The sequence below is a fragment of the Streptomyces sp. NPDC050610 genome, from assembly GCF_040654875.1.
In the GTDB taxonomy this organism is placed as follows: Bacteria; Actinomycetota; Actinomycetes; order Streptomycetales; family Streptomycetaceae; genus Streptomyces.
In genome coordinates, this window is record NZ_JBFAIV010000024.1 from 1 (window position 1) to 54445 (window position 54445).

The following is a 54445-nucleotide window of genomic DNA, read 5'->3' on the forward strand; positions in this document are numbered from 1 at the left end:
GCTCGGCCGAAGTACCCACCGGCGCAGGCAAGTTCCGCGCCGATGCCCTGGTGAAGAGGGTGCCGAAGCGGGCCTGGCAGAAGCTCTCGGCCGGACGCGGCGCGAAGGGGCAGCAGTTCTACGACTGGGCCGTCATCGACCTCGCCGAGCCGGCCCCGGGCCGCCACCAGCTGCTGATCCGCCGCAACCGCACCACCGGGGAACTCGCCTACTACCGCTGCCGCTCCACCACGCCGACATCCCTGGCCACTCTGATCAAGGTCGCAGGTTCCAGATGGCGGGTGGAGGAGCCCTTCCAAATGGAGAAGGGACTGACCGGGCTGGATGAACACCAGGTCCGCCGCTACCCCTCCTGGGCCCGCTGGGTCACCCTCGCGATGCTGACCCACGCCTTCCTCGCCGTCGTCCGCGCCGACGAACACGCACATCGACCCACGCCGGACGACCTGATCCCGCTGTCCTGCAACGAGATCTGCCGCCTGTTCATCACGCTCGTCGTCCGGCCCGTCCGCGACGCGGCCCACCGGCTCGCCTGGTCCGACTGGCGCCGCCGTCACCATGCCCCGGCCCGCTACACTCCAGCCGCCCAGCCAAACCCACAGGTCAGACAGCGAAATCCTGCTGGAGTACTAACGAGGTGCCAGCCGCACCGCAACGCAGTAAGACGGACAGGAGCCGTCGTCGTTTCGTGCTCGCAGCGGTCGGCGGCGCGTGCTCCGGGGCTGCCCGCGCGATTGCAACCTGGCTCCTGTCCCAGCTCTCCTCCCGAGAATGACCGGCTTGAGCGCGAGTCGTGTGGCGCTCCGGGGGTCAGATGACGAACCGGGCCGCCCGCTCGCGGAGCTCCTGAGCCTCCGGGACGCCGCCGTACCGGCGCAGGCGGACACGCATGTCCTGAAGGGCGGCCTGCACCTTCACCGAGCGGATGCCGTCGGCGCAGTTGAGGAAGTCGCGCCAGGTGGCCATGGCGCCGTCGACGTCGCCTTGGCGTAGGCGGACGCCGCCTAGGTCGGCGAGGACGATGGCGCGGGTGCGGCGGCGGTCGAGGCCGTGGATGTCGAGGGCGAGGTGGAGGTGTTCCTCGGCGGCGTCGAGGTCGCCGAGGCGGGAGAGGATTATGGCGGATTCGTGGGCCCAGCGGCCGGGGGAGTAGTGGGCGGCCCAGGAGTCGCCGCCCGCAGCGGCCGGCTTGCCGATGGCCGCCTCGGACATCGCCAGGTGCTTGGTGGCCATGCGGCGGTCGTCGTCCTGGGCGGCGGCGTTGGCGAGGGTGGCTTCGTAGTAGGCCACGGCGCGCGGGTTGTCGAGGTGGCGGCCGTAGTCCACGCAGGCTTCGCCGAGCTGGACGGCTTCGGCGCGATGGCCGAGGTCGACACACTGCACGGCGAGGCCGCGGAGAGCCGTCGCAGACAGCTCCGGATCACCGGCCTCCGCCGCCAGACGGAAGGAGTGGGCGTAGTAGCGCTGGGCGAGGCCGCGCAACTCTGGGGTGTCGCCCTCGTCCTGCGCCATCCAGCCGGCGAGGTGGACGAGCTGGGAGGCGGCGGCGAACAGGTCGCGGCCGGTGGCTTCGGTGAAGTGGCCCTCCAGCCAGGGGGCGACGTCTTGGGCGAGGTAGCGGACGGCCAGGTGGCGAGCGTGCCCGCCACCGAGTTCGGAGGCGGAGTCGCCGAGGGCTTTGACCATGTGCCGTACGGCGGCCACCTCGCCCTGGCCGACGCGGACCGCTCCGGGAAGGGCGGTCTTGGTTCGGCGGGTGATGCTGTCCATGTCGGGCAGGCCAAGTGCGGACAGCGCGTATCCGCTGGAGGCGAGGACGAACTCCCGGCGTTCCACGTCGCTCCTTCCCAGGTGCAGGACTGATGCAACGGTATCTGTGTGGGGTGCCGCAGGCGTGGGCTCCGGGAGGTTGATCGCCTCGGGATCCAGTGCCAGCACCTGGGCGATGTAGGGCCACCAGTGGCCGGGGGTTCGTTCGCCTTCTATCCACCGCCGGGCGTGCTGGCGCTGCAGGCGGCGCGGGTCACCGCATTCGGCGAGGCCGAGGGCACGCGCCAACTCCGAGGGGCCCCAGCCGCGTTCTTGGCAGGCCCGCTTGATGAGTTCCGCGACGACCGGGTTCCTCGGCACCCCGTCACCCTCCCCACCTGGATTACGCGGGATTACGCAGGACTACATCCTGGGCCCTGTCCCGGGAGCACGGCCCGTCGTTCACTGAACATCACTCCGCAGACCTCCAAATGGTTCGAACAGGCCCTGTTCAGAGTCTGTTGGCGCCTGCCCGGACACGTTGAGAGGAACCGACGGTGGCGATGCCCACTGACAACGCACGGACCCGCACGATCCCGCTGTCGCGCCAGCCCAATGCGGCACAAGGCCCCGCCGTCCGAGAGGCGGTCCGATGAGCCGTTCCTACGTACCCGACCCGCTGGAGACTGCCCTGAGCTGGGTGTGAGCCCTCGGCACGGCTGCCGGGCTCGCCGTGGTCGGACTTCTGGCCCACGCCGAGCGCCCCTCCGCACAGGCCCCGTTGGCGCAGGCGACGCTCAGCGCCGAGGACGTTCCGTTGGCCGACGGCCCCGCATAGGCACTCCGGCCCGTCCTTGCCTCTCAACCCGGGGGCGAGGCCGGAGCCCCATCGAGTTCTCGCCGCGGGGCGTTCACGGCGCCTTGCAGGCGTACCCGCTCCGCATCACCAATGAAGGGAAGCCGATGTCCAGTCCGTACAACAGCGACACGTATCCCCTCCCCGTGTCGGTCGCGTTCAGCGGCCCCGACAACACGGGGAAGACCAAGCAGATCGGAATCCTCGCCCGGCGCATGGGCCGGGCCGCGACCTCCGCGGGCTCGCTCGACCACTACGACCCCCGTTGGGCCGCCATCAAGGCCGGCGGCATGGCCCGCTGGTGGTTCGAGACCGGTCCGGTCGAGGAGGTCGCCGACATCCTCGCCACCTCCTACCTGGAACGCTCCCGGCACCCCTTCTCCGCGCCGGTGCGCCTGCTGGACCGGGGCATCCCGATGCTGGAGGCGTCCGTCGCCGCGACGGTCGCCGTACGGGAGGATCTGGGCGCCGAGCAGGCCGCGGACCGGGCCCGACTTCTGCTGACCACGTATGAGACCGACCTGCGTGCCGCTGAGGAGGGCGAGCACGCCCTCGTCCTTCTGCACTGCGACGACCCTGAGGAAGGCACCCGCCGGAGCCTGGCCCACGAGGCGACGGTCACTGGGATCTATGCGGCGTACCAGCGCCACCTCCACGAGCAGATCAACCGGCTCGTCGACGACGGTCGCTTCCCGATGTCCATCCGCATCGCCGACCGGCCGACCATCGCCGTCCAGGACGAGGTTCGCCGGCTCCTGGCGCCCCTGCACCCGAATGTTCCCGGGAAGGCTCTGGCAGGAGTGCATGTCATCGCGTTGGGCGGCATGTCGGAGAGCGGCAAGAGCACGGCCGGCGAGTACCTGCGCACCCAGCACGGCCACGCGCGCCTCAAGATCGGGTACCTCATCGAGGACGCGGCTGGCCGGGCGGGGATTCACGATCCATACCGGCTGGGATCGGTCGTGCAGGCTGAGTTGATCGTGGATGCGCTGGACCGCTTCTGCCAGGCCCACCACTTCCTCGACTCCGTCAGCATCGAGTCGCTGCACGACTTCGACTCGACCGCCGAACTCGCCCGGATGCTCGGCCCTCAGCTCACCGTCGCCTACCTGAACGCCTCTGAGGCCACGCGCACCCGGCGGGGCACCGCCGACGCCCAGGACGTCGCCGACCGCGACCTCATCAAAAGGGAACGAGGCGCGGACAAGATCGTCTCGATCGCCCATGAGGTCATCGGCAACGACGGGCCGCGCCTGGAGCTGGAGCGGCGGTTGGACCGCATCGCGCTCGATCGCCGCTGGCCGGAGCACCAGCCCTCCACCATGCCGGTCAACGCGCTTGGACTCCCCGTAAACCTGGAGTCCTACCTGGCCGAATTTCTCGACCGCACCACCGGCCTGCGCCCGTTGATCGATCTGCTGGCCGTCACCGGCAGCGGCGCCCGGGGCAAGTACCAGCACGGCTGGAGCGACCTCGATGTCCTTGTCGTGGCCGACACCTCCTCCCTCGACGAGATGCGCCAGATCCTCGCGGATCTGGAGACCGAACTCGGCGGGGTCAAGCTGGGCATGACCGTACTGACTCGCGCCGAGTGCCGGGCCGGCGCCATCACCTCTCGGCTCCTTCACGTTCTCGCTCTCATCGGCAGCGGGTCGCTGGTCCCTTTGTGGTCCGCCCCCGGTCTGGCTCTGCCCGCTCCGGACGCGGCCACCGACGTCGTTGTAAGCCTGCGCGACGGCATCCAGGCCGCCATCGAGATCCGCCGCCAGTTCCTCAAGGGAAGCCCCGACCTGCGCGCCCTCTACAAGGTCACCGCGCTGCTCGCGAAGATTCAGCTCCGCTTCAGTGGGATCGAGTGCCCCTCCGACAGCGACGCCCTCACCGTCCTCCTCGACGCCACACGGCAGGACACGAGCCTGGTCACCATCGCCCGCACCGAGCCGCTCGCTGCCGAAGCGCTCGCACTCCTCGTTCTCCAGGCTTGGCTGGACACCCTCCCCGGGGAGACGCGGTGAGCGCGAACGTTCGACGCTCCAGGGCAACAACGGGTGTCTTTCACAAGCCGGTGGCGACCCGGGAGCGGGCCGAAGCCGAGGCGAAGGGATGGGCACGGCTCGCCTCCCGCATCGCGGTTCCGGCCTTTCACGGGCAGATCGCGTTACCGGACAGACAGCTCCTCGCCTACGAGGACGTCTTCGCCACCACCCGGTGCGAGCTGCTGATGGGCGACGTGATCGCCCTCGCCGACCGCGATCCGGCCGTCCAGCCCCGCCTGGACCGTCTCGTGGGCGGCGTCTGCGCAGATCTGCGGGCAGCGGCCAAGGAGACCGGGAAGAGCGTGCCGCTGGCCGAGTGCGTCCCGGACCTCTATCTCGACCGCATCTGCCCCGGTAGCCGACTGGATCGCTGGTACCTACGTTGTGGCCTGCCGCTCGCCCTGCCCCACACCGATACGACCCTCACCCTCCGGGAGCTGGCAGACTTCACTCTCACCGCTAACGGCAGGCAACTGACGGTGAATGTCGCCGATACCATCGACAGCCTCCGTCACGCCCTGGCTCCCGACAGCCGCCGACTCGCCGGCCTGACTCAGGGCGATCCCACAGAACCCAACATCGCCGACCCGCTGTGCTGGCTCGACTTCGAGTTCGCCGGGCGCAACACCGTCGCGGGCGAGGCTGCCAACCTGCTCTGGTACCTGATGGCTCTAGGCGGCTGGCTCGTCCCCCACTACCAACCCGACGTGTACTCCCGTACCCTCCGCCTCGCCCTGCCGCCCCTGGCCCGCCCGCGCGTCGAGCACCTGGAGCTGCACCGGAGCAGTCGCCACATTGATGTCCGGTACTCCTGGAACACCGGCCCCGGCCGCACTGCGGCCATCTCCAGCGCCTTGGACGGCCTTCGCAGGGAGAACGGCATCGGCCTGGAGGAGATCCGCGCGTTCCTCGCCCTGCGCATCCTTGGCGTCATTCCGCCCTCTCGGCTGACCGGGCACGACCTCCTGCTCGTCCTGATCAAACTCGCCGAGAGCCAGGACCCGCACACGACGCTCGACACCTTCTTCACCACCACACCGGCCCTTCACCCCCCACCCCGGCGAACGGAGCAGCAATGTCCCTGCCCCTGCTTGAGATTCCTCTCCAGACCCGGCCGCTCCAGGGCCGTACCGCCCTCGTCACTGGCGGCGCCACCGGCATCGGCGCCGAGATCGGACGGGCGCTCGCCACCGCCGGAGCGACCGTCGCGGTCAACCACCTTGGCCAGGATCCCGACGCCCACGTCCTCCTCACCGCCTTCGAACGCGCGGGCAGCCCCGGGATCGCGGTGAACGCCGACCTGACAGACCCGGGCTCCGTCCAGACCATGGCCGACCTCGTCGGCGCTGAAATCGGCCCCGTCGACATCCTGGTGAACAACGCCGGCTCTTACCCCCGCGTCGCCTGGCAGGACACCGACGAGACCGCTTGGAACTACTCCCTAGACGTGAACCTCACCGCTCACTACCGCACCTGCCACGTGCTCACCCCCGGCATGATCGAACGCCGCTGGGGCCGGATCGTGAACATCGGCAGTGTCAACGCCCGCGCCGGCCGGACGAACCTCGTCGCGTACAGCACCGCGAAGGCAGGGGTGCTGGGACTGACCCGCTCCCTCGCCCGCGAACTGGGCCCGTACGGGATCTGCGTCAACACGGTCATGCCCGGGGCCATCCAGGTCGAGGCCGAGAACACCCTCCCCGCCCAGCACCGTGCGCGGCCGGAGGACCAGATCAAGCGCCAGTGCGTCCCGCGCCGTGGTCGGCCCGAGGACGTCGCGGGCCTGGTGGCGTTTCTCGTGGGCCCCTCCGCCTCGTTCATCACGGGGCAGTCCGTCCACGTCGACGGCGGCTGGCTGCTGCACTGAGACCACCAACAAGCAAGGAGACAAACCGAAATGATGGAACGAGTCCGCGCCGTCCTCGTCACCGCAGACGACACGATGCTGGTCATCCGCCGCACCCGGCCCAGACTCCCCGAATACTGGGTCCTGCCCGGCGGCGGCGTCGAAACCAGCGACGAGTCCCGGGAGGCGGCCCTCCACCGGGAGATCCACGAGGAGATCGCAGGGAAGGCCGACATCATCCGCCTCCTCCACACGATGGAGTCCGACGATGAGAGGCAGCTCTTCTACCTCGCCCGCATCGCGACTTGGTCCTTCGATGACCGCACTGGTCCCGAGTTCAGCGCCGCAGGCCGCGGCGAGTACGCGCTGGAGGAGATTCCGCTGACCCTGGAGGGGCTCGACGACATCGACCTCAAGCCCGAGGAGATCGCCCACGTCCTACGGGGGGCCATCAATGCGGGAAGTCTCGGAGTCGAGGCATCGCTCTGAGCCTTCGAGTACGTCAGCACGCCATCAGTGCCGACTCTGAGGTGAGCCGACCCTGATGGCGTCCGTACGCTCTACTGGCTCAACGTCGGCTTGATGCCGCAAAATCTGGGCGCAGTAACGGGAAACGAGCCGCGCCCGCGTCTCCTCGGGGCGAGCGGCGCTGCTATTGGACCAGCCGGAGCACCGGCTTCTGTTCCTGAACGTCCAGCAGGTTCTGCACTCTCTCGCTTGTCCATGCCAGCTCATGAGTCAGTCGGGAAACCGATAGGCCCGCTTCCCTGGCAGCCAGCTCGAAGGCTTGCCCAAGCAGCGAAGGACGTTCACCGGGGAAGTTCGAGACGGATTCCGCGGTGAAGCCCGGCTGACCGTCGAGAGCGCGTAGACGCTGATACGTCCGGCTGGCAGTCGCGTCGGAGATCAGCCCCAGCTCGCGGCATCGGTAGACGAGCGAGTGGAGGGAGACTCCCCAGACTCCCCTGAGCTCGGCCAGGCGTGCAAGATCCATTCGCCGCGGCAGGAACGGCAGGATGCTGTCCTGGGGGGTCAGGAACTCGGCGGCGAAGGCATCAGCCTGCTTCTCCTGACGGCTGTCACCGGTGGCATCGGCGTGGAGCACAAGGTGGCCCAGCTCATGGGCGGCCGTGAACCGGTGCCGGTAGATGTCGTCGGCCCGGGCGGCGGTCAGAACGACGAGTGGCCGTGCTGCCCGAGTGGAAAAGGCGTCCACGCTCGCGGCGGAGGGATCACCGGCAGGCGGCATGACCACCACGATCCCGTGGGACTCCATCCGCCTCACCAGATGCGTGACAGGGCCGTCGCCGAGACCCCAGCGCCTGCGAAGCTCGCGGGCAGCGGATACAGGGTCGGTGGACAGCTCTTCGCCGGGATGGACCTCCCCACCGGCGAAGCCGGGCAGATCGACGAGGGGCAACTGGACCCGCTGTTCCAGCGCGTACGTAAGCTCCCAGACCTGCTCGGCGAACGCGAGCGCACGTTCCCGCTGGGACTTCGGCGTGCTGCGCAGGCTTCGGAAATGCGCCATGGAAGCGTCGAGCCGATTAGCCGGCCTCCCCAGCAGGAAGAACGTCACCGGAACCCCGAGGACCTCTGCGAGCCGGGGGATCAAGTCAGGTCGTGGCTTCGACACTCCTGTCTCATACTGCCCCACGGCGGCAGGCGTCACCCCGAGCCCGGCCGCCACGTCTTTCTTCGTCATCTCCGCCAGACGACGAGCTTGCGTCACCCGGGTGGGATCGAAGGCGTCGTAGACGGCGCGCGGCGTTGCGCCTCGTTCTTCCGTACCGGGAATGAGGTCATGCTTAATGGGTCGCATCGTCTTCGCTGCTCTGGTCCTCAATGGGTTCTGCCTCGGTCTGCACGGGTACGTGCAGGGCCTGGTCCGAGGCGGCACGAGAGGACAGCGTAAGGGTGGGTTCGGTTCCTTCGGCGAAGCTGGTGTGTGCCGTGACCTGGTTCGGAATGCTGATCGGGCGCAGTGTGTACGTGGTGACTTCCTGAGGCAGGTGAAGCGGCTCGGGATCGGTGGCCCACTCCAGTTGCCGGTTCAGCCCGAGTGCTGCGATGCCCCAGTGCGCCTCAAGGAGTTCGGAGGCGTTGCAGGCGAAGGGAACCAGGACCAACTGGGTGCCCTGCGGGACCGTGGCCAGAGCGCCGCGCGGTTCGGCGATCGGGACGGCCGGCCCGAAGTCGAGGTCGAACGGGTCCTGGATGTGCTTCGGCGTCGGCGCGAACGTGAAGAGCTCCTGCATCAGCCGGGACTGGCTGGGGATGCGTGCGCTACGTACGTCTGACTTGGTCTTGGAGTACCGGAACGGGTAGAGCAACCCGTTGCCGATAAGCATCAGCTCGTACGAGAAGCCGAACGGCTTGACCGCACGGGCGCCAGGGACCTTTTTGAGTTCGTCCTGAAGCCGTTCGTACTGGTTCTCGTACCGGCTGATGCCGTAGACGCGAGTGGTGCGGGAGGCGGCTTGTTCCTGTGCGGCCTGTGCGTTGGCCTGCATGTTGCGAAGGCCCTGCCCGACGCGGCGGCGGGCATCTGTTGCATGCTCGCCGAACACGTCGGTCGTCCACGACGACGAAGGCATACTCATGCGGACGACTCCTCGGGTCGGACTACGCATTGAAGCATTCCAGTGCGGCTCTGACTTTAGTTGATGTCGGAGATTTTGCATAACTGCTTTGGTGGTCGGCGTGTCTTTTGCCCATCTGTCACCAGCGCGGCCTCTAGGAGGCCGTGGCGCGTGGGGGAGTTCCTGGGCTGTTGGTCATTGATCCTGGTCTGTGCGCCCTGCCCCGGGAGCCGCCTGTGTTGGTCGGGCGGTAGGCGGCCGACCGGGGTGCCGGGGCACTGCTGGTGGTGTAGGCGGTCAGGTCGGCCAGGCGGTGGAGGCGCCAGGTGGGGACTTCGCTGAGGCCGGTGGCGGTGGCGGTGGCGGTTTCCCGTCGGGCGGTGGGCTTGTGGCCGACGGCTTCGGTCCGCGCGAGGGTGGCGGCGAGAGCCGGCCAGCCGGGCTCCGCGAGAATCTGTTCGGCCAGATCGGGAAGGGCCCGGCGCAGGGTGTTCTCCTGCCGGCGGCGCAGAGTCTCAGCCAGCCGTGCCCCGCGCTGCCGAAGCGTGGTCAGGGGCTCGGTGGCCGCGGCCTGGTAGGCGGTGCGGAGGTGCGTGATGGTCTGGCGGGCGGCTTCGGCCTGCTGGCGGTGTTCCCGGGGGCGATGCTTGGGTTCGGACGGTCCTCGCAACACTCACGATTGTGGGAGTTGCGAGGACCGTGGGTCTTGAGCGGGCTGGTTTTGGCTGGGCTTCAGGTGTCTTCAAGCTGGGGCGGGCTATGGCGTCATGGATTACGTGGGTCGGTGACCCGGTAGCCGTTCCATAGGGGGCCGCCCGCGGTGTCGAGGATCTCGCCCGCTAAGCGGCGAGTCGTGTGGGTGCGTGGCGAGTCTGGGCCAGGCGCTCGGTCAAATCCGGGTCTTGGTCCCGTAGTTCGCGGAGCATCCACTTTCCGGCGCCTTGCCAGTGCCGCCCGGCCAGCAGCGCCAGTTGGGCGGTCCTGGTCAGGACCCGGCAGCTGATGAAGGCGATCTCGTCCGGGTCCTCGGCTCCGGCCAGGTCGTCGATCTGGTCCGTGAGTTCGTAACGGTGGGCTTCCAGTTCGGCCGGGCTCGCGGCGGCCGGGCCTTCAGTCAACTGGCGTCGCCTCTCGGTCTGGAGGCGTCGGCCGAGTGCGCCGCGCTCGCTCACCACCGTTCCCTCGGCGATCAGTCGTGGAATCCCCGGCCAGCGGCGGGCTGGATTGTCGTCGCAGTAGGCGGCCAGCGTCCGCTCGTCGTGGACCAGTACCTCCACCGGCTGCCCCGCCCAGTGCAACGACTGGCGATAAGGGCTCTCCCTCGGTCCAGTCACCACGACCATGTCGAGGTCGGACATCGGGGTCGTCGTGCGGTGAGAACGCTGTCGCCCGCGATCACGGCGAGCGCGTCGGGGAAGGCGTGTTGGGCGTATCCGCAGGCGGCGGCAACAGGATCCATGCGCGCCAAGTGCCCTTTCGGTTCAGGTCGTGCCGGTCCCGCGTGGCCGGGCCTGCCATAGCTTGAACGCCGGCGGCAGCGGCCGCAAGTGTCCAGGGCGCCCGGTCCGTTCGCCCCGGCCCGCAGCGGTCGAGGCTTCTTTGGTCCAGACCTATTGACTGGTTGTCATGCTCACTCTAGGTTCAGGCCGTCAGTCGTGGCCGGAAAGGAGCACGTCATGATCGGTCGAATGGCTCGGATGGTGCGTCTGCTGGGGGCCGGTCTCGCCTTGGCGCTGGTGTCGCAGGTGCCGGCCGCCGCGGCGGCGGGCGGAGGCGCGGGTCCGCGGGAGGACACGTGTGCGGTGAAGTCGAAGCCCGCGGGCAAGGTGCTCCAGGGGTACTGGGAGAACTGGGACGGGGCGGCCAACGGGGTGCACCCGCCGTTCGGTTGGACGCCGATCAATGATCCCCGCATCCAGCAGCACGGCTACAACGTCATCAACGCGGCCTTCCCGGTCATCCGCTCCGACGGCACCGTGCTGTGGGAGGACGGGATGGACGCGACGGTGAAGGTCTCGACCCCGGCCGAGATGTGTTCGGCCAAGGCGGCGGGACAGACGATCCTGATGTCCATCGGCGGGGCGGCGGCCGGCATCGACCTCAACTCCAGCTCGGTGGCGGACCGGTTCGTCGAGACGATCGTGCCGATCCTGAAGAAGTACAACTTCGACGGCATCGACATCGACCTGGAGACCGGGCTCACCGGCGGCGGCAGCATCAAGCAGCTCTCCGCCTCGCAGTCGAACCTCATCCGCATCATCGACGGCGTGCTCGCCAAGATGCCGGCCAACTTCGGGCTGACCATGGCCCCGGAGACGGCCTACGTCACCGGCGGCAGCGTCACCTACGGCTCGATCTGGGGCGCGTACCTGCCCATCGTGAAGAAGTACGCGGACAACGGCCGCCTCTGGTGGCTGAACATGCAGTACTACAACGGCAGCATGTACGGCTGCTCCGGAGACTCGTACCAGGCCGGAACCGTCCAGGGCTTCACCGCTCAGACGGACTGCCTGAACAAGGGCCTCGTCGTCCAGGGCACCACCATCAAGGTGCCGTACGACAAGCAGGCCCCGGGCCTGCCCGCGCAGCCCGGCGCCGGGGGCGGCTACATGTCGACCGGCCTCGTGTCGCAGGCGTGGAACAAGTACGGCGGCGCACTCAAGGGCCTCATGACCTGGTCCCTCAACTGGGACGGCTCGCGCAGCTGGAGCTTCGGCAACAACGTCAAGGCACTGCAAGGGCGTTGACGGATCGCGGACACCGCGCCCCTGAGCCCGTCGCCGAACGACTCAGGGGCGTTCGCGTGTCCTGTGCCTCAGACCGTGCCCGGCGCCTTGCGGGTCGTCACGCTGAACCGGTTCCAGACGTTGATGGTGGCGATCAGGGCGATGACCTGGGCCAGCTCCTCCTCGTCGAAGTGGGCCGCGGCCCGCTCGTACACCGCGTCCGGCACGAAGCCGTCGGTCAGGACGGTCACCGCCTCGGTGAGCGCGAGCGCGGCCTGCTCCTTCTCGGTGTAGTAGCCCGTGGCCTCCTCCCAGGCGTTCAGGAGGTAGACGCGCTCCTCCGTCTCGCCGGCCTTGCGGGCCTCCTTGATGTGCATGTCCAGGCAGAACGCGCAGTGGTTGAGCTGCGAGGCGCGGATCTTGACCAGTTCCGCGATGACCGGGTCGACGCCCTTGCGGGCGGCGGCGTCGAGGGCGATGACCGCCTTGTAGGTGGCGGCCGGCATGGCCTCGGTCAGGTTGAGGCGGGGTGCGTGGCTGTGGCTGTTCTCGTTCGTCGTCATGGGTACGACGCTACGGCCTGACTGGTCCGGCGGTATGGTCCATTTCCATGGCGGAATCGTGGGCCACTTTCGGCCGGGACCTGCACCTCGACCTGACCGGCCCGGGCGGCGTGCGCGCCGCCCTCACCCGCGCCCTGCGCGACGCCGTACGCACCGGCAGGCTGGCCCCCGGCACCCGGCTGCCGTCCTCCCGCTCCCTCGCCGCCGACCTCGCCCTGGCCCGCAACACCGTCGCCGACGCCTACGGCGACCTCGTCGCCGAGGGCTGGCTCACCGCCCGCCAGGGCTCCGGCACCCGCGTCGCGCACCGTACCGTGCCGCGCCCCGGCGCCGTCCGCGCCGCACCGCCGGACCGGGACCGCCGCCCCGCCTACGACCTGCGCGTCGGCACCGCCGACGTGTCCGCCTTCCCCCGCGCCGCCTGGCTCGCCGCCGGCCGCCGCGCGATCTCCGCCGCGCCGAACGACGCCTTCGGCTACGGGGACCCGTGCGGCCACCCCGCGCTGCGTGCCGCGCTCGCCGACTACCTGGCCCGGGCCCGGGGCGTACGGACCGACCCGGCGCGCATCGTGGTGTGCGCGGGCTTCATGCAGGGGCTGGCGGTGCTGGGCCGGGTGCTGCGGGCGCGCGGGGTGCGGGAGGCGGGCGTCGAGTCGTACGGGCTCTGGCTCCACCGCGACACACTGCGCCGGGCCGGGCTGCGGACCGTACCGCTGACGGTGGACGAACACGGGGCGCGCACGGAGGAGCTGGCCGCGCACAAGGGCGTACGGGCCGCCCTGCTCACCCCCGCACACCAGTACCCGACCGGCGTGTCGCTGCACCCCGACCGGCGCGCGGCCGTCGTCGATTGGGCGTCGCGCACGGGCGCGGTGATCATGGAGGACGACTACGACGGCGAGTTCCGCTACGACCGGCAGCCGGTGGGAGCCCTCCAAGGGCTCGACCCCGAACACGTCGTCTACTTCGGCACCGCCAGCAAGAGCCTGGCGCCCGCCCTGCGGCTGGCGTGGATGGCGCTGCCGGCCCACCTGGTGGACGAGGTCGCCGAGGTCAAGGGCGCGGGGGAGTGGGGGACGGGCGCCCTCGAACAGCTCACCCTCGCGGAGTTCATCGCCTCCGGCGCGTACGACCGCCACGTACGCGCGATGCGGCTGCGCTACCGCCGCCGCCGGGACCGGCTCGTCACCGCGCTGGCCGACCACGCGCCGCACATCAGGGCCACCGGCATCGCCGCCGGCCTGCACGCGGTGCTCGAACTCCCGCCCGGCACCGAGAAGTCCGCCATCCAGGCCGCGGCCTGGCAGGGCCTGGCCGTCGAAGGGCTGGATCGTTTCCGCTACCGCCCGCCGCACACCCCGCCGCACACTCCGCCGAGTGCTCCCGCCGACGGCCCGGACGCGCTGGTCGTCGCCTACGGAACCCCGTCCGAGCACGCCTTTCCGGGCGTGCTGGAAGCGCTGCTGCGGTCATTGCCGGGGCCGGTCTAGCAGAGAAGCCGCTCAGGCCGCCGGGCAGCTCGCCGCTGTGGGCGGGGGTTTGTGCCCATCCGGTTGGCGGCCGGGGAGCCGCCGCGGCGGCGAGCAGGGGCGAGCGCGCGCCCGTGCGGTCGCCCCGAGCGGGGGGGACGTCGACCAGTGGGTGTCGGTTCGGTCGGTGCGTCGCCGGAGAAGAACAGGGCGGGCGCGTCGAGGGCTGCGGGGCAGCAGGCCCGTGTGTGGGTGGTCGCCGGGCCGGAGGAAGCCTGTCGGCGTCGGGGCCGGTTCGGCCGGGCGGGGGTTCAGGCACTCGCCCCGGTGGTGTTAGGCGGGGCTTCGGCCGGTTCCGCCGGTTCCGCCGGGGCCTCGCCGAAGCGGGCCAGGGCCAGTGCGCCGAGGATCGCGAGGACGAAGCCCGCGATGGCGAGCGGGGTCAGGCCCGCGCGCGTACGGTCGCCGAGCCAGGCCACCCCGACCAGGGCCGGGCCGACCGTCTCGCCGATGATCATGCCCGCGGTCGCCGCCGTCACCGAGCCGCGCTGGAGGGCGGAGGTGAGGAGGAGGAAGGCCGCGCCGCCGCCGACGAGGAGGGCGTACGCGGCCGGGTTGGTCAGCAGGTCCGCGGGGGCGAGGCCGTCGATGAGGCGGACCGCGACCTCCACCACGCCGAAGCCGATGCCCGAGCCGAGACCCAGGACCGCCGCGCGGGCCCGCCCCGGCAGCCGGCCGGCCAGCGCGCCGATGCCCAGCACCGCCGCCGCGACGCACAGCACGCCGACGCGCAGCGCCGTGGAGCCCGTACGGTCGCCCTCCGTGCCCGAGGCGAGGCCCAGCATGGCGAGGCCGCCGCAGACCACGGCGACGGCCGCCCACTCGACGCCGCTGAGGCGGACGCGCAGCACCCGCGCGGCCACCACCGCCGTCACGGCGAGGCTGGCGGCGAGGGCCGCGCCGACGGCGTAGATGGGCAGGGAGCGCAGGGCGACGAGTTCGAGGAGGAAGCCGAGCCCGTCGAGGCCGAGGCCCGCCACGTACCGCCATTGGCGCAGCGCGCGCAGCAGCAGCCGGGCGTCGACGCCCGAGCCGGTGCCGGGCGCGGTCGCGCGGGCGGCGACGGCCTGGAGGACGGACGCGGTGCCGAAGCAGACCGCCGAGCCGAGCGCACAGATCATTCCCAGGAGCACGCCCCGACTCTAGGACCCGCGCCCGGACACCTCGCCGGGGCCCTCCAAGGGGCGGCTCCGCCGCGATGGCGCGCTAACGCTGCACCTCGCGCACCCAGGCCGTCAGCCCCGCCTCGAACCCCGCGCGCTCGGCCGGCGACAGTCCGTCCAGCGCGCGCAGCAGCGGCTCGCCGCGCCGGGCGATGAAGTCTTCGAGCTGCGGGCGGTACTCCTCGGCCACGGACACCAGGACGCGGCGGCGGTTGGCCGGGTCCTCGGCGCGTTCCACGACCCCGGCCCGGCTCAGGCCGCCGACCAGTTCGCTGGCGGTGGGCAGGGAGACGTGGAGCCTGCGGGCGATCTCGCTGACGGTCAGCGGCTGCCCGGCCAGCAGTTGGGGGAGCACGGCGCCGTGGCGTGCGGTGAGCCCGTGCGTGTCCATCACCTCGCGCAGCCGCGCCGGCATGAGGTCGCGTACGACTGTGCCGCGGTAGAAGGGCTCCAGGAGCGGTACGAGGCCGACGAGTTGGAGTTCTGCGGGCGTCGGCGACCGGGTCGCCCGGCCGGCCTCGGGGGTGTGCGGCATACTGCGAGTCTAGATGGTTCGGATTTTCCAACAGTTCGACTTTCCGAAGGGTGTTGCCCATGCCTGCGGTCAGCTACAGCGACGCGTTGAACGAAGCCCTGGAACGGATGAACGACCTCGGATACGAGCGCGGCCAAGGCGTCGACCTCGCCAACCACGGGCCCATGGGCGCCGAGGCACTGGCCCTGCTCGGACGGGGGGACGAGGTGGCCCGCTGGGTGGAGCGCTACCGACGCGCCATGGCCCACCACGAACCGCCCGCCGCCCGCTTCTCCATAGACCCTGCCGACGAGTCCTCCTGGCGGCCGGCGCTCGGCGAGTTCCACCGGGCCGGGGACTGGGAAGCGCTCTTCGCCCGCCAACTGGCCGACGAACCCTGGCGCGAGGTGCTCGCACGGTGGTGGCCCCGGCTGCTCCCCGGCCTGTTCGCCGGACTCACCCACGGCCTCATCCGCACCGCGCACGCCGTACGCGGCCTGTACGCCGCGGGCGACGCGCCGACCGCCCTCCAACTGAACGAACTCGCCCGCGGACTGGCCTACTGGGCGGCCCGCTACGCGGAACTGCCCGGCACACCGCGGCTGCGCGGCCCGTACAGCCTCTCCGCCGCCGTCGCCGCGTTGCCGCGCCCGGCGGCCGACGGCCCGATGGGGCCCGGCGCCGTCCGGCACCGCCTCGACACCCTGGACCAGCAGCCCGCCTACGGCGAGGCGCTGGAGTGGCTGGCCCCCGAGCAGGCGCCGCGGCTGCTGAGCGAGATGACGGCGCAGTTCGCCGACATCTACCTCGGCCACCCCGAGGTCGCCCCCGTCCCGCTGATCCACGGAGTCACCGCCCCCGCCGCCGCCCGCATCGTCCTCCCGCACCTGCCGCACGCGCTGTACGAGCCGACGCTGGCCGCGCTCTGGCAGGTGCACACGGCCTTCCTGACGGCCTTCACCACGGACCGGCGCGACGAGGGAACCGAGGCGTGGCGGTCCGAGGGGGCCGAGCCCCCGCCGCTGGACGAACTGGGCGCGCGGGCGGCCGAGCACGGCGACGAGCACGTCATCAAGTTCACCGAGGCGTGCCTGCGCGAGTACGCGCTGCGCCCGGACCCCCGCTACCCGGCCGCGGCGTTCGCGGCCCAGCGCCGCATCACTTCGCTGGACGAGGGGGGAGGCATCAAGGGCATACGGGGCTGAGGCGGGTTCGGGGACGTACGGGCCTGAGGCGGGTTCGCGAACGTACGGGTCCGGGGCGGCGTCGGGGGCGTACGGGGCCGGGGCCGGGCGAGCCGACGCCTCACCACGAGGCGCCGGCCCAGCTCGTGTACGCGCAGACGTCAGGCCAGCACCTCCCGCAGCTGCTCCAGCCCCCAGTCCAGGTCCTCCTTGCTGATCACCAGCGGCGGGGCGATCCGGATGGTCGAGCCGTGCGTGTCCTTGACCAGGACGCCGCGCGCCATCAGCTTCTCGGAGATCTCGCGGCCGGTGCCCAGCGCCGGGCTGATGTCGACGCCCGCCCACAGCCCGCGCCCGCGCACCGCGTCGACCTTGCCGCCGCCGACCAGCAGCCCGAGTTCGCGGTGGAGGTGGTCGCCGAGCTCGGTGGCGCGCTGCTGGTACTCGCCGGTCCGCAGCATCGCGATGACTTCGAGGGCGACGGCGCAGGCCAGCGGGTTGCCGCCGAACGTCGAGCCGTGCTCGCCGGGGCGGTAGACACCCAGGATCTCGTGCGAGGCGACCACCGCCGAGACGGGGACGACGCCGCCGCCCAGGGCCTTGCCCAGGACGTACATGTCGGGGACGACGTCCTCGTGCTCGCACGCGAAGGTCCTGCCGGTGCGGCCGAGGCCCGACTGGATCTCGTCGGCGATGAACAGCGCGTTCCGCGACCGGGTCAGCTCGCGGACGCCCGCCAGATAGCCCGGCGGCGGTACGAGCACGCCCGCCTCGCCCTGGATCGGCTCCAGCAGCACGGCCACGGTGTCGTCGTCGACGGCCGCCTCCAGGGCGGCGAGGTCGCCGTACGGCACGATCTCGAAGCCGGGCGTGTACGGGCCGAAGTCCGCGCGGGCCTCCTCGTCGGTGGAGAAGCTGACGATGGTGGTGGTGCGGCCGTGGAAGTTGTTGTCGGCGACGGCGATCTTCGCGCGGCCGGCCGGTACGCCCTTGACCCGGTAGCCCCACTTGCGCGCGGTCTTCACGGCCGTCTCGACGGCCTCCGCGCCCGTGTTCATCGGCAGCACCATCTCCTTGCCGCACAGCGCGGCGAGTTCGGTGCAGAAGTCGGCGAACCGGTCGTGGTGGAACGCGCGCGAGGTGAGGGTCACCCGCTCCAGCTGGGCATTGGCGGCGTCGAGCAACCGCCGGTTGCCGTGGCCGAAGTTGAGCGCCGAGTACCCGGCGAGCATGTCGAGATAGCGGCGGCCCTCGACATCGGTCATCCAGGCGCCGTCGGCGGTCGCCACGACGACCGGCAGCGGATGGTAATTGTGCGCGCTGTGCTGTTCGGCGGCGGTGATGCTGCGTTCCGTGGAGGTCTCGGAAGTCAATGTGTGCTCCGTTCGTATCGGGGCCGTCCTGTGCTCATTTGTATCGCCGCGCGCCCGGAAAGGGGAGTTCCTTCGCGAATGCGGGCGTCGCACCGGAGAAGTTGGTCCGGCCTTTATGCTCCGTTACTTTCCCCGGCTGCGATCGAAACTGTTTGCGAAACCGCGAGCGCGCTGAGCGCGGCCCAGTCCGCGCAGCACACCGGACGCAAGGGGCTCTGCCACAACACCGAGCTCGACGGAACGCTCAAGTGGGACGGGTTCTGCTGGGACCCGAACGCCAAGCGGCTGTGGGGCCTGAACGAGCGACCGGGCCAGACGGTCGTCTTCTCCATCAAGACCACGCGGTAGCACGCGCCGCCACGAGGCGCGAGCCCGGCCGCGCTCACCCGTCGCTGCCGCCGGACGCAGTCGGCGGCGTGAGCTCGTCGGGCCTGGCGAGGCCCGTGAAGAGCGGAGTGCTCCTGGGTTGCGATTCGGCCACGAACCCTTCTGAGGGGTCGGAAGGTTGGATTCCGGGCGATCGTCGAGCCATGCCAGAACGTGCCGACAAGCAGCCCTCCCCCGTAGAGCGCGCCCTCACCGCAGGCTGTCTCCTGTTTCTCGTACTGGTGGCGGTCGTGGCGGCCGGACTGTTGGTCTTCCTCCTGGCCGCCGTCCGGGGGTTGGGCCGGGACACCGGCGGCGGGAAGACGGAGACGACCAGCGAGCCGGCCCCGGACTGGGGGCCGGTGCTGGGCTCCGGCTCTCTGGCCCTGGCGGCCGGCGTAACGGCGGTCCTGCTGCTGCGGAGCGGCCGCCGAATCGGGTACGTGCTGCTGACGCTCTGCGTTCTCCTGACAGTCCGAACGCTGGGGTCCTGGCCCTGACGCAGGCGCCATCAAAGACGCCTTGGCATCGAAGGGCCGGGTGCGGGCACTGACCTCTTCGACCTCTTCGACCTCTTCACGCCGTACGTGCTCGTGCCCCGCCCCGTAGAATGGCGGGGCACATCGCGACTGGCGCGCGTGGAAGAGACCACGAGGGAACGGTGTGCGGCAACCGCCACGAGGTGCCGCCCGCCTGGGCACCCCGGGAGACCGACCGGAACACCGATCGCCCCGGAGGACGCCATGACCACGCCCGCGCACCCGTCCGTACCGCAGCCGTCCGCACCGCACCCCGCCCTGGCCGCCGCCGACCCCGAACTCGCGGCGCTCGTCGGCGCGGAGGAGCGGTTGCAGGCCGACACCCTGCGCATGATCGCCAGCGAGAACTACGTGTCGGCGGCCGTGCTCGAAGCCACCGGCACCGTCCTCCAGAACAAGTACAGCGAGGGCTACAGCGGCAAGCGGTACTACGAGGGCCAGCAGAACATCGACCTCGTCGAGACCCTCGCCGTCGACCGCGCCAAGCGGCTCTTCGGCGTCGAACACGCCAACGTCCAGCCGTACTCGGGCTCGCCCGCCAACCTCGCCGTCTACCTCGCCTTCGCCGAGCCCGGCGACACGGTGCTCGGCATGTCGCTGCCGATGGGCGGCCACCTCACGCACGGCTGGGGCGTCTCGGCCACCGGCAAGTGGTTCAAGGGCGTGAGCTACGGCGTACGCGCCGACACCGGGCTCACCGACCTCGACGAGGTCCGCGACCTGGCCCGCAAGGAGCGCCCGAAGATCATCTTCTGCGGCGGCACGGCCGTGCCCCGCACCATCGACTTCGCCGCCTTCGCGGAGATCGCCCGCGAGGTGGACGCCGTCCTCGTCGCCGACATCGCCCACATCGCCGGGCTCGTCGCGGGCGGCGCGCACCCCTCCCCGGCGCCGTACGCGGACGTCATCTCCACCACCACCCACAAGACCCTGCGCGGCCCGCGCGGCGCGATGCTGATGTCCCGCGCCACGCGAGCGAAGGCCCTGGACAAGGCCGTCTTCCCCGGTCTCCAGGGCGGCCCCCACAACCACACCACGGCCGCCATCGCCGTCGCCCTCCACGAGGCGGCCCAGCCCGCCTTCCGCGACTACGCCCACGCCGTCGTCGCCAACGCCAAGGCCCTCGCCGAGGCGCTCCTCGCCCGTGGGTTCGACCTGGTCTCCGGCGGTACGGACAACCACCTCATCCTGCTCGACCTCACCACCCGCGACGTGCCGGGCAAGGTCGCCGCCAAGGCCCTCGACCGGGCCGGGATCGTCGTGAACTACAACACCGTCCCGTACGACCCGCGCAAGCCCTTCGACCCCTCCGGCATGCGCATCGGCACCCCTTCCCTCACCTCCCGCGGCCTCACCGCCGACCACATGCCGGCGGTCGCGGAATGGATCGACCGCGGCGTGCGCGCGGCGCGCGCCGGGGACGAGGAGGCCCTCGCCGTGATCCGGTCCGAGGTCGCTGAACTGATGGCCGCCTACCCGGCCCCGGGCCTGCCGCTCGCCGACGAGGGCTGACGAGAGCTGACAAGGGCTGACGCCTTGGCGGTCCCCCGGGGATTCCGGGGGACCGCTCGGGACCGAGAGCGGTCCCGAGCGGCGCTCCCGGTGCCATGATTACGATCATGGATGAAGGCAGACAGAAGCGAATATTCTTCGGCACGCTCTTGGGGATGTTCCTCGCGGCGTACTTACCGACTGGCATCACTCTGGGGGAACGGCCGATCGTGTCGCTGTTCGTCGGCGGCATAGTCTTCTCGATCGTCAACAAGCTGATCTTGACCTACCCGAGCGAGATCAGGAGCGCGGCGCCCATCACGCTGCTCATCCTCGGCCTCGTAGGAATTGTCCAGGACAGCCTGATCTGGCTGCTCGCCTCTTGGCTGGTGGGCACCCAGTTGGAGGCCGGTCTTCACGTCGACGGCTTCGGAGGAGCTTTGTTGGGCGGTGTTGTGGTCCGGGTCGCAGCCATGGCCTGCCTCGCGATCCCGACGCGGAAGGCGAAGCAGACAAGTGATGCGTAGTCGGGTGTAACTCTTCTTCAGGAAAGCGCCGAGCCGGCAGAACGCTTGTCGGGGGCATAGGCCGGAGGGGCGTCGGAGTCCGGGCGGGGCTGGACGAGTACGACGGCGCGCTCTCGGGAGATCAGCGCAAGTACACACGCTGCCAATCGGCGGACCGCATGTCCTGTGCCGCGTCGGCGAGTTCGATCGCCGACGCGGTCTTGAGTTTCGCCCGCGTGGTGTCGACCCATTCCTGCGCGTTGCTGTAGCCCTGTTCGAGGTACTCGATCCCCTGGATCATGCACTCCAGCTTGTCCGCGTCATGAGCGACCATGACCTCCAGCGAGTCGCCGGTCTCGTACTCCTCGACGACGGCTCGGATACCTGCGGCGACCGCGGGGTGCGCGTTCGCGACCTGGTCGGCCGTGACGTCCTCGTTCTTCGCCGCTTTCAGGTAACGGCGGCCGACCCAGGGAATGTCGCCGACGCGTGTTTCCTGTGTGTCGTGGAACGTGCACAGCAGCGCCACCTTCGCGGGGTCCGCGCCTTCCAGCATGGCCAGAACCGACCCGATGACCGCGGTACGGAAACTGTGCTCCGCGATCGTTTCCGGGTCCTTGACACCGACGATCCACCAGCCCGACCGCTTCGCGCGCTTCAGCGCTCCCATTTCCATGAGATAGCTCATCGAGCCCTTGGCGTGCTGATCGTCACTCATGCGGCCGTCCTTCCGGAAGGATCATGGATAGCTCAATCTGAGACCGTAATGCACTGCGTCGAGCTCGCGTCGGGACTGTTGTGAAACCATGCCGCTGTCGAGCAGTCGCTCGACGCGTTGTCGAAGGTCCTGCGAGAGTCCTGGGACGGTGGTCAACAGGCAGGGGCGCGAGGCGATCAGAGCCCATACCGAGTGGATGTTCAGGTCCACACATGCGAGGTCGGGAGCGAGTCGATCCGCGAGGGCGCGCAGCAATACCCCTGCGTCCCACAGCCGCGGGGAGCGGTTGGCCATGAAGGAATCATCAGGCTGCGGCAGGCTGTCCAACCCGAGCCAGTATGCCCAGTAGTTCAGGTTCGCGATCTCTCCGGAGTCATTGCCCAGACCACGCTCGATGAAGGCGCGCAGCATGTCTTGATCGCCGTAGCGAGTCAAGGAAGTCGCAAGTGACCGCGCGTCCGACCATGCAGGCGTCCAGACCGAGTGAGTCAGCTTGGCAGGTTTACGGCCCTGCATATCAGCCAACCACGCGTGTGTGTCCGGCGCTTCATCGTGGCTGCACAGATAGAGAGCTTGACGTCGCAGCAGCGCGCCCTCGGGCCCGGCGCGACCGGCGACCTCGGCGCACTGCCGCAAGCGGTCGAAGAAGCGCTTTCGCTCTGAGGCCGGGAGTATGGGAGACGCGGGAGTCGGTCCGCGCCTGGGGGGTGTTGTCGCCGGTGCACGCGGGAGAGCCGTGGGCGCTACCCCGGTCAGCGCCCAGGCGATCATGTGCGTGGCCGTCCTCGTGAACACCCAGCCGTACAGAGGGTGCGTCTGAATCTCGTCGGCTGCTCCTTCTTCCCCCAGGGTGTGAGCGATCACCGAGTCGGCTTCCATAGCGGCATCGAGTAGAACCAGCAGGGCGGCGTCGGCCCCCTGCCTGAGCAGTTGGCGCCTGAGCTTCATGAATTGGGCGGAAGACAAGCCGGCGAGAGAGCGGCGCCCTGACTCCCACCCCTGAATGGTCGTGAGATCCACATTCAGAAGCTCGGCGAGCTTGCGTTGCGTGCAGGGCAGCCGCTCTCGAACGATCTTGAATAGGTGGCCGGTTACGACGCCATCACTGCCTCGTTTACGGGAACGCTGCACGCTGGTCAGCGTTCCATCGCCGATGGACGGACGTGTTGAGCCCATTGCCTGCTCCCATGTGGGCTGCCGCAAACAACTCGTACGGTGGGTCAGTTTTTTCGAGGCGCCTGCCCCCATAGGTTCGAAGAGCGCCGAGCGCCAGCAATTACCCACCGAGCATAGTCGCGCTGAGTGACGACGTGTGCACGCACGATTGTTGGCCGCTCCCGCTGGACCTGCCGTGAACCACTGCCCCCGCAGTCGGCACAAGGCACCCTTTGAACTCTTGGAGGCCGTATGGCCCAGCAACTACCCACGAGAGCAGCCACCGTGGCACACCGACCTGGCCGAAGCGAAGGGCACGGCCCCCCACCCCAACTCATGCTCGCCGGCACCCCGGAATCCGTGCACGCCGCCAGGGCGTACGCCCGTGAGTTCGTCGGCTTCCACGTGCCCGAGGTGGAGCGGGACCGCCTTGATGATGTGCTGCTCGTCGTCTCCGAGCTGGTTACGAACGCCGTCCGGTACGGCACGGAACCGGGCGACTCGCTCCTTGTCGTCCTCGACGCCGAGCCCGGACGGGTGCGTATCGAGGTGCACGACACCCGGCGACGGCCGCCGCGCCGTCGGCCAGAGTCGGTGGAACGCCAGCGCGGCCACGGGCTGCTCATCGTCGACGCGCTCGCGGAGTGGGGCGGCGGGGAGCGTCCGATGGGCAAGGTCGTGTGGGCGGTCGTGCGGTGGTGACCGTGGCGGATGCGGAAGCCGCGCCCGTACCCGGTCCAGGGTTCGTCGCCGGGCTCGTCGTCTCGTCATGGCTCGACGCCTCGCCGACGGGCGACAGCGACCCGACGACTGGCGACGTCGCCTGGCTGCTGATCGCCCATCCCCCACCGCGCCGCCACGTCGAGACCTTTCGGACCATTGAGGCCGGCCTGCGGGCTCTCGTCGCGGGGATGGGGCTGCTGCCCGCCGCCGAGCGGGTGCCGGGTATCGGGGACCGGCTGATGATCCGGGGCCCGGTCGTCGCGCTCGACTACGGGCACGACGAGTACCTGTTGCGGCTGCCCGCCCCCGGCAGGGAGTGGCGTGACCGTGTCGGGCGGGGCGGCCAGGTCTGTGTCGCCGTCGTACTCGACCCGTTGCGTCCCGCCACGGAGCGGGAAACGGAGCGGGAAGCCGTCAACGCACACCTGCGGCGCAGCGCGGCGGCCGGTCGGGCCTTCATGGGTGTGACGCGAGCGCGTCACAGGGGCGGCAGGGCAGGGGCGGGCCCCGCCCGCGCGGCGTGCGGGAGGGGCGCGTCCCGGCCGGGTGAGTGAGCCCTTGGCTCCCGGGAGCTTCGGGCCGGGGGGAGGCCGTCGGACCGAGAACGCTCCGGTACCTGAGACAATGGGGGCATGGCCCTCGATCGTCCCCGCGTTCTCTCCGGCATCCAGCCCACCGCAGGCTCCTTCCACCTCGGCAACTACCTCGGCGCGGTGCGCCAGTGGGTGGCGCTCCAGGAGACGCACGACGCCTTCTACATGGTCGTCGACCTGCACGCGATCACCGTGCCGCAGGACCCCGCGGAGCTGCGCGCCAACACCCGGCTCGCGGCGGCCCAGCTGCTGGCGGCGGGGCTGGACCCGGCGCGGTGCACGCTCTTCGTGCAGAGCCACGTGCCCGAGCACGCGCAGCTCGCCTGGGTGATGAACTGTGTGACGGGCTTCGGCGAGGCGTCGCGGATGACGCAGTTCAAGGACAAGTCGGCCAAGCAGGGCGCCGACCGCGCGACCGTCGGCCTCTTCACGTACCCGATCCTCCAGGTCGCGGACATCCTGCTGTACCAGGCCCACCAGGTCCCCGTCGGCGAGGACCAGCGGCAGCACATCGAGCTGACCCGCGACCTGGCCGACCGGTTCAACGCCCGCTTCGGCGAGACGTTCACGGTCCCGGCGCCGTACATCCTCAAGGAGACGGCGAAGATCTACGATCTCCAGGACCCGACGGCGAAGATGAGCAAGTCGGCGTCCAGCGCCAAGGGCCTGGTCAACCTGCTCGACGAGCCGAAGGCCTCCGCGAAGAAGATCAAGAGCGCCGTCACCGACACCGACACGGTGATCCGCTTCGACGCCGAGAAGAAGCCGGGCGTCAGCAACCTCCTCACCATTCACTCCACGCTCACCGGCACCGACATCGCGGAACTGGAGCGCCGGTACGAGGGCAAGGGCTACGGTGCGCTGAAGACGGAGCTCGCCGAGATCCTGGTCGACTGGGCGACCCCGTTCCGCGCGCGCACCCAGGAATATCTGGACGACCCCGAGACGCTGGACTCGGTCCTGGCCAAGGGCGCGGAGAAGGCGCGCGCGGTCGCCGCCGAGACCCTGGCGCAGGCGTACGAGCGGGTGGGCTTCCTGCCCGCCAAGCACTGACCGTCCGATACCGGACGTGACACAGCCGGCACAGCCGACCCGGCCCTCGCACGGGGGTCGTACGGCCCGTGCGCGCGGGACCGTGGAACCTGGCCGGGAGGGCGGCCCGGCCGCCACACTGGCAGTACAGACGAATCGGAGGGAGAACGCAGTGGGGACCGTAACGCTCGGCGTTTCGATCGCGGTCCCGGAGCCGTACGGCAGCTTCCTCCAGAGGCGGCGCGCGAGCTTCGGGGACCCGGCCGCGCACGCCATCCCCACGCATATCACCCTGCTGCCGCCCACCGAGGTGGACGCGGCGGCGCTGCCGGAGATCGAGGAGCACCTCGCGGAGGTCGCGGCCGCCGGCCGCCCCTTCCCGATGCGGCTCAGCGGCACCGGCACGTTCCGCCCGCTGTCGCCCGTCGTCTTCGTCAACGTGGTCGAGGGCAGCTCCGCCTGCGCCTGGCTCCAGAAGCGGGTGCGGGACGCCTCCGGGCCCGTGGCGCGCGAGCTCCAGTTCCCGTACCACCCGCACGTCACCGTCGCCCACGGCATCTCCGAGGAGGCCATGGACCGGGCGTACGCGGAGCTGGAGGACTTCGAGGCGGCCTGGACGATCAACGGCTTCGCGCTGTACGAGCAGGGCGCGGACGCGGTGTGGCGCCTCGACCGCGAGTACCCCTTCGGGGAAGGGCGCGCGTCGGCGCTGCCGCGCCAGGCGGGGCTCTCCCGGCCCCCCGCCGCTTCTCGCTAAGGGGTTCTCACACCGGCAGTCGCCGGAAAACCCCGCGCGGTACGTGCCGCAGCACCGCCATCACCGTCCGCAGCGAACCCGGCACCCAGACGATCTCGTCGTTCCGCCGCAGCCCCGTCTCGACCGCCTCCGCGACCGCCTCCGGGTCCGCCGCCAGCGGCGCCTCCTTCAGGTGCGCCGTCATCCTCGTCCGTACGAAGCCGGGGCGCACGACCAGCACATGGACGCCCGTACCGTGCAGCGCGTCGCCGAGGCCCTGCGCGAAGGCGTCCAGCCCCGCCTTGCTGGAGCCGTAGACGAAATTGGCGCGGCGGGCCCGCTCCCCGGCCACCGAGGAGAGCACGACCAGCGAGCCGTGCCCCTGGGCGCGCAGCGCCTTGGCGCAGACCAGCCCGGCGCAGACCGCGCCCGTGTAGTTGGTCTGCGCGACGCGCACGGCGGACAGGGGCTCCTCCTCGGCGCGCGCCTGGTCGCCGAGCACGCCGAAGGCGAGCAGCACCAGGTCGATGTCGCCCTCCGCGAAGACCTTGCCCAGCACCTCCTCGTGCCGCTCGGGGGCGAGGGCGTCGAAGGGGACCGTACGGACCTCCGCGCCCAGTTCCCGCAGGTGGTCCGCGGCGGCCTCCAGGGCGGGGGAGGGGCGGCCCGCCAGCCAGACCGTACGGGCGCGGCGGGCGATGAGGCGGCGGGCGGTGGCGAGGGCGATCTCGGACGTGCCGCCGAGGATCAGCAGGGACTGGGGGGAGCCGAAGGCGTCCTTCACGGGGTGCTCCATTCACGGGGTGCTCCATGCACGGATCGGGCTGTACGGGCGGGTGCCGGCCTCACGGTGACCGGCCTCGCGGCGACTGGCCTCACAACGACCGGCCTCACAGCGACAGGCGGCGCGCCAGGTCGGAGACGAATACGCCGCTCGGGTCGGCCGTGGCGCGCAGCGCCCGGAAGTCGGCCAGCCGCGGGTACATCGCGGCCAGCAGCTCCGGCCGCAGCCGCGAGTCCTTGGCCAGGTACACCCGGCCGCCGGCCGCCGCGACCTCCTCGTCGAGCCCGTCCAGGAAGGGCCCGAGCCCCGGCAGGCCCGCGGGGATGTCCAGCGCGAGGGTCCAGCCGGGCATCGGGAAGGAGAGCCAGCCGGGGTCGCCCGCGCCGAACCGTTTGAGCACGGCGAGGAAGGAGGGGCAGCCGCGCCGCGAGATGCGCTCCACGATGTGGCGCAGGGCGTCCTCCTGCCCGTGCCCGACGACGAACTGGTACTGGACGAAGCCGCGCGGCCCGTAGATCCGGTTCCAGTGCGGGAGGCCGTCCAGCGGGTGGAAGAACGCGGAGAGCTTCTGGAGCTCGCCCGTGCGGCGGCGGGGCGCCCTGCGGTACCAGAGCTCGTTGAAGAGGCCGACCGAGCCGCGTCCCAGCAGCCCCGGCGGCACGTACCGGGGGGCGGCCGGGAGGCTGCCGGGGCGGAACGCCAGGGGCGTACGGGCGGCGCGCGCCCCCAGCGCGGCGAGTGGCGCGTGGTCGCCGCGGGTCAGGACGGACCGGCCGGTGGCGGGGGCGCGGGCGACGAGGTCGATCCAGGCGACCGAGTAGCGGTAGCGGTGGTCGCCCTCGGTCATCCGGGCCATGAGGTCGTCGAGGTCGCGGGCGCGCTCGGTGTCCACGGACATCAGCGAGGTCTCGACGGGCAGCAGTTTCACGCTCGCGCGCAGCACGATCCCGGTGAGCCCCATGCCGCCCGCGGTGGCGTGGAAGAGGTCGTCGTCGGGGGTCAGGGTGCGGATCTGGCCGTCGGCGGTGAGCAGGTCGAGGGAGCGCACATGGCGGCAGAAGGACCCGGCGCCGTGGTGGTTCTTGCCGTGGATGTCCGCGCCGATCGCCCCGCCGACGGTGACGTAGCGGGTGCCGGGGGTGACGGGCACGAACCAGCCGAGCGGGAGCAGCACCCGCATCAGCCGGTGCAGGCTCACGCCCGCGTCGCAGACGACCACGCCCGCCTCGGCGTCGACGGCGCGGACGCGGTCGAGGCCGGTCATGTCGAGGACGGCGCCGCCCGCGTTCTGCGCGGCGTCGCCGTAGGCGCGGCCGAGGCCGCGGGCGATGGCGCCGCGCGCCCCGCACTCCCGCACCGCCCGCGCCGCCTCCTCGTCGCCGCGGGGGCGCAGGACGCGGGCGGCGGTGGGCGCGGTCCGCCCCCAGCCGGTGAGGGGGGCCGGGGCGGGATGGGCCGGGGCGGGATCGGCCGGTGAAGGGTTGGCCTGTGCGGGATAGGCCTGGGTGGGATCGGCCGGTACGGAGTCGACCGGTGCGGGATGGGCCTGGGAGGGGTTGGCCGGTTCGGGATCGGCCGGTGCGGGGGCGGTCTCGGCAGCCATGGGCGCGACGGTATCGGCAGGAAGGCCCCCTATGGGTTAAATGTCGCGCATCGCCCCGAAAAGAGTGATTAATGGGATGTCAGGCAACGCAGACCCGAGCGCCGCTCCGGGGGCCGGGGACGGTCGGGGGAGCCGGTCGGGGACCGAGAGACCGGACGCCGACGGAGAACGGAACGAGGTGGCCCCGCTGTCCCCCGAAGAGCTGGACTTCCGCCTGCTCACCGCGGTCCGCGACCGCGCCGCCGACCCCCGAGTGGCCGCCGTCGCCCGCACCCTGTCCCACGGAGGCGAACACGGCGCGCTGTGGCTCGCCGCCGGAGCCGCCGCCGCTGCCGCCGATTCCGGCCACCGCGCGGCGTGGCTGCGCGGCACCGCCCTGATAGCCGCGGCGCACCTGGTCAGCATGGGCGTCAAGCGCGTCGTACGCCGACCGAGACCGCCCCTCGCGGGCCACCGCGCCCCGCTCGTACCGACCGCCGGGCGCCACTCCTTCCCCAGCTCGCACGCAGCGTCATCGGTCGCGGCGGCCGTGGCCTTCGCCGCGCTCAGGCCCGTGACCAGGCGGTACGTGCCGGTGGCGGCGGCCGCGGTGTGCGCCTCCCGGCTGCTGGTGGGCGTCCACTACCCGACGGACGTGGCGGCGGGGGCGCTCCTGGGCGGGCTCACGGCGGGGGCGGGGCGGCGGTGGATCGCCGGAAGCGCCGGTGGTGCCGGCCCCCGTACCGGCCCGGGGAGTCGCCGGTATGGGTGAACCCGCCGCCGTCCTCGAAGACCCCCAGCCGCCGCCCCCCGCCACGACCGGCCGGGTACGGGCGGCGGGGCTGCCGATCGGGCTCGTGAGAACCGCGCGCCCCCGGCAGTGGATCAAGAACGTGCTCGTCGTCGCCGCCCCGGCCGCCGCCGGACGGCTCGCCTCCGTCCACGTCGCGGCCCAACTGGCCGTCGTCTTCGTGTTGTTCACCGCTGCCGCGTCCGCCGTCTACCTCATCAACGACGCGCGCGACGCCGAGGCCGACCGCGCGCACCCCGACAAGCGCACCCGCCCCGTCGCCGCCGGCCAGGTGCCCGTGGGCCTCGCGTACGCCGTCGGCGGGCTGCTGGCCGTACTCGCCCCGGCGGCGGCCGTGGCGCTGTGCAACCCCGCGACGGCCGGGCTCCTCGGCGCGTACGTCGTGATGCAGCTCGCCTACTGCATGTCGCTCAAGCACGTGCTCGTCGTCGACCTCGCGGTCGTCACCACCGGATTCCTGATGCGCGCGATGATCGGCGGAGTGGCGCTGGCCATCCCCCTCTCGCGCTGGTTCCTGATCACGGCCGGGTTCGGCGCGCTCTTCATGGTGTCCGCCAAGCGCTACTCCGAGGCGCTGCTGATGGCGGAGCGCGGCGGCGAGACGCGCGCCCTGCTGCGCGAGTACACCACCGGCTACCTGCGGTTCGTCTGGCAGCTCGCGGCCGGGGTCGCGGTCCTCGCCTACTGCCTGTGGGCTTTGGAGGGCGACCGCGCGGTGGACGGCGGCTCGCTGCCCTGGCGGCAGCTGTCGATGGTGCCGTTCATCCTCGCCGTGCTGCGGTACGCGGTCTTCGCCGACCGGGGCACCGCCGGCGCCCCCGAGGACGTGGTGCTGCGGGACCGAGGGCTGGCCGTCGCCGCGCTGGTGTGGATGACGCTGTACGGGCTGGCGGTCGCGGGGCTGTGAGCGGGCGGCGCGGACCGTGGCCGTACGGCCACGGCGGGGGACGCGGATGAGGGCGGGGCGCATCGGGCGGCGGGCGCGGGCGCTGCTGCCGGAACTGGCCGGGTTCGCGCTGGCGGGCCTGGCCGCGTACGCCGCCGACCTCGGGCTCTTCCTGTGGCTGCGCGGACCGGCCGGGCTCGGCCCGCTGACGGCGAAGACGCTGTCGTTCCTGGCGGGCTGCGCAGTGGCTTACCTCGGCAACGCCGTCGGCACCTACCGCCGCCGCGCCGCCGCCGGGGGCCGGGCCCGGCGCGTCCACCGGATGGCGGTCTTCTTCGCCGTGAACGTCGCGGGCGCGCTCGTACAGCTCCTGTGTCTGGCGCTCTCGCACTACGGCCTCGGCCTCACCTCGGCGCGCGCGGACGCCGTGTCCGGCGCCGGGATCGGCATGGCACTGGCCACATGTCTGCGGTTCTGGGGTACCCGGACGCTGGTTTTCCGGGCGGGGCGGGTTCCGGCGGGGGAGACCGGGCGGGTTCCGGCGGGGGAGTGACCGCCGGAGAGAAGAGGGACGCGGGGGATGGGCGCGGGGAGGGGGCGCGGGGAACGGAGGCGGGGACGGACGCAGGGATGAACGGACGCAGGGATGGGCGACTGGCATGAACGCCGACAAAAGGGATAGGTGTGGATCATGGATTGGTTGACCCGGCTGCCATGGATCGGCCCTGTGATCGCCCGGCTGATGCGCACACACGCATGGCGCTCGTACGAGACGCTGGAACGGGCGAAGTGGGCCCGGCTGGCGGCCGCGATCACCTTCACCAGCTTCCTCGCCCTCTTCCCGCTGATCACGGTGGGCGCGGCCATCGGGGCGGCGCTGCTCAGCAAGCAGCAGATGCGCGACCTCCAGCACAAGCTCGCGGAGCAGGTGCCGGGCATCTCCGGCCAGCTCGACCTCAGCTCCCTCGTCGACAACGCCGCCACGGTCGGCGTCGTCGCGGGCGCGCTGCTGCTCTTCACCGGCATCGGTTGGGTCAGCTCGCTGCGCGAATGCCTGCGCGCCGTCTGGGAGAAGGAGGAGGACCCAGGCAACCCCATCCTGCTCAAGCTCAAGGACGCCGCGGTCCTGCTGGGCCTGGGCGGTGTGGCCCTCGTCTCCTTCGGCGCGTCCGCCTTCGCGTCCTCGGCGGTGGGCTGGGTGGCGAAGCAGATCGGCTTGGCGGAGGGCGGCGTGGGCAGCGCGCTGCTGTCGGTGGCGGGCTTCTGCTTCGCGGTCCTCGCCGACTTCGTCCTGATGGTCTACGTCCTGACGCGGCTGCCCGGCGTCTCCCCGCCCCGCCGCCGCATGGTCGTCGCCGGCCTCATCGGCGCGATCGGCTTCGAGCTGCTGAAGCTGCTGCTCAGCGGCTATCTCCAGGGCGTCGCGGCGAAGAGCATGTACGGGGCGTTCGGCACCCCGATCGCGCTGCTGCTGTGGATCAGCTTCACGGCGAAGCTGACGCTGTTCTGCGCGGCGTGGACGGCCACGCCGTCCGCCTCCGCGGGGGAGCCCCCGCGGCAGCCGGAAGCGGGGTCCGCCGCGGCTGCGCCGACGACCGCCCCGCCGTCGGCTACCGGCGGCGGGGCCACGGCCAGTGGCGCCACGGCCGTCGGCGACTGAGCGAGACCCCCGCGCCGCCGGGTCCGGGAGCGCCTGTCAGCGGTACGGGCGGTACGGGCGGTACGGGCGTAGGCGCAGTGCGTACGCCCGTATGGCCGGATGCCCGTACGCGTGGTGCGTACGGGCATCCGAGCCAACCGGCCGGTCTTCGCGGCGCGCGCGAGCGGGCAGCCGCGGTACGCCCGTACCGCCGGGGCCGCGTCAGGAGCGGCGGCGGCGGAGCGGCCAGCGCCGGTTGACGAGGAAGGCGGCGGCGGCCAGTACCACCACGGCGCCGCCCGCGATGCCCAGGGCGGTGCCCATGCCGCCGCCCCCGGACCCGGCGACCGACGCCTGGGCCCCGCTCTGGTTCTTCACGCCGGACTTGCCGCCGGACTTGTCGCCCACGCCCTGCGGCGGCACCAGCATGCCCACCGGCTTGACGTGTTCGGCCGCCGCGAAGCCCCAGTCGAGCAGCCGGGCGCTCTCCTTGTAGACCTCGTCCGCCTCCGCCTTCTGCGGATTCATGACCGTGACCAGCAACTTCCGCTCACCGCGCTGCGCGACGCCGGTGAAGGTCGCCCCGGCGTTGGTCGTGTTGCCGTTCTTGACGCCCGCGATGCCCTTGTACGGCTGGACGCCGTTGTACTGGTCGCCGACGAGCAGCCGGTTGGTGTTCTGGATGCCGAAGCTCTCGCGCTTCTTGCCCTGCTTGCCCTTCTTGTCTTTCTTCTCCTCGCCCGGGAACTGGGCGCTCTGCGTCGAGCAGTACTCCCGGAAGTCCGCGTTCTGGAGCCCGGAACGGGCGAAGAGCGTGAGGTCGTACGCGCTGGAGACCTGGCCGGGCTCGTCGTAGCCGTCCGGCGAGACGACGTGCGTGTCGTCGGCCCGCAGCTTCTTCGCGTGGGCCTGCATGTCCGCGACGGTCTTGGGGATACCGCCGTTCATCGCGGCCAGCACGTGCACCGCGTCGTTGCCCGACTTCAGGAAGACGCCGCGCCACAGGTCGTGGACGGTGTACGTCAGGTTCTCCTTGATGCCCACCAGGCTGCTGCCCGCGCCCATGCCCTGCAGCTCCTCCGGCGCCACCTTGTGCGTCTGGGTCTTGGGGAACTTCGGCAGCACGGTGTCCGCGAACAGCATCTTCAGCGTGGAGGCGGGCGGCAGCCGCCAGTGCGCGTTCTCGGCGGCCAGGATCTCGCCGGACTCGGCGTCGGCCACCAGCCAGGACCGCCCGGAGAGGTCCTTCGGCAGCGCCGGAGCACCCGACTCCGGCTGCACCTGGCGGCCGGGGCGGCCGAGGGCGTCCCCGCCGACCGTGGACATCTGCCCCGGCGGCTTGGTCGGCGGTTTCCCCTTGTCGTCGGTGTGGTCGGCGGCCTGGGCGGGGGCGGCGGCGAGCAGGGCGGGCAGCAGCAGGGACGCGGTCGTCAGGGCCACGGCCCCGTAGCGCGTCGCGGCCCCCGGAACCTTCGGCCCCCTGGGATTACGGAAAATCGTCGGCACGCTGGTGAACGTACCCCCAAGCCCCCGCGTGTCGATCAGCGAGTCACCCGATCGCACCCCGCGCGCAGGACCAATGGGACCAGTGTCCGTATTCGCCCCGGCCCCGGAGCCTGATCTTGACCCGGCTGCCCTCGACCCCACGAAGCCCAGCCGCCCCGCCTCCTGCTTTCCGCCCGCCTTCGGAGTGTGGAGCTGATTCATCTGGATCACCCTTCGTGGGGTACTGACCAAGGGCGGGCGACCACCGACGCACAGCACAGGCCAGCGCCCGTGACGCCGTTCGTTGCCTCCCTTCTGTAGAGGCCGTGGGCCCGGCCGGGGTTGCTCTGCGCGCCCGGCCGGTAGCGAAGCTCACAGCCCCTGGACCGGTCGGGTCCTACAGGTTGTGCAGCACGTACAGGAGGACGCCGGTCAGCGCCGACTCCAGCGCCACGGTGAACGCGCGCCCCGCCCAGGCCGCCGCACCGCGGAGCAGCGCTCGCGGCACGCGGGAGCGGAGCACCGAGACCAGCCGCCCGCCGGAGCACCGCTCCACCCCCGAGCCGCTGTCCGCCGCCTGAGGAACACGCTCCATGAGAAGTCCCCTTCCATCCGTCCCATCCGGCCCGTCCGCCGGGTGGGCGCCGGTGTCTTCCAGTAGCCGGCACGGGCCGTGCCGGGCCCAAGGAACTCCGGAGACGTCCGCGATCGCTCGTACGAAAGTGCAGGTCAGTGCCGTCCTCCGAACTCCTCCGAGTCGGAGGGCGCCGACACCGGAACAGCCGTACGGCCCGGATTTCCCGAAAGCGGCCTCGTTTTCCCGAGAGCAACCAGGCTTTCCCGAAGGGCGGATGGCATCTGAACGCATCCGCCGACGCGTCCGTACTCGCTGGGGGAGGGGGCCGGCATCGGGCCGGCCACGGCACGAGGAGGTCCGGCCGTGGAGGCACGGCGATCACCGCACGGCACCGGCACGCTCGTCGGCGCACTCGTCATCCTGGAAAGGCGGGCCAAGGCGGTACGGGAGCGGTCGGGGCAGAGTACGACGAGGGCCGCTCTGGCGAAGAAGAGCGGGGTGCGGGAGCAGACGCTCAGCGACTGGTTCAACGGCCGCCACCATCCGCGCGACCTCGACCAGTTGATGAAGGTCGTACATGTACTCGCCGGGTGGGCCGACATGGGCACGGTCCCGAGCGGCCCCTGGGCCCGGCTACTGGAGGAGACGCCCCCGCCCCGGCCCGCCGCCGCCGAGGAGGAGGCCCCGGCTCCGGAGCCGGATATGGACCTGGAGCCGGATCTGGAGCCGGATCCGGATCTGGATCGTACGGCCGCGTGGCTGACCCGGCGGAACTTCCTGACGAACGCGGCCACGGCAACTGCCGCCGTGGGCCTCGGAGTCGCCGGCTGGCGGGTCTTCGACGTCCCGCACCGCACGCCGGGGCGGAAACGCTGGCGGTTCTCGGCGCGCGGGCCGGTGAGCTCGACCCCTGCGGTGGCGAAGGGCGTGGTGTATTTCGGGAGCGACGATCAGCACGTCTACGCGGTCCGCGCGGGCACCGGGGAACCGGCGTGGCGGCGGCCGTTCTCCACCGGAGGGAAGTCGCGGTCGTCGCCGGTGGTGGCGGAGGGACTGGTCTACGTCGGCAGTGACGACCGAAAGCTGTACGCCCTCGACGCGGACACCGGGGAACGGCGATGGGAATCCCGTACGGGGGCCGTGCTGGGATGGTCGTCGCCGGTGCTCGTAGGCGACTCCTTGTACGTCAACAGCGGTGGCGCGGAAGGCCAGAGCCTGTACAGAATCGCCGCGGCGAGCGGCGAACAGCGATGGCACTGCCCGATTTCCGCCTCCGCTGCCATTTGGGGGCCCGCGGTGGCGGAAGGGGTGGCATACGTCGGTTGCGCCGACGGTCACCTGTACGCGGTCGACGCCGCCGGCGGCCGAATCCTCTGGAAATTCCCCCGGAAATCCAGCGCCAAAGGCCATGCTTTCTGGCGCCCCGCAGTCGCCGGCGGAACGGTGTACGTCGGCAGCGACGACGGGAACTTGTACGCGATCAATCCCGAGGCCGGAGAAGCGCTTTGGGCCTGTCTCATCGGCGCCCCCGTGGCCTCGACCCCCCTCGTGGTCGGCTCGACGGTGTACGTCGGCAGCGACGACAGACGCGTGTACGCCCTCGACGTGGCCGACGGCCGGGAACGGTGGAAAGCCGACACCGGAGGCATGGTGCGTACGCGCCCGGCGGCGGCCGACGGCACGGTGTACGTCAGCAGCGTCGACGGCCGCTTGTACGCGTTCCGCGCGGCGGACGGCGAGGAGCGCTGGAAGAGCGTGCGACTCGGGAACGCCATCTGGTCGTCGCCGGCCGTGGCGGACGGGACCGTCTACGCGGGCAGTGACGGCGGCAGCGTGTACGCGGTGACCGCCTGAGGCCGGGGCCGGGCCGTGTCCCCAGGCTTCAGCCGCGTACCCCGGCCAGGCACGCGTCGTACAGATCGATGATGTCGCCCTCGCCGCCGTTGTCGACCCACGCCATCGTCGCGGTGTCCAGGCACGCGAAGACCGTCGCGAGCACGGCGCGCGCCCGCAGGCTCGTTTCGCCGGCGGCGTTGGCATTGGCGCGGGTGTTGGTGGTGCCGGTGCTTATACGGGCTTCGACGGCAGGCAGCAGGTCCGCCTGGAACCGCATCCACTTTTCGAGGTAACCGGCGCGCAGCGACGCGGTGTTGTGCAGAAGGCGGAACCGTTCCAACGCCCGCTCGCGGCCGTCGTGCAGGGCCAGCATGGCGGCGATCCCCGCGCGCAGGACCTCCCAGGCATCGGCGTCGGCCGGCTGTTCGCCGACCGTGTCCATCAGGACCTGCCCGAACCGGTGCTGGTCGCTGCCGAGCAGTTCCTCCTTCGTGCCGAAGTAGCGGAAGAGGGTGCGCTGGGAGACGCCGGCCTCGCGGGCGATCTGGGCCATGGACGTCTCGTCGTAGCCCTGCTCGGTGAACAGGCGCAGGGCCGTTTCGAGGATCTCCTGGGAGGCCAGTCGCCGTGTCCGGTCCCAGAGGGTGGCCGGTGCGCCCGTCGCGGTCTTGGCTTCCTGCGTCATGCCGCCAGGCTAGCCCAGTGCTGCCACGCTGACAGTCGCCCGTAAGGTTGGCAGCGACTGCCAGTAAGGCGTACGGTGTCAATCAAGGCGGCCTGCACAGCGACACCAGCCATGCCCCTCCCTTCTCTCCCCTCTCTCTCCCCCCTCCCGCAGGCACGCGAAGGAGCGCACCATGTCCGCACCGTCCGCACCGTCCAGCTCACCCGCACCAGCAGCTCTGATCACCGGCGGCACCAGCGGCATCGGCAAGGCGACCGCCGAACTGCTCCACTCCCGCGGCTATCGCGTCATGGTCACCGGCCTCCACGGCCTTGCCGACGCCGGACTGCCTGACGACGTCACGGCCGTACGGGCCGACGCGCGCTCCCTGCCGGACCTCGACCACGCGATCGACGAGGCGCGCCGCCGATTCGGCTCCCTCGACCTGCTCTTCCTCAACGCGGGCGTCTCCCGCCTCGGCCCGATCGAGTCGATCGACGAAGACGCCTTCGACGCGCTCTTCGACATCAACGTCAAGGGCGGCTTCTTCACCCTGCGCAAGGCGCTGCCGCTCCTCAACGAGGGTGCCTCGGTCGTCTTCACCGTGGGTGCCGGCGAAGGGCTCGGCTCCGCGATGGCGGCCGCCAAGGGGGCCCTGCTGCCCCTCGTACGGTCCCTCGCGCACGAATTGGCCCCCCGCCGCATCCGCGTCAACGCCGTCAGTCCAGGGCTGATCAATACCCCTGCCTACGGCAAGGCGGGCGTCTCCCAGGAAATGATCGAGTCATGGGGCGAGGGCGTTCCCCTCGGTCGCGTGGGCGTCCCCGCCGACATCGCCGAGGCGGTGGCCTTCCTCGCCTCGCCCGCGGCGAGCTACATCACCGGCGACAACCTCGTCGTCTCCGGCGGCATGGGCGTCCACGCCCGCCCCTGAGCCCCTGACGACCGGTTCCGCCGGGGGACCGCCACGGGGGCGTGCGCGGGTCCGTCCGTTCAGCCGCCGCTCCCGGGCTTGTTGGGCGCCGTGCAGTTGGCCGGCGACGGGTGGCCCTCCGGTCAGGCGAGGCGGTCGAAGACGGCTTTCTTGGTGACCGGGTCGAGGTGCACGATGGGCACGGCCTTGTTGTACGGGTTGCCGTACTGGTCGAGGCAGATCGGGCCGCTCGCGCCGTGCACCGTGTGGGTGCCGTGCAGCCGCAGTCAGCCGTCGGCCACCTGGGGGAGTGTGGGCATCCGGACCGTGCCGACGGTGCTGTTGCGGATGCCGGCGATCGCCGTGGTGACCGAGTCGTAGGCGACGATCGTCCGGGAGTCGACCAGGGAGACCGGGCCGATCGGGTGCTCCGAGCCGGGCCCGAACTCCGCGGCCAGGTCGCTGAACTCCTTGTATGCCTCCTGGGACGCGTCGTTGGTCCCGCCGCCCGGAGCCCACGCCGCCGGGTGCGCCAGGGCCGCGTAGCGCAAGGTGATGCCGGCGCCCTTGGTGAGGGAGTCCCATTCGGGGGCGAACTTGGGGTCCACGGTCAGCGTGGACGCGTGCGAACCTGTGATCACCGTGTAGCGCTTGTCGCAGGTGCGGTTCCCCAACTCGAACAGAAACTGACGCAGTTGTACGGGCCGCCCGGCGAAGTAGACGGTCTTCGCGGCGGAGGTGCAGATGTCCGCGACCATCTGGTGGAAGTCGTTGGAGAGGTTGCCCTCCTTGTTGAAGTCCTCCGGCGAGCGGAAGGTCTCGGGGGGCGTTCCTCGCCCCCTTGGCCAGCCGCTCGAACACCCGGCGCAGCGTGTACAGGTAGTTGTCGCCTTCCCGGAGGTCCTCCACCACCAGGGTCTCGTCGGGTTTCGTACCCGCGCCGTAGGACCCCAGGGCAGCCGCCTGATCGCTGTTGGTGGGGGCGGTGCCCTGCGCTTCGGGGCTTCGTCGCCGCCTTCGGCAGGCGGCTGCACCGCCAGTGAGCGGCGAGCTGGGTACGGCAAGGAGGCCGCCGGCGGTTTCCGGTCGGGTCCCATGTCTGTTGATGGTCTGTCCGGCTGGCGGGTGTGTTGCCGGTTCGGTGCCTACGGGCAGGAGCGACCCGCACGACGCCCACGCTGCTCGTCACCGTACGGGAGGAGAACCGTCTTGCGGGGCCGCAGAGTCCTCCGCGGCGCCGCACACGCGTCAGCCGACGCGGACGGACGGGTCCAGGACGCCCTCCCCTATGCCCGGGACGGCGCACGTGGGGACCTTGTTCTTCTTGACCAGCCGGTAGGAGACCGCCTTGACCGAGTCGCCCTTCTTGAACTCCGCGACGATGAGCAGGGTCGCGGCGTGCGGGATCATGTCGGGTCGGATGCGGGCCTTGCCGGGTTCGGAGGTCAGCGCCAGGTACTTGGTGGCCCAGTACTCCGCGGGCGGAGCCTCGGTGCAGCCCTTGTCCGCCTTCAGGGCGACCGCGGGTACGCCCAGCTTCTTCAGCTGCTCCTGGAGTCCGGGCAGGCCCTCGGGGCGGTTCAGGTCGAGGATCAGGGAGCCGTCGTCCTGCTTGTCCACGGCGTACGCGGGCGTGCTGCCGGAGCCGCTCACGGCCGGCACGACGATCGCCGCGGCCGCGGCCGCCACCGCGGCCAGGGCGAACGGGGCACGCCGACGGCGGGCGGGGACGGACGCGGCAGGGGCGGGGGAGGGGGCGGTGGCCATGGCCGACAGTTCCGCCGCGAGCTGCTTCTTGAATCCGGTCGGCGTGGTCATGAGACAACCTCCAGGGTGCGTTCTGCGCGGGCCGCGCTCGTCGTGGGCCCGGTCGGGTCGGTACGGTCGGTGACGGGTGGGTGTGCGGTGCGCAGTGCGCGCCTGGCACGGTGCAGACGCACCCGTACGGTCGTGGTGTTGAGGCCGAGGGCCTGTGCGGCCTCGCGTGGGCTGAGGCCGTCGGCGGCCACCAGGTCGAGGACCGCGCGCAGCGGTTCGATCAGCTCCGCATGCCGCTCGGTCAGTTCGCGGGCGGCGCGTTCGGCGTCGATGCGTTCGTCGAGGGCGGCGATGTCCTCCTCGTCCAGCAGCCGCCGCCCGTTGAGCCGGGCGACCGCGTGCTGTTCACGGACGCTGCCGCGGTAATGGGCGGAGAGGACGTTGCGGGCGATGCCGTACAGCCAGGCGGCGGGGGCCCCGCGCTTGGCGTCGTACTGGCCGGCGGCCTCCAGCGCGGCGACGAAGATGTCGGCGGTGAGGTCCGCGGCCACCTGCGGGCAGGCCGTGCGCCGGGTGACGAAGCCGAGGACGGCGTCGAAGTTCTCCTCGTAGAAGAGTGCGAAGCCGGCGGCGTCCGGCCGTGGCGGGGCGGCCCGGTTCGCCGGTCGGCGGGCCGCTGCGGCCCGTTCGGGTATCAAGGGCACCAGTGCCTCCAAGGTGGTTGGTGATCCCTTACACCCGGTACTTGGCCGGACGGAGGCGAACTGTTTCACCGTGTCACCGGTTTCTCGCCGGCGTGCTTGACGAGGGTCGGCGAGACGCACCGGAGCCAGGCGGCCACAGGGGTGACACGATGTGTCTGTCTCCGCTTGTCCGATCCCGCCCGCGCCGTTCGACGGCGCTCCGGGATCGAGCCGTGCCGCCACCGGCAGGTGGTCGCTGTGCGTTCCCGGGAGGGTCTGGGAGGACGCCGGTTCGAGGCCCTTCACCGCGATCTGGCCGAGCCGCGTGACGGGGAACGACGACGGCAGGGTGAAGCCGAAGCCGAAGCCGAAGCCGCTGCCCGCCGCGTCCTGGGCGGAGCGTATCCCCGGGCCGTCCGTGCGCCCCGGGGTCCTGTCGCCGGTCTCACCGCCGCCGCTCAGCAGTGATCAAGTTCGAGGAACGATTCGACCTGCGAGGATAAAGCTCAAGCTCAGGCGCGATCGAACGCGTCGGTCTTCAGGGCATCCATGAACGCGCCCCAGGCGCCGCCCGAGAGGAGGAGGGCGGGGCCGTCAGGGTTCTTGCTGTCGCGGACAGGGACGACGCCGGGGCATTCGTCGGCTACCTCGACGCAGCTTTGGTTGGCGTTGCTGTAGCTGCTCTTGCGCCATGTCTTGGGCTTGAAGTCGCTCTTTCGCAAGGCTGCTCCCTGCTGTTCAGAGGTCGTTGGACGCCTCGTCGCGCTACGTCCTGAACCGATGGTAGGCCGCCGACAGGTGCCCGCGAAGGCCGCGCAACTGGAAATGCAATGAGCCCCCGCCAGCCGGCGGGGGCTCGTGGTGTTGGTCGGATCAGATGTCTGTTGTCCTGACGAATGCGACGAAGTCGCTCCATGCTGCGGCGTTGAAGACCAGTGCCGGGCTGTCAGGGTTCTTACTGTCACGGACAGGGACTATTCCGGAAAAGTCATCGGCTACTTCGACGCAGCTTTGACTGCCGTTGCTGTAGGTGCTCTTGTGCCAGTTGGCGCGCTGAAGGTCAATCTTGTGCATAGTCTCCTGCCATTTCTGAGATCAGGTCTGTGGATGCTTGTTCGTCAAGCGCCTTGGTCCAGATGTCTTGGAACGCACCGTCGTAGCGTTCCACCTCGTGCGGTCGATCCAGGTAGAGGGCCCCTGTGTGGCCGTCCGAATAGACGGTGGGTGGTTCAGTTGGCCGACCGTCTCCACTGAGCGGGAATCGGAGAATGGTGAACTGCCCTGTCGCCATCCCGTGATGCAGACCAACGCTGAACGGGATCACCCTGATCGTAATGTTGGGCAGCTTGCTGACTTCCACCAGCCGAGCGAGCTGCGCTCCCATCACCTTCTTCCCGGCTACGGGATGGCGCAACACCGTCTCGCTGAGCGCGACGTGCAGTGTCGGCGGATCGGTGACCCTGCTGATCAGCACTTGCCGAGCGATGCGAAGGCTGACGCGCCTCTCGATCTCTTCGGAAGACTCATCCGGATGGTGGGCGCTGACGACGGCGTGGATGTAGTCCTCGGTCTGGAACAGTCCGGGGATCAACTCGCTCTCGTACCAATCCAGCTGCGAAGCCGCTTCTTCGAGCCCGATGTAGAGATCGAATCCTTCGGGGATCGCCTCCCCATAGGCATGCCACCAGCCCCGCGCCTTGGTCTCCTTCGCGAGCCCCATGAGCGCCTCGGTCATGTCGGCCGGTGCGCCGTAGACCTTGCACATGGCTTCAACGTCCAGGCTGCGCAGCGATGTTTGACCCGTCTCGATGCGCCACATCTTCGCCTCGGACCACTCCAGCTTGCTCGCTGCCGCTCGCACGGTGAGCCGGGCACGGTTGCGCAGATCGCGCAGGAACCGACCCAGTTGCCGACGAGGCACGGTGGATCCGGTAGGCCCATCTGCCATGCGCCGCCCCCTTCCTGTCACCCCAATGTGAAGGACTTTAGACACCCGAAATGGAAGCACCGGGAAACCCGCTTCGCAATGGGGGCACCTCTTCGTGGGACATCTGTTCTGAAATCTTGCACGCCGTAGGGCGCAGGCACATTCTGATGTCACATCACCCGAGCAACAACCGGGTGTGGTCCGGGATATGAGGACGGTGAACCCCATGAGCCCTGGCTCCTCCGAGCAGCGGGACGACAGCCACCCAGCCGACGCAGTCGACCCGGTGTCGAGCAGCGACGCCGACGCGCTGTACGAGCTGATCCAGGCCGGCGGCCTCTGGCGCATAGCGCCGGAGTGGGTTCCGCGTACGTACGCGGAACCCACGAAGGAGCTGGCGGACAGAGTGCGGCACGGACTGAGGCGGTTGGACGTATGAAGAGCACGGCACGGGCGACATTGGCGCGGATGATGGCGGAGAGCGGCGGCGACGGGGTGCTGGTGGTGCTCAAGTCGGGGAGCCGGCTTGGGGGAACGGCGATTGGTTCGGGCCTCCCGCTCGCCGGCATGGGGTTTCCGCCGTGCCGGTGCCCGGAGCACCTGGCGGGGAGGGGTAAGCCGGACACCGCCATCCGGCTCGGGGACAAGGGCGGCGGCCGGAATGAAGTTCTCGTGGCCCGGCCCGCGTACAGCGCCGTGTGTCTCGCCGACGGCGATGCCAAGTGCGACGCCAAGTGCGGCGCGGAGTCGGGGGAGCTGGGTACCTCGGACGCCGTAGGCGTATGGGTGCGGCAGCACGCCGACGCCACCGGCCACCGGCGCTACCGGCGCACCCGCTGCGACCACTTGACCCTGGAACCGCCGGAGGCGACGGCGGCCCCCGCTGCCCCGTAGGCGTGTTAGCCGGGCGTTAGTGGGGCGGTATTCCGGCGGTAGCGCGGGCGATCACAGTGGTGGACGTACCGAGGAAACAACGAGACCACGTCGCCGACTGCCCCCGGGGGAAACGCACATGCGCTCCAAGGCCACCGCCCTCACCACCCGCCGCCGCACCCTGCGCATGGCCGCCGTCGCCCTGACCGCCGCCGCCGGCCTCGGCCTGACCGCCTGTTCCGGCTCCGACGACAGCGGCGCGAAGACCATGGGCCACGCAGCCGCCGCCGAATCAAGCAACGGAAGCACCGGCGACAAGGCACAGAGCACCAGCAGCGGCGGCGGCAAGACCGACGCCACGACGGACGCGCAGACCGGCACCAAGCCCGGCACCAAGTCAGCCACCGGGAACGGGAACGGGCACGGGGACTCGTCGGGGACGCCGGTCAGCAACCTCCCCCTCCCCGACGGCAGCGAAGCCCGCGTCACCAAAACGGGCGACCAGAACTACCGCGCCGAAATCGTCGACAAGGGCGCCGTCCTGGCCACCATCGAAACCCACGACGGCGCCGCCGGACTCGACGCCAACGACATGTTCGTCGTCCTCACCACCGACGGCCGCATCCACGCCTGGATGGGCGACAGCCAGACCGGCCCCGGCACCTTCGCCCTCAAGGGCGGCTACGACGCCAAAATCACCAAAGTCGGCGAACTCCACTACCGCGCCGAACTCACCGACGGCGACGGCAACACCATCGACACCATCGAAACCGCCGACCAGCACGACATCGGCATGGACGCCAACGGCGTCTACATCGTCCTCAGCACCGGCGGCGTCATCAGCTCCCACGACTGATCCGCGCCCCCATCCCACCCCACCGCGGCGGTGGAGCCGCCTCCCACGGGGCGGCTCCACCGCCGCGGTGTTCGCGGCCCGTCCCTCAGCACGTCCGGCTTGATAGGCAAGTGGTGACTTGCCTATGGTGAAGTCGTGACGGAGGATGTCTTCAAGGCGCTGGCCGACCCCACCCGTCGGCGCATCCTTGACGAACTGGTGGAACGGGATGGCCAGACCCTGTTCGAGATATGCGCGCGGCTGCTGACCAACCACGGTCTTGGGTCGTCCCGCCAGGCGATAAGCCAGCACCTGGCCGTACTCGAATCAGCGGGACTGGTCCATTCGCGGCGAGAGGGCCGCTACAAGTTCCACGATCTGAACACCGAACCCCTTGAGTGCATCGTGACCCGATGGCTCAGGCCCGATGCGCGGGAGAGCAACCCATGAAGATCAATCTCACCAGCGTCTTCGTCGACGACCAGGACGTGGCCGAGCGCTTCTACACCGAGGTGCTGGGCTTCGTACTGAAGCAGAACGTTCCGATCGGCGAGGACCGGTGGCTGACCGTGGTCTCGCCGGAGGACCCCGACGGGACCCAGCTGGTGCTCGAACCCTCCGGCCACCCCGCCGTGCAGCCGTACAAGACGGCGCTGGTCCAGGACGGCATCCCGGCGACCGCTTTCGCCGTGGACGACGTGCGGGCGGAGTACGACCGGCTGCGCGGACTCGGCGTGCGGTTCACCCAGGAGCCGGCGGACATGGGCACGATCACCACCGCGGTCTTCGACGACACCTGCGGCAACCTGATCCAGATCATGCAGGGCGATATGTAGGGACGGCGCGCACGCCGTCCGCGGGCCTGGGCGCACGCCTTCCGCGGGACCGCGCGCACGACTTCCGCGGGTCCGGGCTCCGTTCACGGGGTCCGGCCCCCGCGAATTCCCCTACGGGCCGAGCCCCCACGGATTCGTATCCGGGCCGGGCGGGGGCCACTCACGGATTCGTCTTGACCTCCTTCATCGTCAGATGCGATTCGAGGCGCAGCACCGCCGGCAATCCGCTGAGTTTCCGCGTGAGGAACGCTTCGTACGCGGCGTGGTCCGCGACGGCGACGCGCAGGAAGTAGTCGGGGCGCCCGTACATCCGGCGGAACTCTATGACCTCCTCGTACGAAGCCATGGTGGACTCGAATTCCTCGAAGCTCTTGCGGTCCTGGGCGTAGATCTCGACGGCGACCAGGACCTCCAGGCCGCGCCCGATGGCCTCCGGGTTGATGACGGCCCGGTATCCGGTGATGACGCCCGTCTCCTCCAGCCGCTTGACGCGCCGCAGGCAGGGCGGCGGAGTCAGGCCGACCCGCTTGGCCAGCTCGACGTTGGTCAGACGGCCGTCGCGGCGGAGATGAAACAGAATTTCGCGATCCACGGCATCCAGGCTCACTTCATTGCTCACGGCGTCATTATAGGGCTGCGATAAGCAACCAAATAAGGTGGAATTCTTCCTAGAATTTCGCCATGCACATGAGCCCGCCCGTTACCGCGGACCGTCCGCGGACCACGCCGCCCGCCCCGCCGACAGCGCCCTCGACCGAGTCTCCGTCCCAGGCGTTCGCGGCATTCAAGGATTCCGCGGGTGCGGGCCTGGGATTCGTCACGGTCGGGCTCGCGTTCGGGGCGCTGGTGACGCAGTCGGGTCTGGACTGGTGGTGGGCGGGGCTGTCGGCGGCGCTCGCGTTCGGCGGCTCGTTCGAGTTCCTGCTCATCGGCCTGGTCACCGCCGCGGCCCCGCTGGCGGCGATAGCGGTGTCCGCGTTCATGGTGAACGTCCGGCACGTCTTCTACGCGCTGTCCTTCCCCCTGCACCGCATACCCGGCCGCGTCGGCAAGACGTACAGCACCTTCGCCCTGTGCGACGAGGCGTACGCGCTGGCCGCCGGGGAACAGGCCCGCGCCTGGACCGGCCGGCGCATCGTGTTCCTCCAGTTGTTCCTGCACATGTACTGGGTCGGCAGCGCGATCGCCGGCGCCCTGCTCGGCTCGCTCATCCCGAAGAGCGTCACGGGCCTGGACTTCGCCCTCACCGCCCTGTTCGCCGTCCTCGCCGTCGACGCCGTCCGCGATCTGCGCGGCGACCTGCCCACGCCCGTACTCGCCCTGCTCAGCGCCCTGGCCGCCCGGCTCCTCTTCCCCGGCGAGATGCTCCTGGCCGCTTTCGGCCTGTTCACGGTCGCGCTCCTGGCCCGCCACTTCGCTGCCGGCAGGAATTCGGCCGTCGTGAACCCGGACGGCGTGAATCCGGGCGGCGTGACGACGAACAGCATGAACCCGGACACCCCCGATCCGGACACCCTCGACCCGTACAGCGACGTCCAGGGCGGCAATAGCCCCCAGGGCGGCAGCAGCACCCAGGGCGTCAGCATCACCCCGAGCGGCAGCAGCACCCAGACCGGCGGGAGCCCGAGCCATGCCTGATACGCGCTACGCCATCGCCGCCATCCTCGTCACCGCCGCCGTGACCTGGGGCCTGCGCGCCCTGCCCTTCGTCGCCCTCACGCCGCTGCGGGCCAGCAAGACCGTCCAGTACCTCAGCGCCCGCGTGCCCGCGGGCGTCATGATCATCCTGCTCGTCTACTGCCTGCGCGACATCCCCCTCACCCACGCCGCCAGCCTGGCCCCGCTGATCGCCCTCGCCGTCACCATCGGCCTGCACATCTGGCGCCGCAACGCGCTGCTGAGCATCCTCTGCGGCACAGCCGTCCACGTGATCCTGGCCAGCACGGTCTTCGCTTCCTGAATCCCGTACCGGCTTACGGGGCTATCCCTGTCCCGTGAACATGTCGATCAGGCCTTGGGGCGACGTCTCGCCGTACATGAGCTCGTGGAGCTCGTTGCCCTCGGCGGTCGCCTCGGCGCTGCGCGGGAACATGTCCTGCTCGTACGCGGCGAGCGCGGCCTCGGCGTCGCCGGGGTGCGCGGCGAGGGCCCGGCCGAGTTCGGCGCCGTCCAGCATGGCCAGGTTGGCGCCCTCGCCGTTCGGGACCGCGAGGTGGGCGGCGTCGCCGATCAAGGTCACCCCCGGCGCCCGGTCCCAGCGGTGCCCGGTCGGCAGGGCGTGGAGGGGGCGCAGGACCGGGGCGGTGTCGCTGTCGGTGATCAGCGCGGTCAGTTCCGGGGCCCAGCCGTCGAACTCCGCCGCGATCCGCGCGGCGGCCGCACCGGAATCGGTGAAGTCGATGGCGTCGAACCATTGCCGCGGCCTCGACAGCGCCACGTAAGCGTGCAGGGTGTCGTCCCTCTCGCGGTGGGCCGCGATGCCCCTGCCCGGCGCCAGCGCCATCATCGACCCGCCGCCGACCGCTTTCGCGGCGGCGGAGTGCCGGGCGTCGACGTCGAAGAGATAGGTCTCGACGAACGAGCTGCCCGCGTACTGGGGTGTGGCGTCGGAGAGCAGCGGCCGGACCCGTGACCACGCGCCGTCCGCGCCGACCAGCAGGTCCGTGGTGACGGTGGAGCCGTCGGCGAAGGTCACCTCGTGGCGGCCCCCGCCGAGGGAACGGGCGCCCGTGACCTTGCGGCCCCACCGGACGGCGCCGGCCGGGAGCGAGTCGAGCAGGACGCGCCGCAGCTCGCCGCGCTGCACCTCGGGGCGGCCGCCCGTACCGTCGTCGTCCTTTTCGATCAGGGCGGTCCCGTCCGGGGCGAGCACCCGCATCGCCTGGCGGCCCTCCAGGATGAGGCCGCGGAACTCGTCCATCAGGTCGGCCGCCTTGAGGGCGAGCTGCCCGTTGTAGTCGTGGATGTCGAGCATCCCGCCCTGCGCGCGAGCGGCCGGGGACGGCTCTCCCTCGTACACCGTCGCCGGGATGCCGTGTACGTGCAGGACCCGGGCCAGGACGAGTCCGCCCAGGCCGGCTCCGATGATCGTGACGTCAGTGGTCATGGTGATTCCCCTTAGCCGCTCAGCTGCCGCATGCCTGCGGGACGGGCGTCCGGCCATCGCCGGGACGCCTTCTGGAACGTCGTTCCAATCCTTACGCCAGACTGGAGCGGTGTTCCAGAGTTGTCAAGATGGAACGACGTTCCAGGCGTGTGTCAGGATGAGCACATGGCAACCAGGAAGCGTCGTGCGGAGCGACGAGAGGAACCGCTCTCACGGGAGCGCATCGTCGAAGCCGCGATCGAACTCCTCGACGTGGCGGGCGAGAGCGGGCTCACCTTCCGCGCGCTGGCCGAGCGACTCGCCACCGGCCCCGGCGCGATCTACTGGCACGTCGCGGGCAAGGACGAACTGCTCAACGCCGCCGCCGACGCCGTCGTCGCGGGCGCCATGCCCGCCGACACCGCCGGGGCCGCCCCGCGGGAGGCGATCCGCGCCCTCGCGCTCGCCGTATTCGACGCGGTCGACGCCCACCCCTGGATCGGCAACGACCTCTCCCGCGCCCCGGCGCAGTCGCCGATGCTGCGGATCTTCGAGCACCTAGGACGTCAGCTCCAGGCGCTCGGGGTGCCCCGAGCCGCCCAGTTCACCGCCGTGTCCGCGCTGCACAGCTACATCCTGGGCTCGGGCGGGCAGAACGCGGCCAACGGCCGCCTGCGGCAGTTCCGCGATCAGGGCGCGAACCGGACCGAGTTCATCGACGCCGCCGCGGCGGCGTGGGCGGACCTCGACCCCGACGAGTACCCGTTCACCCGCGACGTCGCGGACCAACTGCGCGAGCACGACGACCGGTCGGAGTTCCTCGCGGGCATCGACATCATCCTCGCCGGGATCGCCGCCAGATGGACGCCGAGCGGCTCGGCGCCGTCCTAGCCGGCCCCGGACTCCCGTCGCGTCACACCGTCTCTTGCGACGCGGCCTCTTGTGAAGCGGCCTCTCGCGACGCCGTCTTCCGCTTGTCCGCCTCGCGGTGCGCGCGGACGCCGCGCAGCCCGATGAGACCGATCGCCGTCCCCAGCAGGAAGGAGACCACGGCGAGCGTCAGGTGCACCCAGAAGTAGGCCGTGGGCTTGCCGTCGTCGAAGGCGAGCCCGCTCCCGTCCTTCCACAAGTTCTTGGCGAAGGTCGTCCAGACCACCCAGGACCAGACACCGAAGGCGAGCAGGAACCAGGAGACGGGGCGGCTGAGCTTCATGGGGGAGTCCTCTGCTGCGGGGGAGTGCCCTGCCAGTATCCGACCGGCGGCCCCGCGCCGTGCGGCGGGGGTGGCGGACCCGGCCGCGTACCGCGTGTACGGACGTACGGGCGGACCTACGGGCGGATGCGCGGGCGGATGCGCGGGCGGGCGTACGGGCTCATGGCCGTACGCGCCGTAGCCGGGCCGCCCGCGTTTACACGTCGTGGCGAGGATTGGCCGAAAACTCTTTCACGCTGTGCACGCGAAGTACCACGCACAGCTCGCTTCGCCTTCAATCACATATTCACTATGTGAGCGCGACGAGCGGAGGGGGCACGTGTGGTGGGCTTACTGCGGCGGAGTGCGATCCGGCTGCCACGGCAGCCGGCCTCGGTGGGGCTGGCCCGGCTGCGGGTGTGTGAGCACCTGGCGGCCTGGGGGCGGAGCGGCGACGCCGTCGACGCGGCCATGCTGGTCGTCTCCGAACTCGCGACCAACGCGGTCCGGTACGGCGCCCTTGGGGAGCGGGAGTTCGAGGTGGCCGTCACCGTGCTCGACGACGGTTCGTGCTTCGTCGAGGTCACCGACGCGGAGCGAAGATCCCCGGTGCCGCGGGTCGCCGGCGACGAGGACGAGTCCGGGCGCGGGCTCCACCTGGTCGAGGCGGTCGCGGAGACGTGGGGGGTGTGGCACCGGGGGCGTCTCGGCAAGACCGTATGGGCGGTGCTGGCGCCGCCCGCTGCAGGCGGAACGGCATGATCCGTATAGAGAGCCGATCTTTTGCCCGATTCGCCTGCGCGCGTGCGATACCTGTGTTTAGGTGATGCGCATCACTGGGCGGAGGGGGCACGGGGATGCGTGGGGGCCGGTTATGGGCGAGTTTCATGTGCGCGGCCGTGGTGGCCGTGGGGGCGGGCGGCTGCCAGCTCATCTCGCCCGACAAGAAGGACAAGGGGCCGATCACCGTCGGCACGACCGACACGATCACCTCGCTCGACCCGGCCGGCGCGTACGACGCCGGGTCCTGGGAACTCTTCAGCAACCTCTACCAGTCGCTGCTGACCTTCTCGCCCGGCTCCGACAAGCCCGTGCCCGACGCGGCCCGGAGCTGCGCCTTCCAGAGCTCGGGGCTGCGGACGTACGTATGCGAGCTGCGCGACGGGCTCACCTTCGCCGACGGCCGTGACGTGACGGCGGAGGACGTCAAATACTCCTTCGACCGCATTCGGCGCATCAAGTCGCAGCAGGGCCCCGGCCCGCTCCTCGCCACCCTCACCTCGGTGCAGGCGGCCGGCCGCAGGGTGGTCTTCCACCTCGGCGTCCCCGACGCCACCTTCCCGTTCAAGATCGCCACCGGGGCCGGGTCGATCGTCGACCCCCGGCGCTACCCCGCCGACCGGCTCCGCCCGGACAGCGCCGTCAGCGGCTCCGGACCGTACGTGCTCAAGGGGTACGCGCCGGGCTCCGCCGCCGAACTGAAGCCCAACTCCCACTACTCGGGCGCGGTCAAGAACGTCGGCGGCGCTGCCACCGTGCGCTTCTTCTCCTCCCCGGCCAAGATGAGCCGGGCCTGGAAGGACCGCACCGTCGACGTCGTGGCCCGGCAGATGCCGCCCACCGACCTCGCGGCGCTCTCGCCCACCGACAACGACGTGCGGGTCATGGAGAACTCCGGGGCCGCCACCCGCTCCATGGTCTTCAACGTGCGCTCCGGCTCGCCGATGCGGAACCGCGCCGTGCGGCAGGCCATCGCCGCCGTCGTCGATCGCGAGGCCATCGCCCGCGACGTGCACCACCGCACCGTCGAACCGCTCTACTCCCTCATCCCGCGCGGCCTCACCGGCCACAGCACCCCCTTCTTCGACGCCTACCAGAAGCCCGATCCGGCGCGCGCCCGGAAACTGCTGCGGGACGCCGGGATCACCACCCCGGTCGGCTTCGATCTCGCCTACTCCCAGGGCGCCGCCACCGGCGACGAGGCGGCGACGCTGCGCAAGCAGCTGGAGGCCACCGGGCTGTTCAAGGTCAACGTCAAGTGGGTGGAGTGGAAGAGGTTCCAGGAGGGCTACGCCAAGGGGGAGTACGACGCCTACTGCGTCGGCTGGCTCGCCGACTTCCCGGACCCCGACACCTTCATCTCCCCGCTCGTCGGCGCGGACTCCTCCCTGCACTCCGGCTACCGCGATTCCGGCATCGAGCAGCTGATCCGCGACACCGAGCGCGAGGACCTGCGCGGCCGCACGGCCGGCGACTTCCGGACCATCCAGAAGACGGTCGCCCAGGATGTGCCGATGCTGCCGCTGTGGCAGAAGAAAGACTACGTACTCAGCGGCAAGTCGATCTCCGGCACGCAGTACCTGTCGGACGGCACCAGCATCTGGCGGCTGTGGAAGCTCAACCGGATCTGAGGGCTCGATACGGGCGATCCGGACGACCCGGGCCGGGCGGGAACCCGGGTGGTCGCGAACGCCTCTACGGGAGTGCACAGCGATCAGCGCACTACCGCAGAGCGAGGAGTGCAACTCATGTCTAGCTTGCGTAAGTTGAGCGCGGCCGGACTGTTCACCGCAGCACTGACCGACGTTTAGACGGTGTCCAGTGTTTCTCCCGTGAGCGGCCACAGCGTGAACGTGCATACGCACGAGTGCGGTTGGCCTGCTCGGTGTTAGTCACGGAGCCGTGGACCTGAATCGATCCCGCTCGGCGAATTCACTCGCGGAACCGGCCTACGTTCTCGCCTCGGCCCCGACCTCCCCAGCGGTTCCGGCCGCCTGCGCGGGTACGGTCGCCTCCGACGGTGCGGCCGGCTCCGCGGGCACGGCCTCCGCGCCCGCCACGAACAGCCCCACGTCGCGCATCGCCTCCGAGAAGGCGAGGGCCGGAACGTCCGCCGGGGCGACGGGAGTCCACGCGCCGCGCGGCCCCTGGCGGCGCTCGAAGCGCACCGGGCCCGTCGAGCAGAGGGCCGGACCGCCGCCGTCCCCGCCCTCGCCCCCGCCCAGCCCTTCGGCCCCGTACGGAACCTCCTCCGGCCGTACCAGCTCCACGAGCAGTCGCGCCCGCCAGAACTCGCCCTCGTTGCGGCGCAGTTCGCCCGGCCGGGGCAGTGTCCGTACCGCCTCCGCCCGCCGCTCCGCATCGGCGTAGCCGAGCCGCCCGCCCGTCCAGCCGGCCTTCGCCATCAGCGTCTTCGCCGCCCCGTACCGCAGCAGGCGGCCCGCGAAGCGCGCGGACTCCCCGGGCGCGTCCCGCTCCGCCCGGCCAGGGCGGCAGGCGTCGCGGAAGATCTGCGGGAACGGCTGTCTCAGCTCGCGGTCCGCCGACTCCTCCCGCCACACGCGCACTTCCTCGGCCCCGGCCCGTACCGGATGCCACAGCCGCAGCAGCGCGCCCGCCTCCACTCGGTCCGCCGTGCCGCCCGCCCCCGCCAGCGCCCAGCCGCCGCCCGTACGCTCCGGGAACCCGGCGGTCCACGCGCCGCCCGCGCCGTCGCTCGCCTCCCACAGCAGCGTACGGGCCACAGCGCCCGTCACCGGGTGGTCCAGGCAGTGCCGGGCCCACTCCTCGGCAGGCCAGACCGTGCCCCCGGCCAACTGCTCCGCGAGCCGGTCGCACTCGGCGGGCAGCAGGGTACGCAGCCGCTTCAAGGCCGCGCGCAGCTCGGCCAGTTCCGCGCCGTACTCCGCGCGCAGCGCCTTCGGCGGAGACTTCAGCACCCGGCCCTCGGGCCCCCGGAAGGAGAGGTCGGCCTCGGTGGGGGAGACGGACAGCACCGCCGTGTACGGGCCGAGCTGCTCCTCCCGCATGCCGCGCGCGTCCAGCCCCACGGTCGGCGCCGACCCCTCGCCCACCCGCCCCGGGGCGACGCCCCCGCGCGCGACGATCTCCTCCAGCGCCCTGTCCACACCCTTGAGCACGGTGCGGTTGCGCACCTCGCCCCGGACCCGTTCCAATTCCTGGGCGGCCGGCTCCCCCTGGGCGCCGCCGAACGAACCGAGCACGGCGACGGCTGCCGCGGCGATCCGCCCATGGCGGCACCGGCCGCCGGACCCGCCCATCCCGGCCCCGGCGCGGAGGGCGACGGCCCCCGCCAGGGCCACGAACCGGCCGGCGCGCGCAGCCTGCGTCGCGTCCTCCGGGGGTGCCGCGTCCGGTGTTCCGCCGCCCCGCGCGCTCTCGGCCGCCGCCCACAGCAGCCCCCGCACCAGCTCGCCGTTGCCCTCTCCGGCGATGCCTTGCGCCCCGGACCGCAGCGTGTGCTCCTCCTGCTCCGCGATGCCCCGCAGCAGCGCCTCCACCGCCTCACCGGCCCGCGGCGCCGCCGCCAGCAGCACCGCCGCCGTCCGCCGCCAGCGCCCGGTCACCCGCCCGCCGCCGCCCGCCACGCGGCGGCAGTGGCCCAGGAGCGCGGGCACGCCCGGGGAGCCGAGCAGCGCGGGGTGCGCGGCGCGCATCGCCGGGCCGTACGCGTCGCCGTCGTCGAGGATGTCCGGCGGCAGACCGCACGACACCACGCCCTCTTCGCCCACCGCCATGGTGCGCACCCCTCCCCGATCCCGCTCCCCGATCCCACCGGCCCCGTACAGAAGACGATAGGCGGCACCACTGACAGTGCCGGGGGCGAGGTCGGCTCGCGGCGGCCGGGATCAGCCCGGCTCGGCGGCCGGCAGGGACAGGACCATCGTCAGGCCGCCGCCGGGGGTGTCCTGCGGAGTGAGCGTCCCGCTCATCGCCTCCGCCAGGCCGCGGGAGAGCGCGAGGCCCAGCCCCAGCCCGGTCGAGTTGTCGGTGTCGCCGAGCCGTTGGAAGGGCAGGAACGCCCCCTGCCGGGCCGCGCCCGTCAGCCCCGGGCCCCGGTCGGTGACCCGCAGTTCCACGCGGCCCGCGTGCGCCTCGGCGGCCACCGAGACGGGGTGGCCGGCGGGGGAGTGGCGCAGGGCGTTGGCCAGCAGATGCGCCAGTACGCGGGCCAGTTGCGCGGGGTCGGCGCGTACGGCGGGCGCGGCGGCCACGCCTCGTACGGTCACGTCCGCGCCCGCGAAGCGGTTCAGCACGGCGGGCAGCACCTCGCTCCAGCCGGTCGGCCGCGGGCGCAGCCGCAGCATCCCCGTCTGCAGCCGGCTCATGTCCACCAGGTCGTCCACGAGCCGTCCCAGCCGGGCCAGCGACTCCTCGGTGGCGCTGAGGAGTTCGTCGCGCTCCTCGGCGCTGAAGTCGACGTCGCGGCTGCGCAGCGACCCGACCGCCGCCAGGGCGCCGGCGAGCGGCGTGCGCAGGTCGTGGCTGACGGCGGCCAGCATGGCGGTGCGCAGCTGGTCGGCGGCGTCCGGGGGCTGGTTGCGCGGTGGTCGGTTCTGCGGCGGCCGGGCCCTCGGCGGCCGGTCGCGTAACAACGGGTCGTGCGCCGGCCGCCCCGCGGGGCGTCCCGGCATCAGAACCGGTCCGGGAAGGCGCGCGCGAGGAGCAGGAGCCCGACCAGCACGGCCGCGATCACGAGACCGACGACGTTCTCTACAGTCACTGCGCACTCCATGCATGAGGGTCGGGGGCCGGGGCAGGAAGCCGGCTTCCGTAGCGCATCGCGCGCCACTGCCTATAGGGACCCCTGTTGACGGCCCTCTGGCGCATATCGCGCACACCTTGACGCCAATTTGACGGGCTTTCGCCTGATGGTGTGAGGCGGGTGGGGTGCGGCGGGTGCGGGAAGAACACTCAGTCCCAACAACACCTTCAGTCCCGCTGATTACTCGCTTACGCTCTGGTGGCGGAAGTGAGCGCCTGCTACGTTCGTTGGTCTGGACCTGGCCCGATGGCTCGACGCAAGGGCGGCACTCTCCCGAGCGGAACGTCGTGGTAGCTCCGACCGACCCCGCCCGCCCGAACACGCCGGAGAACCACGTGCCCAGCCCCTGGACCACCGTCGTCATATCCCCGCACTTCGACGACGCCGCCCTCTCCCTCGCCGGCCTGCTGCGCCGCCTCGACGGGCCCGCCGCCGTCGTCACCGTGCACGCCGCCGCGGCCCCGGCCGACAGTGAACTCTCCTACTGGGACTCGGTCTGCGGCTTCACCTCGACCGCCGAGACCCACCGCACC

At 71.1% G+C, this 54445-nt stretch carries 58 protein-coding genes, 1 pseudogene and 1 riboswitch (1 of these 60 cut by a window edge); of the genes and pseudogenes, 31 read left to right on the forward strand and 28 right to left on the reverse strand.

Annotation, left to right across the window (positions count from 1 at the left end; translation table 11 throughout):
• Positions 1–572 (forward strand): annotated as a pseudogene (locus AB0I22_RS26450) (IS701 family transposase); the annotation flags it as partial.
• A 238-nt stretch (positions 573–810) separates the two neighbouring features.
• Here the strand turns inward: AB0I22_RS26450 and AB0I22_RS26455 are convergent.
• The gene (locus AB0I22_RS26455; RefSeq protein ID WP_363133401.1) at positions 811–2130 is read right to left on the reverse strand and encodes a tetratricopeptide repeat protein; all 1320 of its coding nucleotides are present in this window, start codon (positions 2128–2130) and stop codon (positions 811–813) included.
• 582 nt (positions 2131–2712) lie between these two features.
• Between AB0I22_RS26455 and AB0I22_RS26460 the strand changes: the two genes are divergently transcribed.
• From AB0I22_RS26460 to AB0I22_RS26470, 3 genes are all read left to right on the forward strand, one after another.
• A complete protein-coding gene (locus tag AB0I22_RS26460) occupies positions 2713–4620 on the forward strand; it encodes a nucleotidyltransferase domain-containing protein (protein WP_363133402.1) in 1908 nt (635 codons plus the stop codon).
• A gap of 1096 nt (positions 4621–5716) precedes the next feature.
• On the forward strand, positions 5717–6508 hold the full coding sequence (locus AB0I22_RS26465; RefSeq protein ID WP_363133403.1) for an SDR family NAD(P)-dependent oxidoreductase: 792 nt from the start codon (positions 5717–5719) through the stop codon (positions 6506–6508).
• A 30-nt stretch (positions 6509–6538) separates the two neighbouring features.
• Positions 6539–6976: an NUDIX domain-containing protein gene (locus AB0I22_RS26470; protein ID WP_363133404.1), complete on the forward strand. Its 438-nt coding sequence runs from the start codon at positions 6539–6541 to the stop codon at positions 6974–6976.
• 163 nt (positions 6977–7139) lie between these two features.
• On the opposite strand, the gene AB0I22_RS26475 is transcribed toward AB0I22_RS26470, so the two are convergent.
• The 4 genes from AB0I22_RS26475 to AB0I22_RS26490 all read right to left on the reverse strand — a co-directional run bounded on the left by AB0I22_RS26475 (position 7140) and on the right by AB0I22_RS26490 (position 10427).
• Entirely contained in the window at positions 7140–8309 is a 1170-nt protein-coding gene (locus tag AB0I22_RS26475; protein WP_363133405.1) for an XRE family transcriptional regulator, read from the reverse strand.
• Positions 8296–9057 (reverse strand): hypothetical protein, encoded by a 762-nt coding sequence (locus tag AB0I22_RS26480; RefSeq protein WP_363133406.1) that lies wholly within the window; start codon positions 9055–9057, stop codon positions 8296–8298. The genes AB0I22_RS26475 and AB0I22_RS26480 overlap by 14 nt, the downstream gene beginning before the upstream one ends.
• Before the next feature lie 166 nt (positions 9058–9223).
• Positions 9224–9739 (reverse strand): relaxase, encoded by a 516-nt coding sequence (locus tag AB0I22_RS26485; RefSeq protein ID WP_363133407.1) that lies wholly within the window; start codon positions 9737–9739, stop codon positions 9224–9226.
• A gap of 169 nt (positions 9740–9908) precedes the next feature.
• A complete protein-coding gene (locus AB0I22_RS26490) occupies positions 9909–10427 on the reverse strand; it encodes a hypothetical protein (protein WP_363133408.1) in 519 nt (172 codons plus the stop codon).
• 330 nt (positions 10428–10757) lie between these two features.
• On the opposite strand from AB0I22_RS26490, the gene AB0I22_RS26495 reads away from it, so the two are divergent.
• Positions 10758–11816: a chitinase gene (locus AB0I22_RS26495; RefSeq protein WP_363133523.1), complete on the forward strand. Its 1059-nt coding sequence runs from the start codon at positions 10758–10760 to the stop codon at positions 11814–11816.
• A gap of 68 nt (positions 11817–11884) precedes the next feature.
• Here the strand turns inward: AB0I22_RS26495 and AB0I22_RS26500 are convergent, their stop codons facing one another.
• The gene (locus AB0I22_RS26500; RefSeq protein WP_363133409.1) at positions 11885–12358 is read right to left on the reverse strand and encodes a carboxymuconolactone decarboxylase family protein; all 474 of its coding nucleotides are present in this window, start codon (positions 12356–12358) and stop codon (positions 11885–11887) included.
• 47 nt (positions 12359–12405) lie between these two features.
• On the opposite strand from AB0I22_RS26500, the gene AB0I22_RS26505 reads away from it, so the two are divergent.
• On the forward strand, positions 12406–13848 hold the full coding sequence (locus AB0I22_RS26505; protein ID WP_363133410.1) for a PLP-dependent aminotransferase family protein: 1443 nt from the start codon (positions 12406–12408) through the stop codon (positions 13846–13848).
• A 290-nt stretch (positions 13849–14138) separates the two neighbouring features.
• On the opposite strand, the gene AB0I22_RS26510 is transcribed toward AB0I22_RS26505, so the two are convergent.
• Both AB0I22_RS26510 and AB0I22_RS26515 read right to left on the reverse strand, forming a co-directional pair.
• Positions 14139–15008, reverse strand: coding sequence for a hypothetical protein (locus tag AB0I22_RS26510; RefSeq protein WP_363133524.1), 870 nt, complete (start codon positions 15006–15008; stop codon positions 14139–14141).
• 85 nt (positions 15009–15093) lie between these two features.
• Entirely contained in the window at positions 15094–15585 is a 492-nt protein-coding gene (locus AB0I22_RS26515; protein WP_363133411.1) for a MarR family transcriptional regulator, read from the reverse strand.
• Positions 15586–15644: 59 nt separating this feature from the next.
• On the opposite strand from AB0I22_RS26515, the gene AB0I22_RS26520 reads away from it, so the two are divergent.
• Entirely contained in the window at positions 15645–16769 is a 1125-nt protein-coding gene (locus AB0I22_RS26520) for a questin oxidase family protein (RefSeq protein ID WP_363133412.1), read from the forward strand.
• Positions 16770–16909: 140 nt separating this feature from the next.
• On the opposite strand, the gene rocD is transcribed toward AB0I22_RS26520, so the two are convergent.
• Positions 16910–18121 (reverse strand): ornithine--oxo-acid transaminase, encoded by a 1212-nt coding sequence (gene rocD, locus AB0I22_RS26525; RefSeq protein ID WP_363133413.1) that lies wholly within the window; start codon positions 18119–18121, stop codon positions 16910–16912.
• 530 nt (positions 18122–18651) lie between these two features.
• Between rocD and AB0I22_RS26530 the strand changes: the two genes are divergently transcribed.
• The 3 genes from AB0I22_RS26530 to AB0I22_RS26540 all read left to right on the forward strand — a co-directional run bounded on the left by AB0I22_RS26530 (position 18652) and on the right by AB0I22_RS26540 (position 21044).
• Positions 18652–18987 carry an inner-membrane translocator gene (locus AB0I22_RS26530; RefSeq protein ID WP_363133414.1) on the forward strand — a complete coding sequence of 112 codons (336 nt, stop codon included), beginning with the start codon at positions 18652–18654 and terminating at the stop codon, positions 18985–18987.
• Positions 18988–19102: 115 nt separating this feature from the next.
• Positions 19103–19193: riboswitch (ZMP/ZTP riboswitch) on the forward strand.
• Between the two features lie 37 nt (positions 19194–19230).
• Positions 19231–20538, forward strand: coding sequence for a serine hydroxymethyltransferase (gene glyA / locus AB0I22_RS26535; RefSeq protein ID WP_363133415.1), 1308 nt, complete (start codon positions 19231–19233; stop codon positions 20536–20538).
• A 107-nt stretch (positions 20539–20645) separates the two neighbouring features.
• Positions 20646–21044, forward strand: coding sequence for a phage holin family protein (locus tag AB0I22_RS26540; RefSeq protein ID WP_363133416.1), 399 nt, complete (start codon positions 20646–20648; stop codon positions 21042–21044).
• A 121-nt stretch (positions 21045–21165) separates the two neighbouring features.
• On the opposite strand, the gene AB0I22_RS26545 is transcribed toward AB0I22_RS26540, so the two are convergent.
• Complete coding sequence (locus AB0I22_RS26545) at positions 21166–21741, reverse strand: HD domain-containing protein (RefSeq protein WP_363133417.1); 576 nt, start codon at positions 21739–21741, stop codon at positions 21166–21168.
• Positions 21742–21762: 21 nt separating this feature from the next.
• Complete coding sequence (locus AB0I22_RS26550) at positions 21763–22917, reverse strand: XRE family transcriptional regulator (protein ID WP_363133418.1); 1155 nt, start codon at positions 22915–22917, stop codon at positions 21763–21765.
• Positions 22918–23232: 315 nt separating this feature from the next.
• Between AB0I22_RS26550 and AB0I22_RS26555 the strand changes: the two genes are divergently transcribed.
• The 4 genes from AB0I22_RS26555 (at position 23233) to AB0I22_RS26570 (ending at position 26001) form a co-directional block, all read left to right on the forward strand.
• Complete coding sequence (locus tag AB0I22_RS26555) at positions 23233–23598, forward strand: ATP-binding protein (protein ID WP_363133419.1); 366 nt, start codon at positions 23233–23235, stop codon at positions 23596–23598.
• 2 nt (positions 23599–23600) lie between these two features.
• Positions 23601–24173 carry a hypothetical protein gene (locus AB0I22_RS26560; protein WP_363133420.1) on the forward strand — a complete coding sequence of 191 codons (573 nt, stop codon included), beginning with the start codon at positions 23601–23603 and terminating at the stop codon, positions 24171–24173.
• A 78-nt stretch (positions 24174–24251) separates the two neighbouring features.
• Positions 24252–25265 carry a tryptophan--tRNA ligase gene (trpS, locus tag AB0I22_RS26565; RefSeq protein WP_363133421.1) on the forward strand — a complete coding sequence of 338 codons (1014 nt, stop codon included), beginning with the start codon at positions 24252–24254 and terminating at the stop codon, positions 25263–25265.
• 151 nt (positions 25266–25416) lie between these two features.
• A complete protein-coding gene (locus AB0I22_RS26570; protein WP_363133422.1) occupies positions 25417–26001 on the forward strand; it encodes a 2'-5' RNA ligase family protein in 585 nt (194 codons plus the stop codon).
• A gap of 7 nt (positions 26002–26008) precedes the next feature.
• On the opposite strand, the gene AB0I22_RS26575 is transcribed toward AB0I22_RS26570, so the two are convergent.
• Positions 26009–26764 (reverse strand): decaprenylphospho-beta-D-erythro-pentofuranosid-2-ulose 2-reductase, encoded by a 756-nt coding sequence (locus tag AB0I22_RS26575; protein ID WP_363133525.1) that lies wholly within the window; start codon positions 26762–26764, stop codon positions 26009–26011.
• Between the two features lie 106 nt (positions 26765–26870).
• Entirely contained in the window at positions 26871–28367 is a 1497-nt protein-coding gene (locus AB0I22_RS26580; protein WP_363133423.1) for an FAD-binding oxidoreductase, read from the reverse strand.
• A 76-nt stretch (positions 28368–28443) separates the two neighbouring features.
• Here AB0I22_RS26580 and AB0I22_RS26585 point away from each other — a divergent pair, with 76 nt between their 5' ends.
• The 4 genes from AB0I22_RS26585 (at position 28444) to AB0I22_RS26600 (ending at position 31703) form a co-directional block, all read left to right on the forward strand.
• A complete protein-coding gene (locus AB0I22_RS26585) occupies positions 28444–29118 on the forward strand; it encodes a phosphatase PAP2 family protein (protein WP_363133424.1) in 675 nt (224 codons plus the stop codon).
• Positions 29111–30064: a decaprenyl-phosphate phosphoribosyltransferase gene (locus AB0I22_RS26590; protein ID WP_363133425.1), complete on the forward strand. Its 954-nt coding sequence runs from the start codon at positions 29111–29113 to the stop codon at positions 30062–30064. Before AB0I22_RS26585 ends, AB0I22_RS26590 begins: the two co-directional genes overlap by 8 nt.
• Positions 30065–30110: 46 nt before the next feature.
• Positions 30111–30596, forward strand: a complete 486-nt coding sequence (locus tag AB0I22_RS26595) for a GtrA family protein (RefSeq protein ID WP_363133426.1) — start codon at positions 30111–30113, stop codon at positions 30594–30596.
• A gap of 138 nt (positions 30597–30734) precedes the next feature.
• Positions 30735–31703, forward strand: coding sequence for a YihY/virulence factor BrkB family protein (locus tag AB0I22_RS26600; protein ID WP_363133427.1), 969 nt, complete (start codon positions 30735–30737; stop codon positions 31701–31703).
• A gap of 201 nt (positions 31704–31904) precedes the next feature.
• Here the strand turns inward: AB0I22_RS26600 and AB0I22_RS26605 are convergent, their stop codons facing one another.
• Both AB0I22_RS26605 and AB0I22_RS26610 read right to left on the reverse strand, forming a co-directional pair.
• Positions 31905–33389 (reverse strand): D-alanyl-D-alanine carboxypeptidase, encoded by a 1485-nt coding sequence (locus AB0I22_RS26605; protein ID WP_363133428.1) that lies wholly within the window; start codon positions 33387–33389, stop codon positions 31905–31907.
• Positions 33390–33564: 175 nt separating this feature from the next.
• Positions 33565–33762, reverse strand: coding sequence for a hypothetical protein (locus AB0I22_RS26610; RefSeq protein ID WP_363133429.1), 198 nt, complete (start codon positions 33760–33762; stop codon positions 33565–33567).
• 345 nt (positions 33763–34107) lie between these two features.
• On the opposite strand from AB0I22_RS26610, the gene AB0I22_RS26615 reads away from it, so the two are divergent.
• On the forward strand, positions 34108–35598 hold the full coding sequence (locus AB0I22_RS26615; protein ID WP_363133430.1) for a PQQ-binding-like beta-propeller repeat protein: 1491 nt from the start codon (positions 34108–34110) through the stop codon (positions 35596–35598).
• 28 nt (positions 35599–35626) lie between these two features.
• Here AB0I22_RS26615 and AB0I22_RS26620 read toward each other — a convergent pair whose 3' ends face one another.
• Positions 35627–36265 carry a helix-turn-helix domain-containing protein gene (locus AB0I22_RS26620; RefSeq protein WP_363133431.1) on the reverse strand — a complete coding sequence of 213 codons (639 nt, stop codon included), beginning with the start codon at positions 36263–36265 and terminating at the stop codon, positions 35627–35629.
• A 172-nt stretch (positions 36266–36437) separates the two neighbouring features.
• Here AB0I22_RS26620 and AB0I22_RS26625 point away from each other — a divergent pair, with 172 nt between their 5' ends.
• A complete protein-coding gene (locus AB0I22_RS26625; protein WP_363133432.1) occupies positions 36438–37178 on the forward strand; it encodes an SDR family oxidoreductase in 741 nt (246 codons plus the stop codon).
• Positions 37179–37444: 266 nt separating this feature from the next.
• On the opposite strand, the gene AB0I22_RS26630 is transcribed toward AB0I22_RS26625, so the two are convergent.
• From AB0I22_RS26630 to AB0I22_RS26655, 6 genes are all read right to left on the reverse strand, one after another.
• Positions 37445–37915, reverse strand: coding sequence for a hypothetical protein (locus tag AB0I22_RS26630; protein WP_363133433.1), 471 nt, complete (start codon positions 37913–37915; stop codon positions 37445–37447).
• Positions 37916–38405: 490 nt separating this feature from the next.
• Positions 38406–38975, reverse strand: coding sequence for a hypothetical protein (locus tag AB0I22_RS26635; RefSeq protein WP_363133434.1), 570 nt, complete (start codon positions 38973–38975; stop codon positions 38406–38408).
• Positions 38972–39619, reverse strand: a complete 648-nt coding sequence (locus tag AB0I22_RS26640; protein ID WP_363133435.1) for an RNA polymerase sigma factor — start codon at positions 39617–39619, stop codon at positions 38972–38974. Before AB0I22_RS26640 ends, AB0I22_RS26635 begins: the two co-directional genes overlap by 4 nt.
• A gap of 491 nt (positions 39620–40110) precedes the next feature.
• The gene (locus tag AB0I22_RS26645; protein ID WP_363133436.1) at positions 40111–40320 is read right to left on the reverse strand and encodes a DUF397 domain-containing protein; all 210 of its coding nucleotides are present in this window, start codon (positions 40318–40320) and stop codon (positions 40111–40113) included.
• Positions 40321–40471: 151 nt separating this feature from the next.
• Positions 40472–40672 (reverse strand): DUF397 domain-containing protein, encoded by a 201-nt coding sequence (locus AB0I22_RS26650; RefSeq protein WP_363133437.1) that lies wholly within the window; start codon positions 40670–40672, stop codon positions 40472–40474.
• Positions 40659–41546, reverse strand: a complete 888-nt coding sequence (locus AB0I22_RS26655) for a helix-turn-helix transcriptional regulator (protein ID WP_363133438.1) — start codon at positions 41544–41546, stop codon at positions 40659–40661. The genes AB0I22_RS26650 and AB0I22_RS26655 overlap by 14 nt, the downstream gene beginning before the upstream one ends.
• Before the next feature lie 205 nt (positions 41547–41751).
• Between AB0I22_RS26655 and AB0I22_RS26660 the strand changes: the two genes are divergently transcribed.
• The 5 genes from AB0I22_RS26660 (at position 41752) to AB0I22_RS26680 (ending at position 44069) form a co-directional block, all read left to right on the forward strand.
• Complete coding sequence (locus AB0I22_RS26660) at positions 41752–41964, forward strand: hypothetical protein (RefSeq protein WP_363133439.1); 213 nt, start codon at positions 41752–41754, stop codon at positions 41962–41964.
• Positions 41961–42419, forward strand: a complete 459-nt coding sequence (locus AB0I22_RS26665) for a hypothetical protein (protein ID WP_363133440.1) — start codon at positions 41961–41963, stop codon at positions 42417–42419. Before AB0I22_RS26660 ends, AB0I22_RS26665 begins: the two co-directional genes overlap by 4 nt.
• Before the next feature lie 118 nt (positions 42420–42537).
• Complete coding sequence (locus AB0I22_RS26670) at positions 42538–43254, forward strand: hypothetical protein (protein ID WP_363133441.1); 717 nt, start codon at positions 42538–42540, stop codon at positions 43252–43254.
• A gap of 135 nt (positions 43255–43389) precedes the next feature.
• On the forward strand, positions 43390–43683 hold the full coding sequence (locus AB0I22_RS26675; protein ID WP_363133442.1) for a metalloregulator ArsR/SmtB family transcription factor: 294 nt from the start codon (positions 43390–43392) through the stop codon (positions 43681–43683).
• A complete protein-coding gene (locus AB0I22_RS26680) occupies positions 43680–44069 on the forward strand; it encodes a VOC family protein (protein WP_363133443.1) in 390 nt (129 codons plus the stop codon). Before AB0I22_RS26675 ends, AB0I22_RS26680 begins: the two co-directional genes overlap by 4 nt.
• Positions 44070–44229: 160 nt before the next feature.
• On the opposite strand, the gene AB0I22_RS26685 is transcribed toward AB0I22_RS26680, so the two are convergent.
• Positions 44230–44688, reverse strand: a complete 459-nt coding sequence (locus AB0I22_RS26685; protein WP_363133444.1) for an Lrp/AsnC family transcriptional regulator — start codon at positions 44686–44688, stop codon at positions 44230–44232.
• Positions 44689–44750: 62 nt separating this feature from the next.
• Here AB0I22_RS26685 and AB0I22_RS26690 point away from each other — a divergent pair, with 62 nt between their 5' ends.
• On the forward strand, positions 44751–45707 hold the full coding sequence (locus tag AB0I22_RS26690) for an AzlC family ABC transporter permease (protein WP_363133445.1): 957 nt from the start codon (positions 44751–44753) through the stop codon (positions 45705–45707).
• The gene (locus AB0I22_RS26695) at positions 45700–46029 is read left to right on the forward strand and encodes an AzlD domain-containing protein (protein WP_363133446.1); all 330 of its coding nucleotides are present in this window, start codon (positions 45700–45702) and stop codon (positions 46027–46029) included. Before AB0I22_RS26690 ends, AB0I22_RS26695 begins: the two co-directional genes overlap by 8 nt.
• A gap of 21 nt (positions 46030–46050) precedes the next feature.
• Here AB0I22_RS26695 and AB0I22_RS26700 read toward each other — a convergent pair whose 3' ends face one another.
• Complete coding sequence (locus AB0I22_RS26700; RefSeq protein WP_363133447.1) at positions 46051–47175, reverse strand: NAD(P)/FAD-dependent oxidoreductase; 1125 nt, start codon at positions 47173–47175, stop codon at positions 46051–46053.
• A gap of 165 nt (positions 47176–47340) precedes the next feature.
• Here AB0I22_RS26700 and AB0I22_RS26705 point away from each other — a divergent pair, with 165 nt between their 5' ends.
• A complete protein-coding gene (locus tag AB0I22_RS26705) occupies positions 47341–48045 on the forward strand; it encodes a TetR family transcriptional regulator (RefSeq protein ID WP_363133448.1) in 705 nt (234 codons plus the stop codon).
• Positions 48046–48067: 22 nt separating this feature from the next.
• On the opposite strand, the gene AB0I22_RS26710 is transcribed toward AB0I22_RS26705, so the two are convergent.
• A complete protein-coding gene (locus AB0I22_RS26710) occupies positions 48068–48367 on the reverse strand; it encodes a hypothetical protein (RefSeq protein WP_363133449.1) in 300 nt (99 codons plus the stop codon).
• 321 nt (positions 48368–48688) lie between these two features.
• Here AB0I22_RS26710 and AB0I22_RS26715 point away from each other — a divergent pair, with 321 nt between their 5' ends.
• On the forward strand, positions 48689–49108 hold the full coding sequence (locus AB0I22_RS26715; protein WP_363133450.1) for an ATP-binding protein: 420 nt from the start codon (positions 48689–48691) through the stop codon (positions 49106–49108).
• Between the two features lie 125 nt (positions 49109–49233).
• A complete protein-coding gene (locus tag AB0I22_RS26720; protein ID WP_363133451.1) occupies positions 49234–50757 on the forward strand; it encodes an ABC transporter substrate-binding protein in 1524 nt (507 codons plus the stop codon).
• Positions 50758–51075: 318 nt separating this feature from the next.
• Here AB0I22_RS26720 and AB0I22_RS26725 read toward each other — a convergent pair whose 3' ends face one another.
• The 3 genes from AB0I22_RS26725 to AB0I22_RS26735 all read right to left on the reverse strand — a co-directional run bounded on the left by AB0I22_RS26725 (position 51076) and on the right by AB0I22_RS26735 (position 53870).
• Complete coding sequence (locus AB0I22_RS26725) at positions 51076–52884, reverse strand: DUF4132 domain-containing protein (protein WP_363133452.1); 1809 nt, start codon at positions 52882–52884, stop codon at positions 51076–51078.
• Between the two features lie 111 nt (positions 52885–52995).
• A complete protein-coding gene (locus tag AB0I22_RS26730) occupies positions 52996–53781 on the reverse strand; it encodes an ATP-binding protein (protein ID WP_363133453.1) in 786 nt (261 codons plus the stop codon).
• Positions 53781–53870: a hypothetical protein gene (locus AB0I22_RS26735; protein ID WP_037967594.1), complete on the reverse strand. Its 90-nt coding sequence runs from the start codon at positions 53868–53870 to the stop codon at positions 53781–53783. The genes AB0I22_RS26730 and AB0I22_RS26735 overlap by 1 nt, the downstream gene beginning before the upstream one ends.
• Positions 53871–54247: 377 nt before the next feature.
• Between AB0I22_RS26735 and AB0I22_RS26740 the strand changes: the two genes are divergently transcribed.
• Positions 54248–54445 carry the 5' end (the start) of a PIG-L family deacetylase gene (locus AB0I22_RS26740; protein WP_363133454.1) on the forward strand. The gene runs 534 nt beyond the window's last position, so the window shows 198 of its 732 coding nt (coding positions 1–198); it begins with the start codon at positions 54248–54250; the stop codon falls past the right edge of the window.

What these genes read in the sequence shown, in the direction of transcription:
- AB0I22_RS26460 (WP_363133402.1), top strand. Translation starts at nt 2,713, where the DNA reads ATGTCCAGTCCGTACAACAGCGACACGTATCCCCTCCCCGTGTCGGTC.
- AB0I22_RS26465 (WP_363133403.1), top strand. Translation starts at nt 5,717, where the DNA reads ATGTCCCTGCCCCTGCTTGAGATTCCTCTCCAGACCCGGCCGCTCCAG.
- AB0I22_RS26470 (WP_363133404.1), top strand. Translation starts at nt 6,539, where the DNA reads ATGATGGAACGAGTCCGCGCCGTCCTCGTCACCGCAGACGACACGATG.
- AB0I22_RS26475 (WP_363133405.1), bottom strand. Translation starts at nt 8,309, where the DNA reads ATGCGACCCATTAAGCATGACCTCATTCCCGGTACGGAAGAACGAGGC.
- AB0I22_RS26490 (WP_363133408.1), bottom strand. Translation starts at nt 10,427, where the DNA reads ATGTCCGACCTCGACATGGTCGTGGTGACTGGACCGAGGGAGAGCCCT.
- AB0I22_RS26495 (WP_363133523.1), top strand. Translation starts at nt 10,758, where the DNA reads ATGGCTCGGATGGTGCGTCTGCTGGGGGCCGGTCTCGCCTTGGCGCTG.
- AB0I22_RS26500 (WP_363133409.1), bottom strand. Translation starts at nt 12,358, where the DNA reads ATGACGACGAACGAGAACAGCCACAGCCACGCACCCCGCCTCAACCTG.
- AB0I22_RS26505 (WP_363133410.1), top strand. Translation starts at nt 12,406, where the DNA reads ATGGCGGAATCGTGGGCCACTTTCGGCCGGGACCTGCACCTCGACCTG.
- AB0I22_RS26510 (WP_363133524.1), bottom strand. Translation starts at nt 15,008, where the DNA reads ATGATCTGTGCGCTCGGCTCGGCGGTCTGCTTCGGCACCGCGTCCGTC.
- AB0I22_RS26515 (WP_363133411.1), bottom strand. Translation starts at nt 15,585, where the DNA reads ATGCCGCACACCCCCGAGGCCGGCCGGGCGACCCGGTCGCCGACGCCC.
- AB0I22_RS26520 (WP_363133412.1), top strand. Translation starts at nt 15,645, where the DNA reads ATGCCTGCGGTCAGCTACAGCGACGCGTTGAACGAAGCCCTGGAACGG.
- AB0I22_RS26530 (WP_363133414.1), top strand. Translation starts at nt 18,652, where the DNA reads ATGCCAGAACGTGCCGACAAGCAGCCCTCCCCCGTAGAGCGCGCCCTC.
- glyA (WP_363133415.1), top strand. Translation starts at nt 19,231, where the DNA reads ATGACCACGCCCGCGCACCCGTCCGTACCGCAGCCGTCCGCACCGCAC.
- AB0I22_RS26540 (WP_363133416.1), top strand. Translation starts at nt 20,646, where the DNA reads ATGGATGAAGGCAGACAGAAGCGAATATTCTTCGGCACGCTCTTGGGG.
- AB0I22_RS26545 (WP_363133417.1), bottom strand. Translation starts at nt 21,741, where the DNA reads ATGAGTGACGATCAGCACGCCAAGGGCTCGATGAGCTATCTCATGGAA.
- AB0I22_RS26550 (WP_363133418.1), bottom strand. Translation starts at nt 22,917, where the DNA reads ATGGGCTCAACACGTCCGTCCATCGGCGATGGAACGCTGACCAGCGTG.
- AB0I22_RS26555 (WP_363133419.1), top strand. Translation starts at nt 23,233, where the DNA reads ATGCTCGCCGGCACCCCGGAATCCGTGCACGCCGCCAGGGCGTACGCC.
- trpS (WP_363133421.1), top strand. Translation starts at nt 24,252, where the DNA reads ATGGCCCTCGATCGTCCCCGCGTTCTCTCCGGCATCCAGCCCACCGCA.
- AB0I22_RS26580 (WP_363133423.1), bottom strand. Translation starts at nt 28,367, where the DNA reads ATGGCTGCCGAGACCGCCCCCGCACCGGCCGATCCCGAACCGGCCAAC.
- AB0I22_RS26585 (WP_363133424.1), top strand. Translation starts at nt 28,444, where the DNA reads ATGTCAGGCAACGCAGACCCGAGCGCCGCTCCGGGGGCCGGGGACGGT.
- AB0I22_RS26590 (WP_363133425.1), top strand. Translation starts at nt 29,111, where the DNA reads ATGGGTGAACCCGCCGCCGTCCTCGAAGACCCCCAGCCGCCGCCCCCC.
- AB0I22_RS26595 (WP_363133426.1), top strand. Translation starts at nt 30,111, where the DNA reads ATGAGGGCGGGGCGCATCGGGCGGCGGGCGCGGGCGCTGCTGCCGGAA.
- AB0I22_RS26600 (WP_363133427.1), top strand. Translation starts at nt 30,735, where the DNA reads ATGGATTGGTTGACCCGGCTGCCATGGATCGGCCCTGTGATCGCCCGG.
- AB0I22_RS26605 (WP_363133428.1), bottom strand. Translation starts at nt 33,389, where the DNA reads ATGAATCAGCTCCACACTCCGAAGGCGGGCGGAAAGCAGGAGGCGGGG.
- AB0I22_RS26610 (WP_363133429.1), bottom strand. Translation starts at nt 33,762, where the DNA reads ATGGAGCGTGTTCCTCAGGCGGCGGACAGCGGCTCGGGGGTGGAGCGG.
- AB0I22_RS26620 (WP_363133431.1), bottom strand. Translation starts at nt 36,265, where the DNA reads ATGACGCAGGAAGCCAAGACCGCGACGGGCGCACCGGCCACCCTCTGG.
- AB0I22_RS26625 (WP_363133432.1), top strand. Translation starts at nt 36,438, where the DNA reads ATGTCCGCACCGTCCGCACCGTCCAGCTCACCCGCACCAGCAGCTCTG.
- AB0I22_RS26630 (WP_363133433.1), bottom strand. Translation starts at nt 37,915, where the DNA reads ATGGTCGCGGACATCTGCACCTCCGCCGCGAAGACCGTCTACTTCGCC.
- AB0I22_RS26635 (WP_363133434.1), bottom strand. Translation starts at nt 38,975, where the DNA reads ATGACCACGCCGACCGGATTCAAGAAGCAGCTCGCGGCGGAACTGTCG.
- AB0I22_RS26650 (WP_363133437.1), bottom strand. Translation starts at nt 40,672, where the DNA reads ATGCACAAGATTGACCTTCAGCGCGCCAACTGGCACAAGAGCACCTAC.
- AB0I22_RS26655 (WP_363133438.1), bottom strand. Translation starts at nt 41,546, where the DNA reads ATGGCAGATGGGCCTACCGGATCCACCGTGCCTCGTCGGCAACTGGGT.
- AB0I22_RS26660 (WP_363133439.1), top strand. Translation starts at nt 41,752, where the DNA reads ATGAGCCCTGGCTCCTCCGAGCAGCGGGACGACAGCCACCCAGCCGAC.
- AB0I22_RS26665 (WP_363133440.1), top strand. Translation starts at nt 41,961, where the DNA reads ATGAAGAGCACGGCACGGGCGACATTGGCGCGGATGATGGCGGAGAGC.
- AB0I22_RS26670 (WP_363133441.1), top strand. Translation starts at nt 42,538, where the DNA reads ATGCGCTCCAAGGCCACCGCCCTCACCACCCGCCGCCGCACCCTGCGC.
- AB0I22_RS26680 (WP_363133443.1), top strand. Translation starts at nt 43,680, where the DNA reads ATGAAGATCAATCTCACCAGCGTCTTCGTCGACGACCAGGACGTGGCC.
- AB0I22_RS26690 (WP_363133445.1), top strand. Translation starts at nt 44,751, where the DNA reads ATGCACATGAGCCCGCCCGTTACCGCGGACCGTCCGCGGACCACGCCG.
- AB0I22_RS26695 (WP_363133446.1), top strand. Translation starts at nt 45,700, where the DNA reads ATGCCTGATACGCGCTACGCCATCGCCGCCATCCTCGTCACCGCCGCC.
- AB0I22_RS26700 (WP_363133447.1), bottom strand. Translation starts at nt 47,175, where the DNA reads ATGACCACTGACGTCACGATCATCGGAGCCGGCCTGGGCGGACTCGTC.
- AB0I22_RS26705 (WP_363133448.1), top strand. Translation starts at nt 47,341, where the DNA reads ATGGCAACCAGGAAGCGTCGTGCGGAGCGACGAGAGGAACCGCTCTCA.
- AB0I22_RS26710 (WP_363133449.1), bottom strand. Translation starts at nt 48,367, where the DNA reads ATGAAGCTCAGCCGCCCCGTCTCCTGGTTCCTGCTCGCCTTCGGTGTC.
- AB0I22_RS26720 (WP_363133451.1), top strand. Translation starts at nt 49,234, where the DNA reads ATGTGCGCGGCCGTGGTGGCCGTGGGGGCGGGCGGCTGCCAGCTCATC.
- AB0I22_RS26725 (WP_363133452.1), bottom strand. Translation starts at nt 52,884, where the DNA reads ATGGCGGTGGGCGAAGAGGGCGTGGTGTCGTGCGGTCTGCCGCCGGAC.
- AB0I22_RS26730 (WP_363133453.1), bottom strand. Translation starts at nt 53,781, where the DNA reads ATGCCGGGACGCCCCGCGGGGCGGCCGGCGCACGACCCGTTGTTACGC.